General features: G+C 61.9%; 39 protein-coding genes, 1 tRNA gene and 1 riboswitch. Of the genes, 13 read left to right on the top strand and 27 right to left on the bottom strand.

What is annotated here, in order from left to right; genetic code table 11:
- Window positions 1–31: 31 nt before the first annotated feature.
- Window positions 32–301 carry a 50S ribosomal protein L27 gene (rpmA, locus tag AC13QO_RS25430; RefSeq protein WP_004676172.1) on the bottom strand — a complete coding sequence of 90 codons (270 nt, stop codon included), beginning with the start codon at window positions 299–301 and terminating at the stop codon, window positions 32–34.
- 34 nt (window positions 302–335) lie between these two features.
- Window positions 336–653, bottom strand: coding sequence for a 50S ribosomal protein L21 (gene rplU / locus AC13QO_RS25425; protein WP_007824851.1), 318 nt, complete (start codon window positions 651–653; stop codon window positions 336–338).
- Between the two features lie 305 nt (window positions 654–958).
- Between rplU and AC13QO_RS25420 the strand changes: the two genes are divergently transcribed.
- From AC13QO_RS25420 to AC13QO_RS25410, 3 genes are all read left to right on the top strand, one after another.
- Window positions 959–1,048 (top strand) — tRNA-Ser (locus AC13QO_RS25420).
- Window positions 1,049–1,476: 428 nt separating this feature from the next.
- Window positions 1,477–2,919, top strand: coding sequence for a M81 family metallopeptidase (locus AC13QO_RS25415; RefSeq protein ID WP_488542228.1), 1,443 nt, complete (start codon window positions 1,477–1,479; stop codon window positions 2,917–2,919).
- Between the two features lie 353 nt (window positions 2,920–3,272).
- Window positions 3,273–4,604 (top strand): glucoamylase family protein, encoded by a 1,332-nt coding sequence (locus AC13QO_RS25410; protein ID WP_488542230.1) that lies wholly within the window; start codon window positions 3,273–3,275, stop codon window positions 4,602–4,604.
- Between the two features lie 42 nt (window positions 4,605–4,646).
- Here the strand turns inward: AC13QO_RS25410 and AC13QO_RS25405 are convergent, their stop codons facing one another.
- The 6 genes from AC13QO_RS25405 to hglS all read right to left on the bottom strand — a co-directional run bounded on the left by AC13QO_RS25405 (window position 4,647) and on the right by hglS (window position 13,015).
- The gene (locus tag AC13QO_RS25405) at window positions 4,647–5,684 is read right to left on the bottom strand and encodes an ABC transporter ATP-binding protein (protein ID WP_488542227.1); all 1,038 of its coding nucleotides are present in this window, start codon (window positions 5,682–5,684) and stop codon (window positions 4,647–4,649) included.
- The gene (locus AC13QO_RS25400; RefSeq protein WP_488542226.1) at window positions 5,681–7,348 is read right to left on the bottom strand and encodes an ABC transporter permease; all 1,668 of its coding nucleotides are present in this window, start codon (window positions 7,346–7,348) and stop codon (window positions 5,681–5,683) included. Before AC13QO_RS25400 ends, AC13QO_RS25405 begins: the two co-directional genes overlap by 4 nt.
- Window positions 7,349–7,452: 104 nt before the next feature.
- Complete coding sequence (locus AC13QO_RS25395) at window positions 7,453–8,475, bottom strand: iron ABC transporter substrate-binding protein (protein WP_488542225.1); 1,023 nt, start codon at window positions 8,473–8,475, stop codon at window positions 7,453–7,455.
- 193 nt (window positions 8,476–8,668) lie between these two features.
- Window positions 8,669–10,207 carry an L-piperidine-6-carboxylate dehydrogenase gene (gene amaB, locus AC13QO_RS25390; RefSeq protein ID WP_488542224.1) on the bottom strand — a complete coding sequence of 513 codons (1,539 nt, stop codon included), beginning with the start codon at window positions 10,205–10,207 and terminating at the stop codon, window positions 8,669–8,671.
- A gap of 45 nt (window positions 10,208–10,252) precedes the next feature.
- Complete coding sequence (locus AC13QO_RS25385) at window positions 10,253–11,536, bottom strand: NAD(P)/FAD-dependent oxidoreductase (RefSeq protein ID WP_488542223.1); 1,284 nt, start codon at window positions 11,534–11,536, stop codon at window positions 10,253–10,255.
- Between the two features lie 66 nt (window positions 11,537–11,602).
- A complete protein-coding gene (hglS, locus tag AC13QO_RS25380; protein WP_488542222.1) occupies window positions 11,603–13,015 on the bottom strand; it encodes a 2-oxoadipate dioxygenase/decarboxylase HglS in 1,413 nt (470 codons plus the stop codon).
- 101 nt (window positions 13,016–13,116) lie between these two features.
- Between hglS and AC13QO_RS25375 the strand changes: the two genes are divergently transcribed.
- The 3 genes from AC13QO_RS25375 (at window position 13,117) to AC13QO_RS25365 (ending at window position 15,652) form a co-directional block, all read left to right on the top strand.
- Window positions 13,117–14,025, top strand: a complete 909-nt coding sequence (locus AC13QO_RS25375) for a LysR family transcriptional regulator (RefSeq protein WP_085779846.1) — start codon at window positions 13,117–13,119, stop codon at window positions 14,023–14,025.
- Between the two features lie 68 nt (window positions 14,026–14,093).
- Window positions 14,094–14,330, top strand: coding sequence for an Lrp/AsnC ligand binding domain-containing protein (locus AC13QO_RS25370; RefSeq protein ID WP_003567502.1), 237 nt, complete (start codon window positions 14,094–14,096; stop codon window positions 14,328–14,330).
- 143 nt (window positions 14,331–14,473) lie between these two features.
- Window positions 14,474–15,652, top strand: a complete 1,179-nt coding sequence (locus AC13QO_RS25365) for a glycosyltransferase family 4 protein (protein WP_488542221.1) — start codon at window positions 14,474–14,476, stop codon at window positions 15,650–15,652.
- A 22-nt stretch (window positions 15,653–15,674) separates the two neighbouring features.
- On the opposite strand, the gene AC13QO_RS25360 is transcribed toward AC13QO_RS25365, so the two are convergent.
- The 9 genes from AC13QO_RS25360 to epmA form a co-directional block, all read right to left on the bottom strand.
- Window positions 15,675–18,986 carry an alpha/beta fold hydrolase gene (locus tag AC13QO_RS25360; protein WP_488542220.1) on the bottom strand — a complete coding sequence of 1,104 codons (3,312 nt, stop codon included), beginning with the start codon at window positions 18,984–18,986 and terminating at the stop codon, window positions 15,675–15,677.
- Between the two features lie 191 nt (window positions 18,987–19,177).
- Entirely contained in the window at window positions 19,178–20,356 is a 1,179-nt protein-coding gene (locus AC13QO_RS25355) for a glycosyltransferase family 4 protein (RefSeq protein WP_097598275.1), read from the bottom strand.
- Window positions 20,357–20,398: 42 nt separating this feature from the next.
- The gene (locus AC13QO_RS25350; protein WP_488542219.1) at window positions 20,399–22,879 is read right to left on the bottom strand and encodes a glycoside hydrolase family 2 protein; all 2,481 of its coding nucleotides are present in this window, start codon (window positions 22,877–22,879) and stop codon (window positions 20,399–20,401) included.
- A 16-nt stretch (window positions 22,880–22,895) separates the two neighbouring features.
- Window positions 22,896–23,855 carry a DUF1839 family protein gene (locus AC13QO_RS25345; RefSeq protein ID WP_488542229.1) on the bottom strand — a complete coding sequence of 320 codons (960 nt, stop codon included), beginning with the start codon at window positions 23,853–23,855 and terminating at the stop codon, window positions 22,896–22,898.
- Window positions 23,856–23,863: 8 nt separating this feature from the next.
- Window positions 23,864–24,772: an amino acid--[acyl-carrier-protein] ligase gene (locus AC13QO_RS25340; protein ID WP_488542218.1), complete on the bottom strand. Its 909-nt coding sequence runs from the start codon at window positions 24,770–24,772 to the stop codon at window positions 23,864–23,866.
- A gap of 4 nt (window positions 24,773–24,776) precedes the next feature.
- Window positions 24,777–25,958 carry an acyl-CoA dehydrogenase family protein gene (locus AC13QO_RS25335; RefSeq protein WP_488542217.1) on the bottom strand — a complete coding sequence of 394 codons (1,182 nt, stop codon included), beginning with the start codon at window positions 25,956–25,958 and terminating at the stop codon, window positions 24,777–24,779.
- Window positions 25,958–26,209: an acyl carrier protein gene (locus tag AC13QO_RS25330; RefSeq protein WP_488542216.1), complete on the bottom strand. Its 252-nt coding sequence runs from the start codon at window positions 26,207–26,209 to the stop codon at window positions 25,958–25,960. Before AC13QO_RS25330 ends, AC13QO_RS25335 begins: the two co-directional genes overlap by 1 nt.
- A 263-nt stretch (window positions 26,210–26,472) precedes the next feature.
- The gene (locus AC13QO_RS25325) at window positions 26,473–27,525 is read right to left on the bottom strand and encodes a lysine-2,3-aminomutase-like protein (protein WP_488542215.1); all 1,053 of its coding nucleotides are present in this window, start codon (window positions 27,523–27,525) and stop codon (window positions 26,473–26,475) included.
- Window positions 27,522–28,583, bottom strand: coding sequence for an EF-P lysine aminoacylase EpmA (gene epmA, locus AC13QO_RS25320; RefSeq protein WP_488542214.1), 1,062 nt, complete (start codon window positions 28,581–28,583; stop codon window positions 27,522–27,524). The genes AC13QO_RS25325 and epmA overlap by 4 nt, the downstream gene beginning before the upstream one ends.
- 146 nt (window positions 28,584–28,729) lie before the next feature.
- On the opposite strand from epmA, the gene efp reads away from it, so the two are divergent.
- Window positions 28,730–29,299 (top strand): elongation factor P, encoded by a 570-nt coding sequence (gene efp / locus AC13QO_RS25315; protein WP_064696465.1) that lies wholly within the window; start codon window positions 28,730–28,732, stop codon window positions 29,297–29,299.
- Window positions 29,300–29,469: 170 nt separating this feature from the next.
- Here efp and AC13QO_RS25310 read toward each other — a convergent pair whose 3' ends face one another.
- Complete coding sequence (locus tag AC13QO_RS25310) at window positions 29,470–30,138, bottom strand: GntR family transcriptional regulator (protein ID WP_157131437.1); 669 nt, start codon at window positions 30,136–30,138, stop codon at window positions 29,470–29,472.
- A gap of 148 nt (window positions 30,139–30,286) precedes the next feature.
- On the opposite strand from AC13QO_RS25310, the gene AC13QO_RS25305 reads away from it, so the two are divergent.
- The 4 genes from AC13QO_RS25305 to AC13QO_RS25290 are packed head-to-tail and all read left to right on the top strand — an operon-like array spanning window position 30,287 to window position 34,015.
- The gene (locus tag AC13QO_RS25305) at window positions 30,287–31,204 is read left to right on the top strand and encodes a substrate-binding periplasmic protein (protein WP_488542213.1); all 918 of its coding nucleotides are present in this window, start codon (window positions 30,287–30,289) and stop codon (window positions 31,202–31,204) included.
- 9 nt (window positions 31,205–31,213) lie between these two features.
- Window positions 31,214–31,957, top strand: a complete 744-nt coding sequence (locus AC13QO_RS25300; protein WP_285193216.1) for an amino acid ABC transporter permease — start codon at window positions 31,214–31,216, stop codon at window positions 31,955–31,957.
- Window positions 31,958–31,960: 3 nt separating this feature from the next.
- Entirely contained in the window at window positions 31,961–32,761 is an 801-nt protein-coding gene (locus AC13QO_RS25295) for an amino acid ABC transporter ATP-binding protein (protein WP_488542212.1), read from the top strand.
- Window positions 32,762–32,818: 57 nt separating this feature from the next.
- Window positions 32,819–34,015: an NAD(P)/FAD-dependent oxidoreductase gene (locus AC13QO_RS25290; protein ID WP_488542211.1), complete on the top strand. Its 1,197-nt coding sequence runs from the start codon at window positions 32,819–32,821 to the stop codon at window positions 34,013–34,015.
- A 49-nt stretch (window positions 34,016–34,064) separates the two neighbouring features.
- On the opposite strand, the gene AC13QO_RS25285 is transcribed toward AC13QO_RS25290, so the two are convergent.
- The 6 genes from AC13QO_RS25285 to metA all read right to left on the bottom strand — a co-directional run bounded on the left by AC13QO_RS25285 (window position 34,065) and on the right by metA (window position 39,957).
- A complete protein-coding gene (locus tag AC13QO_RS25285; protein WP_488542210.1) occupies window positions 34,065–34,793 on the bottom strand; it encodes an SIS domain-containing protein in 729 nt (242 codons plus the stop codon).
- A 17-nt stretch (window positions 34,794–34,810) separates the two neighbouring features.
- A complete protein-coding gene (nagA, locus tag AC13QO_RS25280) occupies window positions 34,811–35,962 on the bottom strand; it encodes an N-acetylglucosamine-6-phosphate deacetylase (protein ID WP_488542209.1) in 1,152 nt (383 codons plus the stop codon).
- Window positions 35,962–36,993, bottom strand: a complete 1,032-nt coding sequence (locus AC13QO_RS25275) for an SIS domain-containing protein (RefSeq protein ID WP_488542208.1) — start codon at window positions 36,991–36,993, stop codon at window positions 35,962–35,964. The genes nagA and AC13QO_RS25275 overlap by 1 nt, the downstream gene beginning before the upstream one ends.
- The gene (locus AC13QO_RS25270) at window positions 36,986–37,762 is read right to left on the bottom strand and encodes a GntR family transcriptional regulator (RefSeq protein ID WP_183703951.1); all 777 of its coding nucleotides are present in this window, start codon (window positions 37,760–37,762) and stop codon (window positions 36,986–36,988) included. Before AC13QO_RS25270 ends, AC13QO_RS25275 begins: the two co-directional genes overlap by 8 nt.
- Before the next feature lie 130 nt (window positions 37,763–37,892).
- Window positions 37,893–38,915 (bottom strand): aldose epimerase family protein, encoded by a 1,023-nt coding sequence (locus AC13QO_RS25265; RefSeq protein WP_434711666.1) that lies wholly within the window; start codon window positions 38,913–38,915, stop codon window positions 37,893–37,895.
- Window positions 38,916–39,033: 118 nt separating this feature from the next.
- The gene (metA, locus tag AC13QO_RS25260) at window positions 39,034–39,957 is read right to left on the bottom strand and encodes a homoserine O-acetyltransferase MetA (protein ID WP_488542207.1); all 924 of its coding nucleotides are present in this window, start codon (window positions 39,955–39,957) and stop codon (window positions 39,034–39,036) included.
- Between the two features lie 49 nt (window positions 39,958–40,006).
- Window positions 40,007–40,084, bottom strand: a riboswitch (SAM riboswitch).
- A gap of 152 nt (window positions 40,085–40,236) precedes the next feature.
- Here metA and AC13QO_RS25255 point away from each other — a divergent pair.
- Window positions 40,237–42,096, top strand: a complete 1,860-nt coding sequence (locus AC13QO_RS25255) for an ABC transporter ATP-binding protein/permease (RefSeq protein WP_488542206.1) — start codon at window positions 40,237–40,239, stop codon at window positions 42,094–42,096.
- Between the two features lie 61 nt (window positions 42,097–42,157).
- Here AC13QO_RS25255 and AC13QO_RS25250 read toward each other — a convergent pair whose 3' ends face one another.
- From AC13QO_RS25250 to AC13QO_RS25240, 3 genes are all read right to left on the bottom strand, one after another.
- Window positions 42,158–43,978 (bottom strand): ABC-F family ATP-binding cassette domain-containing protein, encoded by a 1,821-nt coding sequence (locus AC13QO_RS25250; RefSeq protein ID WP_085779825.1) that lies wholly within the window; start codon window positions 43,976–43,978, stop codon window positions 42,158–42,160.
- Window positions 43,979–43,980: 2 nt separating this feature from the next.
- Entirely contained in the window at window positions 43,981–44,631 is a 651-nt protein-coding gene (locus AC13QO_RS25245; RefSeq protein ID WP_488542205.1) for a thiamine diphosphokinase, read from the bottom strand.
- 65 nt (window positions 44,632–44,696) lie between these two features.
- Window positions 44,697–45,224, bottom strand: a complete 528-nt coding sequence (locus AC13QO_RS25240) for a MarR family winged helix-turn-helix transcriptional regulator (protein ID WP_085779823.1) — start codon at window positions 45,222–45,224, stop codon at window positions 44,697–44,699.
- Window positions 45,225–45,338: 114 nt separating this feature from the next.
- Between AC13QO_RS25240 and AC13QO_RS25235 the strand changes: the two genes are divergently transcribed.
- Complete coding sequence (locus tag AC13QO_RS25235) at window positions 45,339–46,877, top strand: MDR family MFS transporter (protein WP_488542204.1); 1,539 nt, start codon at window positions 45,339–45,341, stop codon at window positions 46,875–46,877.
- Window positions 46,878–46,930: the final 53 nt, after the last annotated feature.

The raw sequence follows: 46,930 nt of genomic DNA, 5'->3' as shown, positions 1-46,930 counted from the left end.
GAGACGCCGGCTGTTTTTGAGCGCTACCGGCTTATTCCGCTGCTTCCGCTTTCGGCATGACAGACACGTAGACGCGACCGTTGGCCTTCGTTCGGTAGTCCACATTGCCGGCGGTGAGTGCAAAGATCGTGTGATCCTTGCCCAGGCCGACGTTGGAACCGGGATGCCACTGCGTACCGCGCTGACGCACGATGATGTTGCCTGCGATGACGGCTTCGCCGCCGAACTTCTTCACGCCAAGGCGCTTGGATTCGGAATCGCGACCGTTGCGCGAGGAACCGCCAGCTTTTTTATGTGCCATTGGAGTTCTCCTTTAAACCTGAAACCCGTTGATCTTACTTGGCAGCCACGATGTCCGTGATACGGACGACCGTGTGATGCTGGCGATGGCCGCGCGAACGCTTCGAATTCTGACGACGGCGCTTCTTGAAGGCGATGACCTTCTTGCCGCGTGTCTGGTCGACGACTTCCGCCTTGACGGAGGCGCCGGCTACGAAGGGCGCACCGATCGCCGCGTCGGCGCCTTCGCCGATCACGAGGACTTCGGTGAATTCAATGGAGTCGCCAGCGGATGCTTCAAGCTTCTCGATGGTCAGCACGTCATTGGCTGCCACACGGTACTGCTTACCGCCGGTCTTGATGACTGCGAACATTTTTTATCCTTTCATGTTCGTTCCGGCGCTCCCCGCTATTTCCGCAGGTGGCCGTCTTTTTATCAGTCGAAGTTAAGCAGGGATTTCAGGGAACTAGCCCGGAACTCTGGTCTGCCGGTGAAACCCCGCGCGAGCGCGAGGCGGGCAAGGGGCGGACTACTCCACCCCTATTGCGGATGCGGGATACGCGAGTGACAGAAAGGTGTCAAGGCAAAAGGATGGAAAAGCTTGAGATTTCGGCTTGCCAACCTGTCATCTGCCCGTTATGAGAACGCCCGCGCCGAACAAGCGCCGACCAAGACCGCGGAGAGGTGGCAGAGTGGTCGAATGCACCGCACTCGAAATGCGGCATACCTGCAAGGGTATCGTGGGTTCAAATCCCACCCTCTCCGCCATCATGCTCCTGTCCGGACCGGCTATCCAACATTCGATTCTCGGGCTACGGCTGCGGTATTTTTCGCCAACAGCGGACGGCCGACCTTAATGTTTGGCTGGACCCGCCAGTGCTGACGCAGGATCGATCTCACACGCTTGAGGCCGGCGTTGCAGTTGCTTTGCGCTTGTTAAGCGAACCTCGCTCGCTTGAGCAAATCGGTTGCCAAGGCGCTCATCGAAAAATTTCTTGCATGACTGGATCCGGATCGTCGATCCAGGCGACCGGCCCGGAGCAAATTTGTTGTTTATTTGCGGTTGATTGGCTCGTTTCGCGAACTATCATCAGGATCGGACAAGGGGCACGTCTTCGGATTGAAACCGCCTCCGTGTTCAGCCCGTCGCCACCCGTACCTTTCCCGATTGCTCCCAGTTTCAACCGAGGTTCCCCATGCGCATTGCCGTCGGTGGCATTCATATCGAATGCAGCACATACAATCCCGTTCTGAATGAGGAAAAGGACTTTCGGGTGTTGCGCGGGGAGGGGCTGCTGGAATCGCCCTATTTCGCCTTTCTGAAGGATTATGATGCCGAGTTCCTGCCGACGATCCATGCCCGCGCCATTGCCGGCGGGCCGGTTTCGCGCGGCACCTATGAGGGCTTCAAGAGCGAATTCCTCGCGCGGCTGAAGTCGCTGCTACCGCTTGATGGTCTGTACCTTGCCATGCACGGCGCCATGTATGTCGAGGGCATGGAGGATGCCGAAGGCGACTGGATCGGTGCGGCCCGCGCCCTCGTCGGCGAGGAATGCACTGTCTCGGCAAGCTATGACCTGCACGGTAATGTCACCCAGCGCATCATCGATGCGCTCGACATCTACTCTACCTATCGCACCGCGCCGCATATCGATGTCGAGGAGACGATGCGCCGTTCGGTTTCCATGCTGGTCAAAAGCCTGAAAACAGGTGTGAGGCCGATCGTTCTCTGGGCGCCGATCCCGGTCGTCCTGCCCGGCGAGCGCACCAGCACGGTCGATGAGCCGGCGAAGAGCCTCTATGCCTTGCTGCCCGAGATCGATGCCATGGCGGGCGTCTGGGACGCATCGCTGATGGTCGGTTACGTCTGGGCCGACGAACCGCGCGCCACGGCCGCCGCTATCATGACCGGCACCGACCGCGCCGTGCTGGAGCGCGAGGCGAGGCGGCTCGCCAAGGCCTATTGGGAGGCCCGCGAAGACTTCGTCTTCGGCTGCGAGACCGGTTCGGTCGAGGAATGCGTTGCGAGGGCGATCGCCAGCCCGACCGCTCCCGTCGTGCTCGCCGAATCCGGCGATAACCCGACCGGCGGCGGCGTCGGAGACCGCGCCGATGTCCTAGCCGAACTGATCGCCAAAGGTGCTGATGGCGTCGTCTTTGCAGGCATTGCCGACAAGACGGCGACCGAAACCTGTTACGCCGCAGGTGTCGGGGCTGAGCTTGCCCTCAGTGTCGGGGCATCGCTCGATACCAAGGGCAGCAGGCCGGTCAATGCCCGCTTCGCCGTCAAATTCCTGCATGAGACCGCCGACGCGGCCGATCGGCAGGCGGTCGTTTCGATCGGCGGCATCGATCTCGTGCTCTCGGCCAAACGGCGACCCTACCACAATATCGCCGATTTCACCCGGCTCGGCCTCGATCCGCACGCAGCCAAGATCATCGTCGTCAAATCGGGCTATCTCTCGCCGGAACTGGCGCCGATCGCAAACCCTAACCTGATGGCGCTGTCGGAGGGCGTGGTCGATCAGTTCGTCGAGCGCCTGCCGCGGCTGCGCAAGCAGCATCCGACCTATCCCTTCGACAAGGATTTTGCCTTCGAACCGCGGGTCTTCCTCTCCGCGCGTTCGCTGCGGGCTTGAGGTCCTACCGACCCGAACAGAGAGGATTTTGCGATGCCGACGGGCTATGCACGCCGCAGCCACCCCGTGCCTGATACGGCCCTATGCAGTCGGACGATAGGGGGCCACGTCGCAGAGCGCCTGCAAGGCCACAAGTATTGCCTGAGATACGCTGTGCCAGTGCGGTGCGCGGCCGTCTTTTTGCTGCACCGCTTATATGACTTATGCTAGATATTATTTCACCGATAATTGTTAACGACCAATCGCCTCCGTTTGTGTTCTCTTATCCTTGCGAATCAAAAAGGTTTGATTTGCCCGGGGACGACCACCATGTTCATGCATGGGGCGGTGCAACAGTTGGGTAGGAGCCTACGCTGCAGCGGATCGAAGACATTGATGCAGCCCTCATAGACAGGTTGCAGCATTCGGCATTCAAGTACTTCCTGAAATATTCCAATCCCGAAAATGGCCTGGTGGCCGATACCTCGATCGGCGGCGTGCCGGCGAGCATTGCGGCCGTCGGTTTTGCCCTTTCCTCCTATCCGGTTGCTGTCGAGCGTTGCTGGATCAGCCGCAAGGAAGCAGCCGAGCGCACGGTCAATACGCTGCGTTTCTTCGCCGAGGCGCGCCAGGGCGAAGAGCGCCATGCGACCGGCCATCGCGGCTTCTTCTACCACTTCCTCCACATGGATAGCGGCAATCGCGCCTGGAACAGCGAGCTTTCGACCATCGACACGGCGCTGCTGATCGCCGGCGTACTGACCTCAGCGCAATATTTCAATCGCGGAGACGACGAGACGGAGATCGAAATCCGTCAGCTCGCGACCTTCATCTACGAACGCGTCGACTGGCGCTGGGCGCTGAACAAGGGTGACGCCATTTCCATGGGATGGAAGCCTTCGTCGGGCTTCCTGCGCTGGCGTTATCACGGCTTCGACGAGGCGATCATCCTTTATGCGCTAGCGCTCGCCTCGCCGACGCATCCCATCCCGCAGTCGAGCTACGACGCCTTCACATCGAGCTATTCCTGGATGATGTTCGGTGACCAGCCATATCTCTATGCCGGCCCGCTTTTCATTCATCTCTTTTCGCATGCCTGGATCGATTTCCGCGGCATCCAGGACAGGCCGATGAGGGAGCGCAACTGGGACTACTTCCGCAACACCCAGGTCGTCATCAACATGCAGCGCGACTATGCCGAGCGCAATCCCGGCGGTTTCGTCGGTTACAACAGGAATGTCTGGGGCTTTACCGCCTGCGACGGCCCACCGCCCACCCGGCGCATGCGCGGCGGCCGGCAGCCGAAGGTTCTGGGTTATGCCGCACGCGGCGCGCCGCTCGGACCTGATGACGGCACGATAGCACCCTGGGCCGCACTTGCCTGCCTGCCCTATGACCGGCAGGCGGCTCTCGACGGCACCAAGACGCTGCTGACCACCTATCCGAACCTGCTGTTGGAGGGAGGCTTCCCCGGCGGCTTCAATCCGACCGTCCAGACCAAACGTCCGGAGGGTTGGGTGGACGACCGCACCGTCGGCATTGACCAGGGCCTGATCGTCATGACCGTGGAAAACGAGCGTTCCGATTTCATCTGGAAGCTGATGCGGCAATCGCCGATCATCCGCCGCGGGCTCGAGCGCGCCGGCTTTACCGGCGGCTGGCTTGAGGACATCGAGCCGCAAGAGCTGGTGCGCAGGGTCGGTTAGCGCACAAACCGACGGAAATTGATTTTCCGGAACGGATTATGCTCAGCGATCGAAGACGTGTGCCTTGCCCGATATATCCAGGCGCACGAGATCGCCTCGCGAGGGAAGGGCGACGCTCGAGGTTTTGATCCGGATCGGCGGCAGGGCAACGCCATCGAGCGAGACGGCGACCGTGCAGACCGCGCCGCCGAACTCCACCTCGACAACCCGTCCGCCGTAGTCGCGATCGCTTTCCCCGGCAATGACGCGAATCTGCTCGGGCCGCAGCATGATTTCCGCTTTGCCCTGGCGGCTGCCTTCGACGGCGACATGGCCGAGAGCGCAGTCGGCAAGACCGTTCCGGATGATGGCCGGAAGCAGCACGGCATCGCCGAGGAACAGCGCCGTCTCGCGGTCTTTTGGATGCAGATATAGCGTTTGCGGCGATCCCGCCTGGATCAGCCGCCCTTCCCTCAGGACCGCGACCTGATCGGCAAAACTCAGTGCCTCTTCCTGATCGTGCGTCACGAGGACCGCGGTTATGCCGGCCGCCTGCAGGACGCGCGCGACAGCTTTGCGCATGTTTTCCCGCAAGCCGGTGTCGAGCGCCGAGAATGGTTCGTCGAGCAGCATCAGCCGCGGCTTGCGACCAAGCGCGCGGGCGAGCGCCACGCGCTGCTGCTGCCCGCCGGAGAGCTGGTGCGGGCGCCGCGCCAGCATGCCGCGGTCGAGCTCGACCATATCGAGCAGTTCGGCGATGCGCCGCTCACGATCGGCAGCACCCCGTTCAAAGCCGAAGCCGATATTTTCAGCCACGCTTAAGTGCGGAAACAGCGCGCCATCCTGGGAGACGATGCCGATGCCCCGCTTGTGGGCCGGCACCGCCGCCAGGCCATCGGCCAGCACGTCGCCATCCAATGTCACCCTGCCGGCATCGGCTTGCTCGAAGCCGGCGATGATGCGCAGCAGGGTCGTCTTGCCCGAGCCGGACGGCCCGATGACGGCTGTGCGGCTGCCGGCCTGGACATCGAGCGAAATATCCTTCAGCGCCTGGACAGGCCCGTAGCGCTTGCTGATGTTTTCGATCGTAAGCAGCGTCATTGGCCGGCGGTCCGTTTCGATTGCGTATAAAGCGTCAGGGTGAGCGGCAGCGACAGCACGACCATCATGACAGCGTAAGGGGCGGCCGAGACATAATCGATCTCGCTCGTCAGTGACCAGAATTCCGTCGCCAGCGTATCGACGCCGTTTGGCGAGAGCATCAGCGTCGCCGTGAGTTCATTGGTAATGCCAAGTGCGGTCAGGGCGATGCTGGCAGCGGCCCCCGGTGCGGCAAGCCGCATGGTGATCTGCCGCACCGCCTGGCCGGGGGTGCGGCCGAGGCCCATTGCGGCGCGCTCCAGCTCCACCGGCGCCTGGGCGATGCTGGCGCGCAGGCCGACCATGGCCCGGGGCAGGAAAAGCATCACATAGGCGACGAGCAGCGTTGCGAAGGTCTGATAGAGCGGCAGCACGATACGAACGGTGATCGTCACCAGCGCCAGCGCCACGACGACGCCGGGCAGCGAGCCGACATAATAGTGGCAGGCTTCGAGCAGGCGCTGAAAGCGGCCGGGCGCGCGCACAGAAAGCCATGCCATGGGGGCTGCGGCAATCGTCGCCAGCACGCCGCCGGCCATAGCGAGCGCCATCGTCTGCAGGAAGGCGGTGCCGACTTCGATGCGCCAGATCTCGCTGCCGCCGAGATAGAGCCAGCGGCCGAGTGTCAGCAACGGCACGCCGAGCGTCAGCACCGCCAGGACAACAGGCAGCAGGATGGCCGGCCCCACGAACCAGCCGAGACGCCGGCGATCGGCCGGACGCGGCGAGCCGGAGCCGACGCGGGCATAACGTTCGTTGCCGCGCAGCAGCACTTCGAGGCCAAGCAGGAAAAGGCAGCAGGCAACGAGTACACCGCCGAGCATGTTGGAGGCCGGGCTGTTGTAGGAGGATTGGAACTGGTCGACGATCGCGGTGGCGAAAGTGTCGAACCGGATCATGACGAACAGGCCGTATTCCGACAGCAGGTGCAGCGCGATCAGCAGCGACCCGCCGCAAATGGCAAACCTCAACTGCGGCAGCACGGTTCGGAAGAAGACGCGCCAGGGGTCGAGACCAAGGGAGGCGGCGGCATCCTCGATGGCCGGGTCGAGACGGCGCAACGCTGCGGCAACTGGCAGATAGAGAAAGGGATAGTAAGCGAGGACAGAAACGAAGACACCGCTCTCAAGGCCGCGCATGCCGGGGATAAGGCTGACCCAGGCATAGCTGTGCACGAAGGCCGGCACCGCGAGCGGCGCGATCGCCAGCCAGGCCCAGAGCCTGGCGAACGGTATATCCGTCCGTTCGGTCAGCCAGGCAAGCGTCACGGCCAGCGCGATCGACAGCGGGATGGTGATCGATTCCAAAAGAACCGTATTGATGAGGAGTTCGCCGACACGGGCCCGGAAGACGAGTGTTTTCACCGTCTCCCAGCCAACATCGTAAGTTATCCAGCCGATGAAGCCGAGCGGCACGAGACTGAAGATCGCGATGACGGTGGCGAGTAGCATCACGGGCGCGTGCGGCATGCGCCGACGCGGCAATAGCATTCGCGCGCGTTTCGGCGCGACCGGCGCCTCGTTGCCGGCGACGAAAAATCTGTTGTCCTGCAGCAAGGCCGATGCCTTCATACGCTGAAAAAGGAAGGCAACCGTCTTGGAAAGACAGTTGCCCGATCCCGTCATGCCCTAAGGTTTTCTTGAGCCAAAAGCAATAGTTTTGGCTGCTGCAAGCCTGCGGCAGAAAGGCCGAAGCCTATCGCGCATAAGCGCTACGACACGTAGAGAGCCTAAATCAGACCTGCCGCTGTCATCAGTTCCACGACCTTTTTGCTGTCCAGCGTCGAGGCTTCCACCTTCGGAGCATTGAGATCGGCAAGCGGAACGAGCTTGTCATTGGAAGGGGCGTCCTTGCCGACGGCATATTCATAGGACGAGCCGTTCTTCAGAACCGCCTGGCCTGCCTTGCTGGTGACGAATTTCAGGAAAGCCTGCGCTTCCTTCATGTGCTGCGTGGACTTCAGGACGCCGCCGCCCGAAACGCTGATGAAAGCGCCCGGATCCTGATTCTTGAAGTAATGCATGCCGACATTCTTGCTGTTTTCGCCGGTCTTTGCCTGATCGCCGAACCAGTAGTAGTGATAGATGACCGCGCCTTCGACTTCACCTGAATTGACCGCCTTCATGGCAACACTGTTGCCCTTGTAGGGCGTCGCATTGTCCTTGAGACCCTTCAGCCATGCCTTGGTGGCATCTTCACCCTTCAGCTGCAGCAGCGCCGCGACGATGGCCTGAAAGTCGGCGCCGGCGGGCGATGCACCCCAGCGCCCCTTCCAGGTGGGGTCGGCGAGGTCGAGCAGCGACTTCGGCAGCTTGTCTTCGCTGAGCTTCGTCTTGTCATAGGCAAAGACGGTAGAGCGGGCGGCAATGCCGGTCCACATGCCGTCGGCCGGACGATACTGCTCCGGCACCTGATCCAGTGTTTCCTTTTCGACCGGGGCGAAGAGGCCGGCGCCGTCGACCAGCGTCATGGCCGGCGAATTCTCGGTCAGGAAAACATCGGCGGGGGATGCGTCGCCTTCCTGAATGATCTGGTTGGCGAACTGCATGTCGCCGCCCTGGCGCATGGTGACCTTGATGCCGGTCTCCTTGGTAAAGGCATCGATCCACTCGCGGCCCAGGCTTTCGTGCTGCGCATTGTAGACGACGAGACCTTCATCCTGCGCATTGGCGCTGCCTGCGAGCACCGTGGTGGAGAGAAGCGAAGCGGCGAGCGCCAGCACGTGGGAAAAACGGTTAACAGCAGTTATCATGAGGGCCTCCATGGCGATGTCACCCCAACAGGGTAAGAGGCGTATATTTTTCTTGACTGGTCATTTCAAGTTTCGTCGCTGAGAAAAAAGCATCACAAAATTTTGACCCAATATTTCAGATTGCGAGGGAATAAATCTCGATCGAGCCAAAAAGGCGACGCTGGGCCCAGTGTCGCCTTTGTTGAGATTGTGCTTATTCGACGTCGAACTTGACGCCTTGCGCAAGCGGCAGCGTGCTGCCGTAATTGATCGTGTTGGTGGCGCGGCGCATATAGGCCTTCCAGGCATCCGAGCCGGATTCGCGTCCGCCGCCGGTCTCTTTTTCGCCCCCGAAGGCGCCGCCGATTTCGGCGCCCGAAGGCCCGAGGTTGACGTTGGCGATACCGCAATCCGAGCCGCGCGCCGAAACGAAGGTTTCCGCCTCGCGCATGTCGTTGGTGAAGATCGACGACGACAATCCCTGCGGCACGGCATTGTGCAAGTCCAGCACCGCATTGAAATCGCTGTATTTCATGACGTAGAGAATGGGCGCGAAGGTCTCGTGCTCGACCGGGCCGATCTGATCGGGCATTTCGACCAGCGCCGGGCGAACGTAGAAGGCATCGGCCGAACCATTGTCGACGCGTTCGCCGCCGGTCACCTTGCCGCCGGCCGCCTTTGCCTCGCCGAGCGCCGTCTGCATCTTCTCGAAAGCCTGACCGTCGATCAGCGGGCCCACCAGTGTGCCGGTCTCCAGCGGATTGCCGATGGTGACGGAGCCGTAGGCCTTCTGCAGGCGCGGCACCAGCTTGTTGTAGACGCTTTCATGGACGAAGAGACGGCGCAGTGTCGTGCAGCGCTGGCCGGCCGTGCCCATGGCGGAGAAGGCGACGCCACGCAGCGTCAGGTCGAGGTCGGCGCTCGGGCAGACGATCGCGGCATTGTTGCCGCCGAGTTCGAGTATGGCGCGGGCAAAACGCTGCGACAGGCGCGGGCCGACGGCGCGGCCCATGGCCGTCGAGCCGGTGGCGGAAACCAGCGGGATTTTCGGGTGGTCGACCAGCACCTCGCCGACCTCACGGCCGCCGATGATCAGGGTGGATAGATTGGCCGGCGCCTTGCCGCCCTCGGCGACGAAGCGCTTCAGGGCCTTTTCGAACAGCGCCTGCACGGCAAGGGCGGTCAGTGGCGTCTTCTCCGAGGGTTTCCAGACGGTGGAATTGCCGCAGACCATCGCCAGCGCTGCATTCCACGACCAGACGGCGACCGGGAAGTTGAAGGCAGAAATGATGCCGATTGCGCCGAGAGGGTGCCAGCTTTCCATCATCCGGTGCTCCGAGCGCTCGGTGGCGATCGTCAGGCCATAGAGCTGGCGCGACAGGCCAACAGCGAAATCGCAGATGTCGATCATCTCCTGAACCTCGCCGAGGCCCTCGGAGGTGATCTTGCCGACTTCGATCGAGACGAGGCGGCCGAGCGCCGTCTTGGCGGCACGCAGCTCCTCGCCGAGCAGGCGGATCAACTCGCCGCGCTTCGGCGCCGGCACATTACGCCATTCCAGGAAAGCCTTGTGCGCCTCTTCGATCGCCGCTTTCGTTTCGGAAACGGAATTTTCTCTCAGTCTGCCGATCTCCTTGCCGGTGACGGGCGAGGAGACGGACAGCGTGCCGCCCTGATAGCGGCCGGCATCGACGCCGAGTTCGGCAAGCAGCTTGGCGGTTTCGGTGGCGAGATCGAGGACGGCGATGGTCATTGTCGTGTTTCCAATCTTATTGTTCTCAGAAGCGCTTGTCGGTTCTCAGAGGCGGGCATCGGCGAAATGGGCGACCTGAGCGCCGGCTTCGTACCATAGTTCCTTGAGCGCACGGAAGCTCGGCTCGGTGGGTGACGTCAGCGGCAGCGGCAGATCGGCCTCGGCTAGCCGGCCGAGAATATGTTCAGCCAATGTGCGGCCGAATACCGTGCCCGGGGCAATGCCGCGGCCATTATAGCCCGAAAAGCCGATGACATTGGGGGCGAATTTGTGGAAGCGCGGCAGCGCATTGTCGGTCATGCCGATCTGGCCATACCATTCGCATTCGAATTCGATATCGCCGATAACGGGAAAGAGCCGCTTCAGGGCGCGCTTGGCCCAGCCCTTGTGCACCGCAAGGCCGGTATTGCGCAGCGCGCCGACGCTGCCGAAGACGAGGCGCCCAGCCCGATCCATGCGGAAGGAGGATAGAATGTCCTTGGTGTCCCACGCGCCTTCCCGGCCCGGCAGGATCGACTGACGAAGATTGTGGCCGAGCGGTGCGGTGGCGAAATTGAAATAGGGCAGGTAAACCTGCTCGTTGCGCACCTGCTCGAAGGGGCCTGTGCTGTAGGCATCGGTCGCAACGATGATCCAGTCTGCGCTGGTCTCGCCGCCGTCCGTCTTCACGGCCCAGCGGCTGCCTTGGCGCTCCGTTGCGGTCACGGGGCTCGATGTATGAATGGCGACGCCTGCCTTGACGGCGGCATGGGCGAGGCCGCGTGCATAGGCAAGCGGCTGCAGCGTTCCGGCGCGCAGATCGAGCAGCGAACCGGCATAAGCCTCGCTGCCGATGCGCTTGGCCGTCTCAGCCGCATCCAGCAGTGCGACGGGCGCGCCGCGGGCCGACCATTGCGCCGCGCGCTCCTCGATCTCCTTCAGCCCCTCGGCGCCGACGGCGCAGTGCAGCGTGCCGTTGCGCTCGAGTTCGCAGGCGATCCCATGTTTGTCGATCAGTTCCATGACGAGCTTCGGCGCATTTCCGAGCAAATCGAGCAGCCGTTCACCATGGACTGGGCCGAGCACACCGGGGAGGTCGTTGGGCATCACCCACATGCCGGCATTGATCAGACCGACATTGCGCCCCGCACCGCCGAAGCCGATCTCCTTCGCCTCCAGCAGCACCACCTTCGAACCGGCCTCGGCGAGATGCAGGCCAGCGGAGAGACCGGTATAGCCGCCACCGACGATGACGACGTCGGCCGATACCGCGCCTTGGAGAGGCGAGGTCGCCGGCGGTTCGCCTGCGGTCTTTTCCCAGAGGCCGTGGGAGCGCGGATCATTCAGCATGGCACAGTCCGATCGGATGAAACCGGTGTACTCTAGCGCATAAGAACAGGGGTTGAAGCGGTGATTTCACGCAACGGTCCTCAGCCGCAGATCCGCGAGCCCGAGCGCCTTCATCGCGGCATCCAGCGATGCGGCCTGCCGTTCCGCGTAAAGCGCCAGCTCGTCCTGAACGGTCGCTCCGAGTGCGGTCTCGAAGGCGTCGCGGTTCGATCGTGTCGCATAATTCTGCTGCTGATCGGTGCCGAGATTCGACTGGAAGATGCCGGCCGCGCTGACGGGCAGGAAGTCTTCATAGACGATCGGCGCGAAAGCGAGATAGCCCTTGGCGAGGAGCGCTTCGGGATCGCGCGGCAAGGTCCCGGCGATCGCGGCGGCAATGCCCGCGGGCGTGGCGGAATAACGAAAGAAGGCGAGATCCTGGCTGCGCAGCTCATCCCAGCTGTCCGGCAGCGCGTTGAAGCGCTCAGCCAGTTCCTGGTCATAGGCGCCGGCTTTGGCGCCGCCGGCGCCGACCTGCACTTCGCCGCGAACCGAGGCAAGCAGTCGGTCGTAGAGCGCCCGGCCCTTGGCCGTCAACGCCACGCCGCGCTGTTCGATCTCGCCGAAGCGGGCGGTATGCGTGCCCTGGACCGCACCCTCGTCACCCGAGAAGACGATCGCCTCCTCCAGCGCCTTAAAGCTCGTCTGCCGCAGCAGGATATCGCACTGCCGGCGCGGCGGCCCTTCGATGACTGCCTTCGGAGTGATGCCGCGTTCCGGCATGCGGGCCTGCACCGCATCGATATCGAGCGTGCGCGGCGTCAAGTGGTTGATGTGCGGCCCCTTGAAGCTGACGACATCGGCGATCAGCCGATGCGCGTCGTGCAGGCGCTTGTAGGTTTCGGCACTAACGGTGGCTTCGCCGTGCCAACGGAAGGTTTCAAGCGCCTCGGCGACGAATTCAGTCGCTTCCGCCTCGGTCAGGCCGCCATTCTGCTCGTGACGCTCGATCAGCGCGATGGCACGCGGCGTATAGATGCGCCGCTTGGCCAGAATGGCCTCGGCCTCCCGCCGCAGGCTTTCATCCTCGATCAGTTCCAGGCGCAGCAGAGAGGTGAAGACGCGGAACGGATTGATGTTGAGCGCCGCCTCGTCGATCGGACGGAGGCAGGTGGAATGAACCGGCACGCCGGCGACCGAAAGATCGTAATAGCCGACCGCCTGCATGCCCATGACGGCAAACAGCCGGCGGATGGTGAAAAGCTCTTCCGCCGTACCGAGGCGGATGGCGCCGTGACGCTCGACATCGATGCGTTCCAGCTCGCCGGCGCGGGCCAGGCGTTCGCGCAGATCCGGATTGCTTTCGAGGCAACCGGCATTCACATCCGCCACGAGCTCGATCAGCGTGCCATATTGCGGTACCTCCGTCCGGTACATCTGCGACATCGCGTCGGTGAAGAGCGAGCGGATACGATCTGTTGAAATGAAGGCTTGTGGCATCTAAGGCTCCGGCTCATTCCGATTTTGCAGGATGAAACTCTTTACAAGCACCGCAAAGGCCGAAATATCGACATTTCGGAAATAGCTCATTCTGAAACGGAATGATCATGCTCGCTTCAAGGCGTTTTCTGCCGTCGACTTCACATCTCGCCGCCTTCGAGGCGGTCGCCCGCACAGGCAGCGTGACGGCGGCGGCGCGCGAACTCGACCTGACGCAGAGCGCCGTCAGCCGTCAGGTCAGCGCATTGGAGGAGCAGCTTGGAGTCGAGCTCTTCTTGCGTGAACGCCAGACCATGCGGCTGACGCTGGCCGGCGACAGTTATGCCCGCGAGATTCGCGAGGCGCTGCGCCGGATCTCGAGCGCCTCACTGAACCTGCGCGCCAACCCACACGGCGGCACGCTCACTCTCGCCATCCTGCCTACCTTCGGCACGCGCTGGCTTGCGCCACGCTTGGGGCGCTTTCTCAGCGCCAATCCCGGCGTAACGATCAATCTCGCGACCCGTCTTTCACCTTTTGACTTCCGGCTCGATTCGATTGACGCCGCGATCCATTTCGGCCACCCGCACTGGCCTGGCGCGGAACTCACCTTGCTGATGTCGGAGCGTACGGTGCCGGCCTGCAGCCCTGATTTTCTGAAACAGCACAGGATTTCGCAGCCAGAGGACCTGCTTACCGTTCCACTCCTGCATCTGACCACGCGCCCCGATGCCTGGGAGCAATGGTTCGCCGGCAACGGCGTTTCCTTCGAAAGCGTGCACGGTATGCTCTTCGATCAGTTCGCCACCGCAGCGCAAGCGGCGATCGCCGGCCTCGGTGTCGCCCTGTTGCCGACATTCCTGATGCAGGAAGAACTCAAGCGCGGCGATCTCGTCGCCGCCGTCGACCGGGAGATGGAGAGCCGCGAGCGCTATTATCTCGCCTGTCCCAGCGAGCGCGCCGATTATGCGCCGCTTGCCGCCTTTCGCGACTGGATCGTCGCCGAAGCGGCGGCCGGAGGGACCGTGTGAGGAACGGCTTGCATCGGCACGGCGCTTTCGACCATTATCCGCGCCAAACAACTTTGCAGGAAATCTCCATGAAACCGATCTTCGTCCAGCTCCAATGCGCCCCCGGCAAGACCTATGAGGTCGCCGACGCCATCTACCAGACCGAGCTGGTCTCGGAGCTCTATTCAACGAGCGGCGATTACGACCTGCTGTTGAAGGTCTATATCGAGGAAGGCCAGGACATCGGCAAGTTCATCAACGACAATATCGCCAATATTCCTGGCATCGTCCGGTCGCTGACGACCCTCACCTTCAAAGCCTTCTGAACACCGTCAGACTCGATTAACCCTGTTGCGAAGAATCGCCTCCGCAGGACGTTGCTGAAACCACGCCTTAACGCCTGAGATATCTGGTCGTTGCTATAAATCCGCGTCAACACGCGTTTGGCATACGCAGCGATAGGTAGAAAATGGCGATCGTCGAGGCAGACAGGGTGCGCGAGAATCCGCAGCCGCAAACGGCTCCGCTGATCGTCCATGTCGTGCGCCAGTTCCTGCCCAATCGCGGCGGCCTGGAAGACGTCGTCGCCAATCTCAGCCGCCAGACCCTTCGGCGTGGCTATCGTGTCCGTGTCGTTACGCTGAACTCCCTGTTTACCGCGCCAGAGGACAGGCTGCCGCCGCGCGAAAATATCGACGGCATCGAGGTGGTGCGCATTCCGTGGTCCGGCAGCAGCCGTTATCCGCTGGCGCCGCAGGTTTTTCGCCATCTCGGCGACGCCGATCTCGTGCATGTCCATGCCATCGACTTCTTCTTCGATGCGCTCGCCTGGGGCCGGATGCTGCACGGCAAACCGATGATCGTCACCACCCATGGCGGTTTCTTCCACACCCGGAAATATGCGGCGATCAAGAAGATATGGTTCCGCACGCTGACCCGCGCCTCGGCGAGGGCCTATCGCCGTGTGGTTTGCTGCAGCGCCTCCGATCTCAAGCAGTTTTCCGAAATCGTGCCGGACAGCGTGCTGGTCGAGAACGGCGCCGATGTCGGCAAGTTCGCCGACACCGCCTCGCGTCGCGCAAGACGCCGCATCGTCACCATCGGCCGATTTTCAGTGAACAAGCGGCTGGACCATCTGCTCGACGTGATAGCAGTTCTGAAGAGCCGCGATCCGGAATGGCATCTCGACATTGTCGGGGCCGAATCCGACCTGAACCGGGTGGATATCGAAGGCGAGATCGAAAGCCGGGACCTGACCGGCCGCGTCACCCTGCATGTGTCGCCAGACAATGAGACCATCCGCCGGATCATGACTGCGGCTTCGCTCTTCGCCTCCGCTTCGGAATATGAGGGTTTCGGCCTGGTCGCGCTGGAGGCGATGAGTGCCGGCCTGCTTCCGGTGCTGAACGCCAACGACGCCTTTCAGACGCTCGCCGATCGGCACCGCGTCATCAGGCTTGCCGATTTCACCAGTCCGGAGAGTGCCGCGACCGCCGTGGAATCGGCCTATGACAGCCTTGCGGGCCGACCGGATGTCCTTCGCTCTGAGCTTCTCGACGCCGTGCGCGGCTATTCCTGGGATATCGTCGCCGGGCGTTACATCGATCTCTACAGATCGCTTGATATCGCCGCCGCGGAAAGCCGCTGACCTACCCCGACAGAAGATCCGCTTACGCCCGCGCAAGACGAATGATCTCGTCGAGGACGAATTTGCGTGATTGCGGCGGCGTCAGATTGTGGTCGGCATCCGGCAGCATCAGCAGCCGCACGTTCGGATAGCGGGAAAGCCTGGCGCCGCGCGGGCCGAAATGGAAATAGACATGGTCGAGGCCGACGTCGCCTTCGCTGTAGATCAGTGTCAGCGGCACCTTTCGCTTGCCGAACAGCGCGAAGGACTGCCGGACCTCACGGGCAATATGGCGCCGGTCGGGAAGCAGTTCGAGCAATGGCGCGACGAAGGGCGACAGCCGCCGGCCACCGGCGATGACGATATTGCGCAGCGCAGACACGACGTCGACTTGACCGCGCAGCAGCCGCTTCAACGTGTCGAGCCGCGCCAGGCGCTGGCCGTAATCGTCGAGGCTGCGGGGAACGGAGACGACATGCTCGCGGCGCACCGGCACCTTCGGATCCCAGTAATAGACGAAGGGATTGATCGAGACGACCGCCTTCAGCCGCTCGTCGGCGACGCCGGCGCGGAAAGCTACATAGCCGCCGCTGCAGCGGCCGGCGACCATGATAGGGCCAGCAACGACATTTTCGAGCAGATCGAGCGCGGCGATCGCATCGGCGGTCTGCGTCATCGAATACAGCACCTGCTCCGGCGCATCCGGCCGCGGCGGGCTGTCGCCGACATTGGCGGAATCAAAGCGCAGCGAAACGACGCCATGGCGCGCGAGTTCGCGTGCCATGTCCACCGTCGTCCGTCCCCAGCCGGCATGCCGGTCATAGGCGGTCGACAGGAAGAGCACGGCATTGCCCCTGATCTCGCCAAGCGGTCGGCTGACGACACCGACCAGATGATCGTGACTTCCGAAACGCACCGGCGTTTCCAGGAAACCGTCGCCGGCAAGCGGGATGGTTTCGATCGCGGCCGGCGAATGAACGGCGCATGTCTCCGCGGTCGCCGTCTTCAGCCAGGCCGTCAAAAGCTCGACCACAGCCATGGGTGTCTTGGCGAAGAGCGGATTGGTGACGAGTTCGTCATAGCCGTCGAACACTTTCTGCTCGACATTGGCGCCAAGCGCCTGCAGCGCATCGGCAAAGCCAGTATCTTCGGCCCTAACAGGGCGTTCGAGGATCAGATAGCGGGACGCCGCCAGCCCCTGCGGCGCGACGATGTTGAGCTTGCCGAGCTCGGCGGCGATCTCTTCCGGCATGACGAGCCCGGCGATCTGCACCTTTGCAGCCTGCACATGCTCATGGCCGAGGCCGAGATCGGCGTCGATGATCTTCGACCACATGTTGAGCTCACGCAGATAGGCGCGGCCGCTCAGCACCGGCGCCAGCATGACCAGGCTATCGACGCCCTCGATCGAGGAGCCGATTCGCTGGGCAAGGGTCGCCCCGAGACCTTGGCCGATCAGGATGATGCGGTCGCAGCCGGTAAGCGATTTCAGCTTGGCGGCCGCCGCGCGGATCGAGTTTTCCCAGGTTTCCAGCCTTGCCGGCAGCGCACCGAAATCGAGCGCATCGCCGGTGCCGCGATAATCGAAACGCAGACTGGGCACGCCTAAATCGGAGAAATGTTCAGCCGCGACCCGGAAGAACTTGCGGCTGCACATCTCCTCGAAGCCCCATGGACTGACGAAGAGCACCGCGGCCGAGCGCTTGGCAGATTCAGGATTCTCAGGCATGAACAGGCCGACCGTGCCGTCGAAGACAACGGGCAGGGCGGCGCTGCGTCCGGCACCTTCGGCCGGTTCGGACGAAAATTCGCCGGGCGCCACCTTGGCGCGGTCTGGATCGCCGGGGCGCCCCGGTGCAATGAAGTCGATTACGCGGCTGACCGGCCGCCGCAGTGCCGAGGGCATTTTTTCGACAATGGAACGCATCACCTCGACATCCTCGACGGGCACGGCGCGCAGCACTCGGAGTGCGGCGAAATGCGCAATCGTGCCGGCGAATATCGCGAAGATAAGACCGATCGGGCCATGGACGAATTCCAGCACTGAAATCGCCGCGCAGGCGCACAAAACGGAGGCGAGCGTCACCTTCGTCAGGCTTGCGTAGAGACCCGAAAGCTGGGACCCGAATCCTGTCTGTCTGATCATCATCACCGACATCGCAACGAACACGAGAATGCGTACGATTGCGGCCCCCTCGGCGGCAAGCTTAGGTATGATCAGTAAACAACCCGCTACCATGAGAAGGCCACCTATCACACTGATGTTGAGGCGGGACCGCGCCTTGTCCATCGACAGCAGATAGAGGCTGAGGATCTGCATGAATGTGTAGGCGGGAGCGACGAGCGCGAGCAGCGCGACCACCGTGCCGCTGCGGCGGAAGGCTTCCCCGAACACGACGAGCACCAGTTCGCTGGAGATCGCGGCCAGCCCGAGGCTCATCGGCAGCACGATATAGGCCATGCTGCGGGTGACTGCGGCGAAGACCTCGACAGGCAAGGTCGAATCGTCGCTGCTGTGCCGCCGTTCGGAATAATAGGGCAGCAGGCTGCCGGTCATCTGGATCGGCAGTTGCAGCGCGATATTGGCAATCGACAGGCCGACGGCGTAATAGCCGACCATTTCCACCGACCAGAACTGCTGCAGGAAGAGCAGCTCGAGCCGGTTGAGGAAGATGGAATCGATGATGAACTGGAGCGACAGGATGATGGAGGAGGAAGCGAGGTACTTGAGTGAAACCCCGCACCAGTCGCGCCGCGCCAGAAGGATCGGCAGTGTGGCGAAAAACAGCACGAGCTGGCCGAGCGCATAACCGACGAGAACGCCCTCGACGCCATAGAGCACGGCGCCGCCGGCGACCCCGGCGAGCTGGATTATCGAGACGGCGACGGTCAGCTTGAAGAAGCTGCCGAGCTTCTTTTCGCCGATCAGGTAGAATTTGACGAAAGATCCGATCGCCTGGATGAAAAACAGCGCACCGGTGACGAGCGCAACGGAAGGCGCGGTTTCTGCCCAGTGCATCTCCTCCGAAGTCAGGAAGAACAGGGCGTAGAGCGCCAGCAGCAGCACTGTCGAAAACATCATGAAGCTGACGAGGATGGCGGCAAAGCCTCGCCGGCGGCGCGCGTCATAGCCCTCCGCTGAAAGCTGCGGCAGGGTCTTCAGCAGCGTGATGCTGGAGCCGAGTTCGGCGATCGAGGCGCCCGTGACCACCAGCCACAGCGAGAAGGCGACGATGCCGTTGGCCTCCGGCCCAAGCAGCCGCGCGGTGATGATCGAAGAGACGAAGCCCGTCAGCAGCAGCAGCATGCCTGCCGCCGCATTCATCACCGAATTTGCGATAATACCCTTCGACATCTGTCCATCCGCGGGGATCAGCCTAAAGCGCGTCGCGATCTTTCAGATTCGCTCCTCGCGCTTTAGGTTTTTGTTTTACGCATGTCGTTATCGCAAAACCGCTGCACACTTTTGCGCAACATGCTTTGCGGCCGCATGCCCGTCATCACTAATGCGAAAATGTTAAAATAGAGCGGAGTGGTGACCTCACCTTAGCTCGCCTGCATCGCCGCCAGCTTCTGGAGCGCCTTCTCATAACTGTTCTCTGCGAGGTAGCGCAGCAGGAACTCGCGCGCCTTGCCGGCCTTCTCTCGTGCGCGCTCGGGCGCACGGAAGATATCGCCGAGATGCGCAGCCGCGATTTCGGGAGAGGGATCCGCCCAAACCGCGCCCGGCAGCCCCGCAAATTCAGGATGGGAATCGACGACAGGGATAAGGGGAGAGGCGACCAGCCAGCTGTTCTCGGGGTCGCAGAAATCTTCCGTGCCCGACCAAGCGGTTGATATGACAGGTGTACGATGCATGATCGCCTCGGCAACCGTCAGCCCGAAACCTTCCGAGCGATGCAGCGAGAGATAGGCATTGGAAGAGCGGATGAGGCCGTTGATCTCGGCATTCGAGAGCTTGTCGGTGATGATCCGGATACGGCTATCGCCAGCGACCGAAGCAATCAGTTCGCGTAATCCCTGATCCTTGCCGATATCACCGCTCGCCTTCATCAGCAGAAAGGCGCTCTGGCATTCGGCGCTGAACAGTCTGAAGGCTTCGATGACGGCTTGCGGGTTCTTCCGGTTGATCGAGGAGCCGGCGCTGAAGATGAAGCTGACGAGAAAGGCATCTTTCTCGATGCCGAACTTCTCCCGTATGCCCTCTGCGGCCGGCTTCTCGGTGACGGGATGCGGAACCACGATGACGGGCGCCGCCGTCAGCGGTGCAATCGTCCGTCTGGTGAATTCCGAGGGTACGAAGACGGCATTCATGTAGCGCAACCCGTTGCGCCACTCCGCCGGCGCGACTTCAAGCTCCCAGGCGAAATAGCCGATGTTGAAGGCGCGGGTGAAATTGGCGACACCCATCTTCAGGATGGCGCGTGGCAGCATCGGCGGGTTGAGATGCCAGATACGGCTTCCCGGCGGTTCGGCCGGAAGGTCCGACGACACCCAGCCGTCAAAGGATTTTTCATCCGGATGCGTGCTGACATCTGAGAGCGAAATCGCCCGTCCCGCTTGCGAAAGCGCCCCGGCACAAAGCCTTGCCGATTCACCGACACCAACGGGCATCGAGAAATAGCCGATGATTTCGACCGGCTTGCGCGGATTGAAGGCGAGACGCGACCGCGGGATCAGCCGCTGCAGGAGATGGGCGCGTAGATAGCGGTATATCGTTCTCAAATCACGATCTTTCCGGTGAGCTTGTATTGTTCCCTGCGAGCCTCAGCCCGCGAACCCGACCCGACGCGAACTGCCTAGGCTTCTGATTTCGCCCGTTGGCGGGACATCGCTGTCCGTGCCGGAGAGCGCGGAGAGCTTCACGCGCCGTACTCGGCCGGGAGCAACGTGGAACCAGTCGTCGTCGGCCCTGTAGCCTTCGACGTCGATATGCACGGATTGCGCCAGCCGGTCGGTCCTGAGATCGATGACCCAGCTGTCGCCGTCTCTGCTGAGTGACGCCTCGATGCTGGCGTCGTGCAGGGCCTTTCCGCGTCCGCAGGGGAAATGGAAGCTTTCCGCGAGAACGACGCCATCGGCGAGCGAGCGCAGGCGCGCCACACTGGCATCATGGGCCGGCGGGCCGAAACGGAAGGCATAGGTCGTATCGAAGAAGGCGCCGAACAGCGCGGTGGTGGCAAAGCGTTCGGCGCTTCTTGCAGCCAGCTTGAAAGCCATGTTGCCGCTGACGACCTGCTGTTTTCCATCACTGAGGCAGAAGACCTCGAGTTCCAGGTCGAGGTCGGTGTCCGTCTCGTTGACGACATGCACGTCGAGACCGTTGGTTCCCTCATCGGTGAAGATCGCCTGAACCGGCCGGAAGGCTCGGCGCATCGCATACCAGACAGGTTTCGGTTCGCCGGTGGAATCGATCACGCCCCAGCCGGGGCCGGGCAGCAGATCCTGCAGCGTCCAGACGAGTGCTCCGTTGCAGCCGGAGCCCTTGCGCCGCCATTCGGCGAAGGTCTCTTCGATCACCTCGCCGGTCACGGCGCGGGAAAGATCGAGATAGCGCTCCTGATCTTCGCGGCGCAGCCGGGCCGGGTCGAAATCGTAAAGAAGCTTCAAATAATAGTCGCGAACATCCTCGAAATCCCAGGATGCGCTGCGATCGCGGGGCACACGCGCCTTCCACAGCGGGCTGTGGACGGCGGGCACATCGAGATGGCGCTGCAGCGTCCTTTGCTGCGGCACATGCGCAAAGGCGAGGCTTTCGGAGGCAAAGCGCACATTGGCGCGGCGGGCATCGGCAATCGGCCGCATATAGGCGCCGACCCCGTAATAATGCGCAATGCCGGAATTGGGCGAAAACGGCATCGCTCCGCCATAGGGCGAATTCGGCACATAGGGCACGTCGGGACGCATGCGCGCGGCGATGGCCGGGATGATTTCGTCGGTCACCGGTCCGCTCCAAAATTCCATGGGCAGGCCGAGCATCGCCGCCTGCTGATGAATCTCGCTGCCGCCGCAAAGTACCGCGAGCGAAGGCGACGCCTGGACACCGTGCAGGAATTCCTCAACCTCGGCATGCACATGGCCGAGGAAAGCCTTGTCGTTGCGCGGATAGTCGAAATTGGCGAACATGAAATCCTGCCACACGAGCAGACCGAGTTCGTCGCAGAGCGCAAAGAAATCGGGCGTCTCATAAGCCATGGTGCCGCCGATGCGGATCATGTTCATGCCGGCTTGGCAGGCAAGCCGCAGGAACGGCTCATAATCCGCGCGCCCGCCCGGCAGCTGCGCAATATCGGCGGTCGTCCAGACCGCGCCGCGGCAGAAGACACGCTCGCCGTTGACAAGGAGCGCGAAGTCTTCGCCATCCGCACCGCGGTCGACGTCGATGCGCCGGAAGCCGGTGCTGCCGAGCGAATATTCCTCGCCGGCGGAAACCAGCGTCAGATCGTAGAGACGTGGCGTGCCGTGCGTATGCGGCCACCAGGGCTCAATGTCGGACAGCTTGAGGATAGCCGAATAATGATTTTCGCCGATCTTCTCGAAGGGCTGTTCCATGCCGCCGCAGCGCAGCAGCATTGCCGGGTCTTCTGCATTGTTATGCAAGGAAACGCTCAGCCGGCCGGCGCCGCTTTCCTCCAGTACCGCGCGGATGCAGACATTGTCGATCGATTTGGGATCGCGTTGCACCAATGAAATCGGCCGCCATGGCCCGACGGCGTGGATATCGGGGCACCAGCCTGGCATATGGCCGAGCAGCGTCGTACGGAAATTCTTCAGGCCCGCCGGCGTGATCATCTGCGGCCGCCAGCGCGCACGCGGACCGGGTTCGGACAACCGAGGGCCGAGCGCCCGGAAGCAGAGCGCCAGCTCGTCGCCACCCGAAAGCGTCACCGGGAGCTCATGCGCCGTGAACATGCTTTCGGAAAAGAGGATTTCCTGGCCGTTGAGGAAGACATTGCAGATCGTGGCCAGCCCGCCGAAACGCAGGATGGCTTCGCCGGGCTCGGCATCAAAAAGCCGGCAGAGATACCAAGCGTCCTTCGTATTCAACGGTTCGGGATTTTCCCGATCGAAGAGCCCGGCTTTTTCAAGCGCTGCCGCAACCGTGCCGGGAACGGGCGCAGGGATGAACTGCGCGGAAAGAGGGATATCGTGCGGTACGGCGCAGGCGCCCGGCTCCGTCAGGATTAAATTCCAGCCTTCGGAAAGCACGCTTTCCCGGGCTCCGATGCTTGCCAAACGCCCCCGCATTGTCTGATCTCCGGCTTCAGATTCGCTCCGCAAGCGATGCCATCATGGAATCCCATGCATCGGCGGCCGGATCAAGGGCTGCCTGCAGCGGCTCGAACCTCCTGCGGGCAACGGCGCGGGCAAGCTGGAACTGCACGGACTTCGCCGCGTCTGAAATGCGTCGCGCATCCTCGGCGGCGGCCGTAAATTCGGGAGAGAGCCAGAGCAGATGATCGGCCGCCAGTTCGAAATTGGCGCCGACCTGTCGAAGCGTGTTGAAGGCGTATTTGTGGAAGAAGCCGAACGGCCGCTCCGCCACCGCTTCCACCTGTTGGGGGAAGACGCGCGCGAAGGCGCGGATCGGGTTTTCGCGGGGACGCCTGGCGAAGTGAAAACCCGCAAGCCGCCGTGCGGTCGCGCGCAGGTGCGCTTCGTCAGCGGGCTTTTCCGGAAACCGGGCAAATTCCGTATAGGGCAAGAAGGGCGGGTCGTTCTCCGTCAGCTGCTGCTGGAACAGCCCATCGAAATCCTCGCCTTCGAGGCGGAAATAGCCGGCATTGTGAAAATACTCGACGCGCTTTGCCGCAACATCAAGCCGGTTGACCGCAACCGTCGTCTTGCCATGCTCCTGCCGATAGGAGGTGCCGCGCGTATCCGGCATGTAGAAGGAATCCATCTCGATCAGGCAGAGACGACCGCGCGCGATCTGCACTTCGACATGCCGTTCGACACGGTCGTAGATGGCAAGCTCGGTCGCGCGGATGCCGTAAAGCGCTTCGAGATCTTCGAGCGGCACCTTGAAGAAGGTGAACTGGTCGCCCTCGAAATCCTGCGCCAGGGTGAAACCCAGCATCGCCTCGGGCGCGACGCCCGTGGTGTTCAGCACCTCGATCCAGAGATCGACATAGCAGTTGGTTTCCGGCCATGCGCGCTCGCCGGAATGCAGCGCATGCTGCTGGTAGGTTTCCGGACTGATCGCCGGGAAGACCGATGTCATCGCCGTCATCAGCCCCACAGCGTTTCCCGTACGCTGGCTGACCACTGCTTCACGTCGAGCCCGTGGTGGTGGAAGAGGGCGAGCGCGATACGCTCCAGGCCGAAGCCGACGCAAGCGGTGTGCGCAACGCTGCCGTCTTCCAGATTGAGGCCCCACTTCAGGCCGAAGGAGTCCTGATGGTAATTGAAGCTCATGCAGGCCGTCGGCTTGGCAACTGAGGTAATCGGGATAAGCAGCTCGAACTTCAGGTTCTGGTCGCGCTGGTTGTTGACCATCATCTTGCCGGCGCGGCCGAAGAAGGGGTCGTTGGCAACATCGATGGTCACATCGAGGCCAAGCTGCTTCATCATCTCGACACCGCGATCCATCCATTTCTGACGGAAATCGGTGACGTGCTGCTCGGTTCCCATGCAGACATATTCGCGCATGCGGAAGAGCTGCTGGCGGGCCGGATCTTTCGATGGTTCATGGCGGAAGCAGTAGGACTGCAAATCGAACAGGCCGCCCGTCTTCGACAGGTTGCCGCGCTTGGCGACCGTCGGATAGAGCGGGTAGCAGGCAGCCGGTGTCAGCACGATATCGGTCGCTTGCTGGTCCTTGGTCCAGTCCTCGCCGACCTCCATGCATTCAAGCAGGCTCATATGGTCGAGCTCGCCGCCGCAGAAACTGTGCACCGTGCCGGCAAGCTGCGGGAAGCTTTTCATATAACCGCTCTTTTCGAAGAGCGCGCGGTTCATGCCGGGCGGGAAACGCATCGCCTCGGCGCCGTCGGCGCCGCCGAACCTGTCGATCAGCCGTTCGAAGGCGGTGATGACATCTTCGAACTGGCCGCTGCGGCCATAGAGACCGTCAACGCCGGTATCGATCAGTAGGCCGGACTCGAAGAGCCGGTCCAGAAACGAGGTCTGCATATCCATGGCTTTACCCCAGTAGGCTAGTGTCCTGCTTGTGGACGAGAAGCATGCTCGATGTGTTGGCGAGGATGCGGTCGTTCGAAATCATGAGCTGTGCGGAATGAGCATCGCGCAGATGGCGTCCGAGGCTGAAGGGCGTGCCGTTCTTGTAGCCCATAATGCCGCAGATCAGCATGGCGTGATTGACGATCTCCAGGATCGTCTCGGAAGAGGCAATCTTGACGTTGTTCATCGCCACCGCAAAACCCATCGACGACAGCCTGTCCGGGTCTGATTTGGCATCGTCATAAGCCTTCAACCCGGCAACGACATTGGATTTCACCATTTGCAGCAGGTTCGAGACCTCGGCGAGGCGCAGCGCGCCCGGCGGCTGGGCGTCCGGCGCTTTGCGGGCGGCGGCGCGCACAAAGGCCTGGGCGCGGGCAACAGCATCGACCGCGATGCCGTACCAGACGCCGCTCCAGAGCAGGTGCGAGGAAGCGAGCATGGATTGGGCCGCAATCTCGGCGAATGGCTTCGGCAGGATCTGCCGCGCTGGCGCTTGGCCTTTGAAGAGGAAGCCGTCGGAGCAGGTGCCACGCATGCCGAGCGTATTCCAGACATGCGTTTTCTCGAGCGTGTACTGGTCCTTGAGGAAGGCCGTCAGCACTTGATCGGAGGATGCCGCCTGCGCGTGGGCGCGCGAAGTGATGAGAATGGCGTCGGCATGCGAGCCATAGGAAATGACGGTGGCATCCTTTTCGAGACGGCAGAGATCGCCATCGATCTCGATCGCGCAAATGCTGTTGCGCAGGTTGCCGCCGATGCCACCTTCGGTGGTTGCCGACGCGATCAGCAGCTGGTCGGCGGCGATGCCGCGCATGAAACTGCGGTGCCATTCGCTCTCGGCGCCGTGTTCGACGAGGCTGGACAGCTTGATATGGTGCATGGCGAAGACCATGGCGCTTGCGGCGCAGGCCTGGCCGAGCATCGAGCACAATTCGGCGATTTCGGTGGTCGAGGCCGATTCACCGCCGAGCTGGCGCGGCACCTGAATGCCGAGCAGCCTCTCGGCCTTCATCGCATCCACGGCTTCCCGGGGAAAGCGGCCTTCGATGTCGACGGCGTCCGCATGTCTCGCCGCAACTTCGGCGACACGGGCGACCCTTGCGACAAGACCGTCCTCTATGATCTTGACGGGGAAGTTCATCAGGCGACCTTCCGACCATCCTGGATAATATCGACCGTCTTGGCGATGGCCGAGATGCTCGCGAAGGATTTGCGGTTCAGCAGATTGTCGGGAAATTCGATGTCGAACGCCTCTTCAATGCCGAGCATCAGCTGCACCGAGGAAAAGGACGTCAGACCTGCCGCATAAAGATCGGCGTCGTCGGCGATCTGGTCAACCGGCGTAGGAAGTTTGCCGAATTTGGCTACGAGGTCGCGGATTGTCTTATTCATCCCATCACTCCAAGGTTCTCATGATCCCGAACCGGCGTTCATCGCCTTGTCGTGAGCGTCCTTTTAGTGCGGAAAACAGAACATTCCGCTAATAGGTTGGGTTAAGGATGATGGGTCCTCATAGTTAGGATTTTAACGATCCTTCCGGTGACGGCAGGAATATTCATTTTACATCAAAGAGCTAAGATCATTTCAATGGAAATGCTCGACGCGGTTTCCGACGCGGCGAGTACAGAAATGATACGCAAAAGCGCGACCTCGGGTCAGTCAGCCGGCGGATAGGAATGCTCGCCGCCGCGGTAATCCGAGATGGAATAACACCCGTCGTCCGTCGTCCGAACAGTGCTTCCGCTGACAACGGCTTTACCATGGCCGCCCGGGATGTCGAGAATGTAAGTCGGCTGGCAGAGGCCGGAAATCCGTCCGCGCAGCGCCGCGACGATCCTCTGCCCCTCCTCGATCGTCAGTCTGAAACGGCTGGTGCCGGGCGCGAGATCGGGATGATGGAGGTAGTAAGGTTTGACGCGGATTTCGACGAAAGCCTTCATCAGTTCGGCAAGAATCGCAGGGTCGTCGTTGATACCCTTCAGCAGCACCGATTGGCTGACCATGGCGATGCCGGCATCGACCAAGCGCGCGCAGGCCGCCCGCGCTTCCATCGTCAACTCTCTGACATGATTGGCGTGCAGCGCCACATAGATCGTCTTGCCACTTGCCTTCAGCGCGGCAATGAGCGCCGCATCGATTTTCTCCGGATCGACGACGGGGACGCGCGTATGGAAACGCACGATCTTCACATGGGCAATATCAGCGAGCGCCTCCATGATCTCGCGGAGTCGGCGCGGTGAAAGCACCAGCGGGTCGCCGCCGGTCAGGATGACCTCCCAGATCTCCTGATGACTCCCGATGTAATCGAAGGCTGCCTCCATCGCCGCCGCATCGAGCGTGCCGAGACCCTGCGGCCCGACCATTTCGCGGCGGAAACAGAAACGGCAATAGACCGGGCAAACATGCACGGCCTTCAGCAGCACCCGGTCCGGGTAACGGTGCACAATGCCCTCGACCGGGCTGTGGGCGTGATCGCCGATCGGATCGGCACGTTCTTCGGGCGCGACGATGAGTTCGGCCGCATCGGGCACGAATTGCCGGCCGATCGGGTCGTTGGGATCGGCGTGATCGATCAGCCTGGTGACGGCAGGCGTCAGCGCGATGGCGTAACGCGCGGCGACCGCCTCGAGCGCTGCGCGGTCGGCAGGCGCGGCAAGCCCCGCCTTCACGAGATCGTCGACGCTCTTGATCGGTTTGATGGCATTCATCTTCCGTACTCCGCAACCGGCGCCCACAGCACCTGGTCGATCCGCGACGCTCCCGTGGCCAGCATCACCAGCCGGTCGAAGCCGAGCGCGATGCCGCTTGCCTCGGGCATCAGGGACAGCGCGGCAAGAAAATCCTCATCGATCGGATAAGTCTCGCCATAGATCCGCGCCTTCTCGGCCATTTCGATCTCGAAGCGCCGCCGTTGTTCGCCAGCGTTGGTGAGTTCGCCGAAACCATTGGCAAGCTCGACGCCGCAGGCATAGAGCTCGAAGCGTTCGGCAACCCGGGGGTCGCGCGGCGAGGGACGTGCAAGTGCTGCCTCCGAGACCGGATATTCGTCGAGAATGGTGATACGGCCGAAGCCGAGATGCGGCTCGATCTTTTCGACCAGCACCCGGCTGAAGAGATCGGCCCAGCCGTCGTCGCCGGCGACGCGCATGCCGACACGCCTGAGTTCGGCCGCCAGATGCTCGCGATCGGTCGAACCGTCGGCGGCAACGGAGGCAAGAAGATCGATGCCGGCATGCCGCTCAAAGGCTTCTGCGACGCTGATCCGCTCCGGCCCGGCGAAGGGATCGCTTTCGCTGCCACGATAGGAAAGTCTGTCCGTCTTCACTGTTTCGGCCGCCAGCGCCAGGATCCGCACGCTATCCATCATCAGGCTCTCATAGCTTTCACCGGCCCGATACCATTCGAGCATGGTGAATTCTGGATGGTGCAACGGCCCGCGCTCGCGATTGCGATAGACATGGGCAAAACACGAGATGCGCTGTTCGCCCGCAGCAAGCAGCTTCTTGCAGGCGAATTCCGGCGAGGTGTGCAGATAGAACGGTGCCGCCTGACCGTCCGTCGTTATCGCTTGCGTCGCGAAGGCATGCAGATGCGCTTCGTTGCCGGGGGAGACCTGCAGCGCCGCCGTGTCGACCTCGATGAAATCCTCGCGCGCGAAAAACCCGCGAAGCGCAGCCTGAATCGCATTGCGCGCGATCAGGAACGGGCGGCGGTCGGCATGCACGGACGGGGTCCACCAGGGGGACGCTTTGGCCGAAAAGTTCATTCCAAGCTTTCTTCGCCGGAGAAGCCGGTATGGGGGTGGCTATTTCCCGGATTTTAGGTTAGTTGCGCCCCAAAGAAAAACATTTGCGTCTTGGGGCGTCTCGACAGTCCTCTACGACGCCGAAAGCCGAGTTACAAGGAAGTCTTATGGTCAAGGTCATCGCCTCTTCGGTCCGCAAGGGCAACGTTCTCGACGTGGACGGCAAGCTCTACGTCGTTCTCACCGCCCAGAACTTTCATCCGGGCAAGGGCACGCCGGTCACCCAGGTCGACATGCGCCGCATCGTCGACGGCGTGAAGGTCTCCGAACGCTGGCGCACCACCGAACAGGTCGAGCGCGCCTTCGTCGAAGACGTCAACTTCCAGTACCTCTATGAAGATGGCGAAGGTTTCCACTTCATGAACCCGGCGACCTACGACCAGGTGGTCGTCAGCGCGGAAACCATGGGCGACCAGAAGGCCTATCTGCAGGAAGGCATGACCTGCATCCTGTCGATCCACGAAGGCATTCCGCTGGCGCTCGAACTGCCCCGCCACGTCACGCTCGAGATCGTCGAGACCGAACCGGTCGTCAAGGGCCAGACGGCATCCTCGTCCTACAAGCCGGCCATGCTCTCCAACGGCATCCGCACCTCGGTCCCGCCGCATATCGACGCCGGCACCCGCGTCGTCATCGCGACGGAAGACAATTCCTACGTCGAACGCGCCAAGGACTGATCCTGGTTTTCATCAATTGAAGAGGCCGGCTCACGCCGGCCTCTGACTGAAATGTGGAATGCAGGCAGGTGTCGATGCCGCGTCCACTCGCAGCGCGCGATTGTTTCGGACCGCTCGTTTGCCGGAGTATTTTCGCTCAGCCAAAGCTGCACCCAATTCCAAGAGCCGAATCAGATTACCTTTCGGACCTCGCTCTCGAAGCTCATGACATGAGCCATTGCGATCTTTTCAGCTTCATCTGAATCCCCTCTGCATACCGCCTCAAGCATGAGGACCTGGTCATGCAACACGTCCTCGAGGCGCGGCACCAAGGTCGGAAACCGTTTCATGGCGACGTACAAAATTCTCAGCGACAGATTGTGGTAGTGATCCAGCGTAGCGGACAAGAAAGGGTTTTTCGCCACCCTGTAAATGAATCGGTGAACCCGGCGATCTAAAGCAAGGATATCATCCAGCGCCATCGGACCGGTTGTTTGCTTGAGCTCATCGATCAGTTGCCGCGCTTCTTGCCGCTCGAACTCGCGCAGCCTTTCCGCAGCCAGTCGGGTTGCCCAGGACTCGATCCGAGCCCGTGCCTCATAGACCGCCGTAAGATCATTGATATCGATCTTACTGACAAATGTGCCGCGCCGCGCGCTGACGACAACGAAACCATCATACTGCAGACGCTGAATCGCCTCCCGGACCGGCGTGCGCCCGACCTCCATGCGTTTCATGATCTCGGCTTCCCGCAGAAGCGTGCCCGGAGGAAGCAGTGTCGTGATGATGTCGTCTCGCAACCGAATATAGGTCCGCTCCGCCAGCGTTGATTCAGCCGCTTCGTAATCCACTTCGAACATATTCGGCGCGTTCCTCTCTCTGTCCATTTCCGCACAGCTAAGCGCTATTCCGCATAGAAAAAAGGCGGTTAACGAATCTGCTTGACTTCATATCATGTCTGCATATTCTTAATATATCAGCAATATATAACCGCCAAGAGGGGTTCAAATGAAACATGCTGAATTGACGAAAAAAGCGCAGGGGTTCGTTCTAGCAATGCTGAGTTTGGGGTTGTTGGCGACGGCTGTGCCGTCCGCGGCCAATGCCGACGATCTGGAACTGATGAAGCCGGGCACGCTCGTCGTTACGGTCGAGCCTTACATGCCCTATACGGCGGTCAAGGATGGAAAGCTGGTCGGCCTCGACAGCGATATCCTGACGGCCGTGGCCGATAAGCTTGGTCTCAAGATGGAAATCAACGTCACCGACTTTCCAGGCATGCTCGCTTCCGTGCAGACGCAGCGGGCTGATATAACCATTGGCGGAATTGCATGGTCCGATGCGCGCCAGAAGGTCGGCCTGTTTACGGATCCTCCGTATTATTCGCCGCCGGCTATGGCCGTGAGCGGCACGACGAGTTTTCCGGATGTTGCGAGCCTGGAAGGCAAGAATCTCGGCACTGTGACGGGGTATGTCTGGGCGAAATCGATCGCGCAGGTCCCTAACGCGTCACCTCATACCTTCCCGAGCGCCGAGGGTGTGTTCCAGGATATTTCTTCCGGGCGTCTGGACGTCGGCTTTCTCGATCCGCTGCTGATCACCTATCAACAACAGCAGCGCCCCGACATGAAGGTACGCATCGAATACCTGAAGCCGCCGACAAACGAGCAGGTGGCCGCTCACCCCGATTACAAATACTTCCAGGCCTACATGACCGGATTCTACCTTCCCAAGCAGTCGCCGAAGCTGGCCAAGGCTGTGTCCGATCAGATCGACGCCATGTACAAGGACGGATCCCTTGCCGCCTTGATCACGAAATGGGGCGGTGATCCCAAGCAGTTCCTGGTTCCATCGCCCGAAATGGCGGCACAGCGGCGCGGCGTTGACCGTCCCGCCGACTGGAACCCGCCCTCCATCGAAAAGTGAGATCGAAGCATGACGGCGTTGTCATCCCTCACCGATATTTTCCAGGTGCCCTGGAATGACTACGTCGGAAACATTGTCGTGGGTCTGCTCAGGACCCTCGGCTACACCGTGGCCGGCTTCATCGGCGCGACGATCCTTGGTCTTGCCCTTGCGCTGATGAGGCTCAATCGGCTGCGCCTGGTCCGTGTCCCCGCAGCCTTTTACACCGAGCTCTTTAAAAACGTACCGCTTCTGGCGATCATTTTTCTCACCTACTTCGGCCTGCCTTCCGTAGGCATCAGGCTGGAGGTTTTCGAGGCCGGAGTGTTGAGCTTAATGCTCTTCTACGCCGCTTATCTGTCCGAGATCTTTCGGGCAGCTATCGCCGGCGTACACCAAGGCCAGCAAGAGGCGTCTCAAGCTCTCGGGCTAGGGCGAGGCAAGACATTCAGCCATGTCGTCCTGCCGCAGGCGGTTCGGCTGGCGCTTCCCGGCACCAATACGATGTTCGTCGACTTGATCAAATCGACCTCGCTGCTTGTGACGATCTCCGCTGCTGAACTGATGACGCAAGCACAGTTGATAGCCTCGGAAACATTCCGGGCGCTTGAAGTTTATCTCGTGATCTCCGCGGCCTATTTCGCCATCTGCTATCCGGTGTCACAATGTCTGCTTCTGCTGGAGCGCAAGATCCATGCCGGCGCGCCATTGTCATTGGCCAGAAGGCGACGGCTCAAGTTAGCCAGAACCTATCTCGCCCAGGGGAGAGTCTGACCCATGACGACCACTCCTGCCAAAACCGTCTTCGTATCAAACCAGCCGGCCGGTCGCCCCGCCGTCAAAATTAGCGGATTGCGCAAGTCTTTCGATGGGCGCCTGGTGCTCGACCGCGTCGATCTCGAGGTTCCTGTCGGCAAAATCATAAGTATCATTGGCCAGAGCGGCGGAGGAAAGACCACTCTCATGCGCTGCGTCAATCTGCTTGAACGTCCCGATGAGGGAACGATCACCGTCGGCGATGAGACGATCTTCGCCGACGGCCAGGTGACCTGCCGCAATCTTGCAAAGCTTCGGCAGCGCGTCGGCATGGTGTTTCAGCGTTTCAATCTGTTCCCGCATCTGACGGCCGTCGAGAACGTCGTTCTCGCTCAGATGCACGCAGCCGGGATCGGCGAGAAAGAGGCTGTGAAACGGGCAGTGAAACTTCTGACGAGAGTGGGCCTTGCCAAACGGGCGATGGCCTATCCGGAACAGATGTCGGGCGGCGAGCAGCAGCGTGTGGCGATTGCACGCGCCTTGGCGCTGGAACCGACGGTTTTGCTGTTCGACGAGCCGACATCGGCGCTCGATCCTGAATCGACCGGCGAGGTCCTCCGCGTCATGCGGGAGCTTGCTGCCGACGGCATGACGATGATCCTCGTCACCCATGAGCTGCCCTTTGCGAAGGAAGTGTCGGATTGGGTCGTTTTCATCGACGGCGGCCTTATCATCGAGCAGGGAACCGCCGCAGATGTGCTTGACCGCCCAACGGAAGCACGCACGGCCGCCTATGTCGCGCGCTACGCTTCGCCAGGTTAGCTCTTGGTCTGATAAGGCATCCAAGCCTCGTTTCACTAAAAGATAAATCCACATCTCATGAACAAGCTAACAACAGATATCGCCGTAATCGGCGGCGGCGTGATCGGCGTGGCAACCGCTCTGCGGCTGCGTGCCGACGGTCGCGATGTCGTCCTGATCGAACCCAACAAACCCGGTTCGGGCGCATCTTACGGCAATGCCGGAACGATCGCCGATTATGCAATCATTCCCGTCGGCACGCCTGCTGTTCTGAAGAACCTGGCCTCGCTGCTGCTCAATGCCGACAGCCCGCTGTCCATCCGCAAGGCGGCATTGCCGACATTGTTTCCATGGCTGATGCGTTTTGCCTACGAATCCCTTCCTCACAGATACAGAGACAATGCGAGCCGCATCGCCGACCTTCTGTCCGACGCGTCATCGGAATGGCTCGAACTCGCAGCGGAAATCGGCGGGTCCGATCTCTTGAGCGCGAAAGGATGCCTCTACCTGTACCAGACGCCCGAGGCTTTCACGGCGGCGGCTTCGGATGTGGAGCTTCGCCGAAACTACGGAATAGCGCAGCAGCTTCTCACCCCCGACGAGGTGCAAAGCCTGGAACCCCGGTTGCCGCGGGTCGATGGCGGGGGGCTTTTCTTTCCGAAAGCGATAAACTTCGCCGATCCTGGCGAGGTCATGAGCGTGATGGAAGCCGCCGCGAGACAAGCGGGCGTCGAATTCGTCCGGGACTCCGTGATATCGATTTCGCGGGAGCGGAACGGGGTGAGGATGATGGCTTCAGCCCAAAGCATTCGCGCCCGAGCCGCGGTGATCGCCGCCGGCGCTCATTCCCGCGGTCTGGCTCTGCAGCTCGGAGAGCGCATACCCCTGGACACCGAGCGTGGCTATCATCTGGAATTCGATATGGAAACACCGCCGGTGGAACGACCGGTGTGTCCGACGCATCATGGATTTTACTTTTGCCCGATGCGTGGCCGGCTGCGCGTCGCTGGCACCGTGGAACTCGGAGGCCTCACCGCGCCTTCGAACCCGAGGCGCCTCGAAGTGTTATTGGCAAACGCCCGCAGGATTTTCCCGACGCTTGGTGAACCAAGCCGGAGCTGGATGGGCTTTCGCCCTTCCATGCCCGATTCCGTTCCCGTCATCCGGCCTTCAAGAGGTGGAAGGGACGTCGTGTTTGCTTTTGGACACGGGCATATCGGCTTTACGCTGGCACCGCGGACAGCCCGCATGGTCAGCTCTATTCTTGCCGCTTGATCGCGTCACGAATCGTGCCTGCGACATCAGCAGGCCGTTATCCTCGATCTCACAGATGCGGGTTGCGCGGCCGGTATTTCTTGACGAGCTTCTGGTTGATCTCGGCTGCACCCGGCATGTTGGCGCTGAGATAAACCGGCGCATCGCCGGCTTTCGAAAGCTCCGAGGCAACTTCGGCAAAGATCGCATTGATGATGGTCACCCCGACCGCCGTCGAGACCGGTCCGACCCGAAGTCCTGTTCCTTCGAGATCGACAACGGCGTCACCCGGCGGCAATCCGTTGTCGAGCACCACGTCGGCGACGTCGGCGAGCCGGCGGCGACCATTGGCGATCGCCGAGGAATAGGCGATCGACGTGATGGCGATGACCTTTGCGCCGATGTCGCGCGCATAGTCGGCCGCCTCGATCGGCGCGGCGTTCACACCCGAATTGGAGGCGATGATGATAACGTCGCCCGGCTGCATGCCGTAACGCTCCAGCATCGGCCGCACAAGGCCCTGTGTGCGCTCATAGACCGAACTGATGACGGCGCCCTCATGCAGCATGGCGGAGCCGACAAGCACCGGCACGGTGAAGGCGAGCCCGCCGGCGCGGTAGTGCACCTCTTCCGCCAGCATGTGCGAATGGCCGGTGCCGAACACATAGACGCGCTTGTCGTCGCGGGCGGCATCGAGGATGACCGCCGCGGCCTGCGCCATCGGTTCGGTGAGCGCCTGCCTCAACGTCTCCAGCCGGCCGATCAGGTTGGAGAAATAGGCATCGGTAATGTCGGTCATCCCGCTTCTCCTTGCGTTCAGGCTGCCTCGCCGGCAAGCCAGGTGGCGGTGACAGTAAGCGCATCTGTCAGATGTACGAGATCGGCGCGCGCGCCCGGCGAGAGATGGCCACGATCGGCAAGCCTCAGGAAACGCGCGGGATAGAGGGTCGCCATGCGCAAGGCCTCGGCGAGCGTCAGGTCGAGATAGGTGACGCCGTAGCGGATCGCCGAGATCATATCGACGTCGGAGCCGGCGAGCGTCCCGTCGGAAAGCACGAGCTTCGAGCAGAAGCCGCCCCTTTCGCGCCGAACGGTGCGTCCGTTCAGCGTGAACGAGTCCTGTTGCGAGCCGACAAGCGACATCGCGTCGGTGACGAAGAACAGCTTGCCTTCGCCGCGCTTGGCGCGCAGCGCCGTGCGCAGGGCCTTCGGATCGACGTGATGGCCGTCGGCAATGATGCCGCACCAGGATGCGGGATGATCGATGGCCGCGCCGACCAGGCCCGGAGCACGGTGGCCCATCTGGCTCATCGCGTTGAAGAGATGCGTGACCCCGCGCGCTCCGGCATCGAACCGTTCCTCCGCCGCCTCGCTGGAACAGTCGGAATGGCCGATGCTGACGGTGACGCCGGCTTCGGCAAGCTCGCGCACCTGGGCGACCGTCACCTGCTCGGCGGCGATGGTGACGAGCAGCGTGCCGATCGACTCACGTGCCCGGATGAAGGCCTTGATGTCGCTATCCTCCACCGGCCGCATCAGCTCGGCCAAATGAGCGCCCTTGCGGGTTGGCGCCAGATGCGGGCCTTCGAGATGCAGGCCGGCGACGCCGCGGTTTTCTTTCACAGCCTCCTTCGCCGCTTCGATAGCGGCACTGGTCGCCTCGGATGTGTCGGTGATCAAGGTCGGCAGCAGCGACGTCGTGCCGTAAGGCCGATGCCCGCTGGCGATGATATCCATCGACGCTGGGGAAGGCTCATCGTTCAACATTCGGCCGCCACCGCCATTGACCTGCGCATCGATGAAGCCGGCCGACAGGATACCGCCTGCAAGAGCGACCGTCTCGCCATCGGGCAGGTCGTTGACCGCGATGATCGCTTCGACGCGGCCGTCGGCAACGATGAGCGCCTTGTCGTCATGGAAGCGCTCGCCGTCAAAGATGCGGGCGCCGACGAAGATCTTGCGGACCATCAGATCGTCTCCGTCACCTTGAGCAGGTTCGCCGGCCGGTCGGGATCGAAGCCCTTGCGGCGCGTCACCGATTCGATCAGCCGGTAGTAGACGAGCAGCGACACCAGTGGATCGATCAGGCCATTGCCCGTCGTCGGCACGCGCAGATTGATGCCGGGAAGCGGCTGTGCCGAGAAACCGACGGTGGTGGCGCCGAGCTTCTGCAGCCGCTCCAGCGCTTGGCCGTTATTGGCGAAGGCCGCATCGTCAGGCGCGAAGGCGACGATCGGAAAGCCGGGCTGCACCAGGCGCATCGGACCGTGCATCAGTTCCGCGAGCGAAAAGGCCTCGGCATGCAGGCCGGAGGTTTCCTTCGCCTTCAGTGCCGCTTCTAGCGCGATCGCAAAGGCCGGGCCGCGGCCGGCCGTATAGAGCGAGGTCGCATGGAACAGCACCTCCTCGACCGCCGCCGTTTCGATACCTGCGGTCGCCGAAAGCGCCTCCGGCAGTTTTTCAAGCGCTGCCTGCAGGCCGGACGCGCCGCCGATCGCGGCCGTCACGCCGGAAAGGGCGGCGACGGAGGCAATGAAGGATTTGGTCGCCGCCACACTCTTTTCGGCACCGGCGTTGAGACCGAGAACGATATCGGCCTGTTTGGCAAGCGGGCTGTCGGTGACGTTGACGACGGCGATGGTCGTCGCCCCACCCTTCTTCGCCGCCTCCTGCAAAGCCACGATGTCAGGGCTGGCCCCCGACTGCGAAACGGTGAAATGCACACCGCCCTTCAGATGGAGGGCAGCGCCGTAGACGGAAGCGATTGACGGTCCCACCGATGCGACCGGTACGCCGCAGGTGATCTCGAAAAGATATTTGAAGAAGGTGGCGGCGTGGTCCGAGGAGCCGCGCGCCGCCGTGGTCACCACGCTCGGGCGGGCGGACGAAAACAGCCGGGCGATTTCCGCAAAGACCAGTTTTTCCTTTTCGAGAAGCGTGGCCACCACCTCCGGCGACTCGCCGGCTTCCTGCAGCATCAACGACTGGTTCTCATTCATGGTCATCTCCAATTCTCAATTCGGCAACGAAATCATAGGCATCGCCGCGGTAGTGCGAGCGGGTATATTCGACGACGCGCTGGTCTTCCAGGCGCGAGACACGTTCGATCAGAAGCGCCGGTGCGCCTGCCTTGACGTTCAGCATCGCGGCATAGGACGTATCGAGCGTGACGGCGGTCAGCCGCTGCAGCGCACGCACCGGTCGGTGGCCATTCGCCGCCAGCGCATCGTAGAGCGATCCCTCGCCGCCGGCGTTCTCCCCCAGAAACTTGACCGGCACGACGGCGCGCTCGATCGCCAGCGGCAGGCCGTCGGCGAGGCGCAGACGGTCGAGCCTCAGAACCGGTTCGCCGGCGCCGAGGCCGAGCAGAAAGGATTCCTCCGGGGACGGCGTGTTGATCTCCCGCGACAAGATGCGTGCGGCCGGCAGACGCCCGCGCGAGCGCATGTCGGCGGAGAAGGAGGAAAGCCGCCAGAGCGACTGTTCCATGCGCTCCACCTTACCCGATACGAAAGTACCGCTTCCGTGGCGTGATTCCAGTGCGCCGGCCGCCATCAGGTCGCGATAGGCAGTGCGCACAGTGACGCGGCCGAGCTTGAGAGCCTCGGCCAGGTCGCGCTCGCCCGGCAGGGCCGTGCCGGCCTTCAGCAAGCCCTCCTGAATGAGGCTGGTCAGCGCCTGCGCCAGCCGCTTGTAGAGCGGCCCGGCCAACGCTTCGTCGCGCAGGCCGCGTCTATTGAGTTCAGCTACTAGACTGGTTCTATCCATGGACAGACAATAGAACCTATATAGAACCAATCGGCAAGTCTGAATCGGACAAGGCATAAAAAAACCCTCTCCGGCAAACTGAAGAGGGTTCATAACGCTCAAATTTGACAGCCGTGCGTCTCTAGAATGCTCAGCTCTTGGTGAAGATGTAGTCTGTCTCCTGGCGCAGCACTTCGCCGGGGCGCAGGACCGCATTCGGAAAGCCTTCGTGATTGATGGCATCCGGCCAGACCTGCGTTTCCAGGCAGAAGCCGGCGAACGGGCCGTATTTGCGCCCGCCGAGGCCGGGAGCACCTGTATTGAGCTTGAAGCCGGCATAGAACTGCACGCCCGGCTCGGTGCTGCGCACTTCCAGCGACACGCCGGAATAGAGGCTGCGGGCGAGCGCCACAGTCCGCTTGGCGGTGCGTTCGCGAGACAGGCAGAAATTATGGTCGTACAATGCCTGTTCATTGCCGACGAAACGCTTCATCGGAGCCATCTCGCGGAAATCGAATTCAGTGCCGGCAACGGGCCGGATTTCGCCGGTCGGCACCTGCTTTTCGTCGGTCGGCAAATAGTGATCGGCGGCGATCATGATGTCGTGGCCTAGCGCATCGTCGCGGCCGTCGAGATTGAAATAGGCGTGCTGGCAGACATTGGCGAGCGTCGGCTGGTCGCTTGTTGATTCGTAGGTGATCGACAGCTCGCCGTTGCCATGCACCCGGAACGTCGCCTGGATGGTGCAATTGCCGGGGTAGCCGGCGCGGCCGTCGGGATCGACGATCTTCATCACCAGCCGGTCGACGTCATGCTCGACGATCGTCCAGTTGCGCTTGCCGATGTTGTCGCTGCCGCCATGCAGATGCGTCACGCCGTTTTCGTTCCGCTCGAGCTGATAATCCTTGCCGTCGAGCGTGAACCTGCCGCCGCCGATGCGATTGGCGCAGCGGCCGGGCGTCGCGCCGAAATAGGCCGAGTAGAGCGGGTAGTTGTCGAACTCCTCGAAGCCAAGCTGCAGCGGCGCGTCATGTCCCGCAAGGCGCAGATCCTGGATGACCGCGCCCCAGGTGATGATCTTGGCCGTCAGGCCGCCGCCATTGATGACGACGCGATAGACGGTTTCGCCCGCCTTCGTCTGCCCGAAAACATCCCGCTCCAACTTATCCGACATAATCGACCGTCCGTTCCTTTGCGCGTCCGATAAGACGCGCGGCGCTATAGAGTTCCGGACCGGAACCTGCCCGCATTTGCTCCAAACCGCAACCGGGCAGGTCAGAAACAAATGCCGGTCAAAGATCCATGCCGATCTCTTCGACGTCATAGGGCGTCGTCTGGTAAATCTCATTGATCCAGTTACCGAACAAGAGGTGCGCATGGCTGCGCCAGCGGTTCTGCGGCGCAAGCGTCGGATCATTATGCGGGAAGTAATTATGCGGCATCCTGATCGGCACGCCGGCATCCACATCGCGGAAATACTCATCCGAAAGCGAGGTGGAATCATATTCGACGTGGTTGAACATGTAGAGCCGCCGGCCCCTCTTCTCGTGCACGAGGCATACGCCCATCTCGCTGGATTCCATCAGGATTTCCAGGCTTGCGGATTTCTCGATATCTTCGCGGCGCACCTCGGTCCACCGCGACACCGGAACCTCGAAATTGTCGGAAAAGCCGTTCAGATAGATGGACGAAGGCTTCAGGTTTCGGTGCCGGTAGACGCCGAAGGCCTTTTCCTTCAGCTGATATTTCGGAACGCCGTGGAAGTGATAGATCGCCGCCATCGCGCCCCAGCAGACGTTCATCGTCGAATGGACGTTGGTCTCGGTCCAATTAAAGATCTCCTGCATCTCTGCCCAATAGGTAACGTCCTCATAGGGCAGAAGCTCGATCGGCGCTCCGGTGATGATGAAGCCGTCGAACTTGCGCTGCTTCACCTCTTCCCAGGTCTGGTAGAAGGCGAGCAGGTGATCTTCGGATGTGTTCTTCGCCTTGTGGCCGCCGATGCGGATGAGCGACAGCTCCACCTGCAGCGGCGAAGCGCCGACGAGACGGGCCATCTGCAGTTCGGTCTTGATCTTGTTGGGCATCAGGTTGAGCAGGCCGATCTGCAACGGTCTTATATCCTGACGGATCGCCATCGTCTCGGTCATCACCCGCACACCTTCCTGAACCAGGGTTTCGAAAGCGGGCAGCGTATCGGGGATCTTGATGGGCATTTGCGGTCAACTCGATCGAAAATAAAAAACCGGCGGCGAAAAAATCGCTACCGGTCCGCACGCGGCCCTTTAGCGACTTTTTTAACGTGGCTGCAAGCCGGCCGGCCAAATCACCACGGAGTGCCTTAATTAGTCCCAGTTGAGCCGCGAATCAACTCCGAATGCATGCAGGAGCGGAGCGTCAAGAATCATCACAGTTTAATGACTGATAAAATCTGTTGATAGACCGGTAACGCCACCATGTTAATAATGACAGTATGGGCGGTTTGGAAAAGCATGATGGCAGATAAGATCGAGGGGAGGCCGGGCACCAGGAGGCAGGATAAGGTTGGTTACGACTTCAGCCTGACATATCGCCTCGGAGTAATGTTCTCGGCATTCTGGAATTCTGAAGTGCGTGGCAAGGTGCTGTTTCTGGCAACAGTGCTGATCCTCGTCATCCTTCTGACAGCTTATGGCCAGGTCATTCTGAACGAGTGGAACGCCCCCTTCTATGATTCGCTCGAGCGCCGCGATCTCGGCGAATTCTTCCATCAGCTCGAAATCTTTGCGATGATCGCCGGCACGCTGCTGCTGCTCAACGTGCTGCAGGCCTGGCTGAACCAGATGACCGCGCTCTATATGCGCGAGGGCCTGTCGCGCGATCTCGTCAATCAATGGCTGAAGCGCAAGCGGGCGCTGCGGCTCGCCTCGAGCGGCCTGATCGGCGTCAATCCCGACCAGCGCCTGCACGAGGATTCCCGTAACCTCGCCGAAAGCACGACAGGGCTCGTTCTCGGCCTCTTACAGTCAACCATTCTTCTGGTGAGCTTCATCGGCGTGCTCTGGGAGCTGTCGAGCGGCTTCGTCTTCCACATCAGCGGCCACAGCTTCTCCATTCCAGGCTACATGGTCTGGGCAGCGATTTTTTATGCCGCCTCCGCCTCGGTGCTGAGTCAGGTCGTCGGCCGCAAGCTGGTCAAGCTCAATGCCGACCGGTTCTCGAAGGAGGCCGAGCTTCGTTTCTCGCTGATGCATGCCAATGAGAACATGCCGGCAATCACCGTCGCTCGCGGCGAAGAGAATGAACGCCGGCGCATCAACACCGACATCAGTTCGGTGCTGAGGGTGGTCAAGCGGCTCGCCATGGCCAACACCAATCTCACCTGGGTTTCGGCCGGCTACGGCTGGCTCGTGATCGTTATCCCCATTATCGTTGCCGCACCCGCTTATTTTTCCGGCGGCCTCACCCTCGGGCAGCTGATGATGTCGGTCGGCGCCTTCAACCAAGTCAATACGGCGTTGCGCTGGTATGTCGCCAATTTCGGCCCGATCGCCGAATGGCGTGCCACGCTGATGCGCGTCACCGACTTCCGCCAGGCGCTGCTCGACATGGACGAGGACTTTGCTGTGAAGGGCAGCATCGCCTATGAAAACACCACCCCCGACAGGCTGACGCTGAAGGATGTGGTGATCAATGCCAAAATCGGCGAAGACATCGAGGAATGCGGCGGTTTGCGCCTGCGTGAAACCGACATCGTGATCAAGGCCGGCGAAAAGATCATGATCAACGGCGATCATAGCGTCAACCGCAAACTGCTGTTCCAGGCCTTGGCCGGGCTCTGGCCGTGCGGCAGCGGCACGATGGGTCTGCCGCCGATCGACGACATGCTGTTCGTTCCGCAGATTGCCTATATTCCGGGCGGCACTTTGCGCGAGGCGCTTGCCTTCCCCGAAAGCCCGGATGCCTACGAGCAGGCTGCCGTCGAGGCGGCCCTTGAAAAGGCCGGCCTGCACTCTCTGATCGCAAGGCTCGATACCCGCGCCCGCTGGGACAAGCTGCTCGACAGCGATGAACAGAAGGCGATCGGCTTCGCGCGCCTGCTGCTGGTGCGCCCGCGTTGGATCATCTTCGACGAAGTGCTCGAGGGCATGGAGCCGGAATGGCAGGAGACGATGTGCAGCGTGCTGACTTCGATACCCGAAACGGGCATGATCTATATCGGCCGCTCTGAAACCTATCTGGAGGCGCTGCAGCCGCGGGTGCTGCATCTGCAGGCTCTGCCTTCGAGATCTGAAGAGCCGCAGCAGCAGGTCGCCCAGACCACCGGCGCCAGCGCCAGTGCGGGCGCAGCCGTCGTCCCCGCGCCGGCGCTTTAAGACCTCCCCATCAGCAGGAGTTTTACCTGCAGCGTGACGCGAGCGGCTGAGTGCGAGAGTCTCAGCCTTCGAGCTCTTCGCGCAGCATTTCGAGCTCCAACCATTCCTCTTCCATCTTGGACAGGCCGGCGCGCAGCTTTTCCATCTCGCTCGCAAGTTGATTGAAGGCGGCGGGGTCACGCGTGAAGAGACCGGGATCGGCCATGACAAGTTCGCGCTTGGCGAGCTCGGCCTCCGCTTTGGCCATCTCCTTCGGCAGATTTTCCAGCGCGAATTTCTGCTTGAACGAAAGCTTGCCCTTCGAGCCTCCGCCGGAAGCTGTTATCTCCTGCGTCTTCGGCTTCTCCGCCGCCTTCTCGGCCTTCCGGCGCTCTTCGATCGCGCCTTTGCGCTGCGCCAGCATGTCCGTGTAACCGCCGGCATATTCGATCCATCGGCCGTCGGGCGCATCCGCTACGGCGGGCGCGATCGTCGAGGTCACGGTGCGGTCGAGGAAATCGCGATCGTGGCTGACGAGAATGACGGTGCCGGGAAAGCCGGCGACGATTTCCTGCAGGAGGTCGAGCGTCTCGATGTCGAGATCGTTGGTTGGTTCGTCGAGGATCAGGAGGTTTGCCGGGCGCGCCAGGATGCGCGCCAGCATCAGCCGGGCGCGTTCGCCGCCGGAGAGGCTTTTGATCGGCGTGCGCGCCTGTTCCGGCTGGAACAGGAATTCCTTCATGTAGCCGGTGACATGGCGCTGTTCGCCGTTTACGAGCAGGTTTTCGCCACGCCCGTCCGTCAGGTAGTTTGCAAGCGTATCCTCGGGGTTCAGGTCCTCGCGTTTCTGGTCGAGGGTGGCGATCTCCAGGTTGGTGCCGAGTTTCACTGTGCCGCTATCCGGCGAAAGCTGGCCGGTCAGCATTTTCAGGAGCGTCGTCTTGCCGGCACCGTTCGGTCCGACGAGACCGATGCAATCGCCGCGATGTACGCGGATCGAGAACGGCGTGACGATGGCCCGGTCGCCGAAGCTCTTGGTGATCTTCTCGGCCTCGATCACCAGCTTGCCGGATTCCTGCGCGTCCGAAACCGTCGCCTGCACCGTTCCTTGCGGTCCCTTATGGCCGCGATATTGCGAACGCATCGTCTGCAGCTCGCCGAGGCGGCGCATGTTGCGTTTGCGCCGGGCCGTGACGCCGTAGCGCAGCCAGTGTTCTTCGCGCTCGATCGCCTTGCCGAGCTTGTGCTGCTCCAGTTCTTCGGCCTCCAGCACCTGGTCGCGCCATGCCTCGAAATGCGCGAATCCCCTGTCGAGCCGGCGCGAGGCGCCGCGGTCGAGCCAGACGGTTGCCGTCGAGACTTTTTCAAGGAAACGACGGTCGTGCGAAATCAGCACCAGGGCGCTGCGGGTCTTCTGCAGCTCGCCTTCCAGCCATTCGATTGTGGGAAGGTCGAGATGGTTGGTCGGCTCGTCGAGCAGGAGAATATCCGGTTCCGGGGCCAGCACGCGGGCAAGGGCGGCCCGGCGCGCTTCACCGCCGGAAAGGGTGTTCGGATCTTCTTCGCCGGTCAGGCCGAGATGCGACAGAAGATAGGTGACGCGATAGTGGTCGTCGCCCGGTCCCAGCCCGGCCTCGGCATAGGCCTGAACGGTGCGGAAGCCGGCAAAGTCCGGGGCTTGTTCGAGATAGCGCACCGTCGAAGACGGATGACGGAAGACCTCGCCGGACTGCGCCTCGACCAGGCCGGCGGCAATCTTCAGGAGTGTCGATTTGCCAGAGCCGTTACGCCCAACGAGACAGATCTTGTCGCCGGGCTCGACCTGCAGCGAAGCGCCCGCCAGCAGCGGTGCGCCGCCGAAGCTCAGGAAGATGTCGTCGAGTTTCAGAATGGGAGGGGCCAAAATCAGACTCCGGAAAGATCATAGGGTCGGGCAAGCACGATCGCCCGGCCGCTCTCGAGCGAAAAGCGAACCTTGCCTTCCGCGACATTTGAAATGGTGCGCGATGAGCCGAAAGGCAGATGGAAATCCGTGAGCGGATAGCGCGCATTCTCGATGGAGAGCCCCTTCAGCTCGCTGAACCCGGGGACGGAAAACAGGCAGCCCTTGGGAAGGTCCAGTTCGATCGTGCCGGCGAGCAGCGGAACGGCCTCTTCCTTGCCCGAGGTCAGCAGGACGTCGAAACCCTGCTCAGCAAGGCCGACGGCCGACAGCAGGTGCTGAAGCGCATGGTCGGAGCGTTCGCCGCCGAGCGCGCCGGCGAGGATCAGCCGCCGGGCGCCTCGGGCGACCGCTTCCGATACCGCGATCTCTCCGTCCGTTGCCGCCTTTGCTGCGGGATAGGGTTGCTTTGGCACATCGAGAAAGCCCGCTTCGAGCTCGGGGGGCGTCGAATCGAAATCGCCGACCCAGAGCTCAGGCATGACACCAAGCGCCCCCGCATGCCGCATGCCGCCATCGGCCGCGATGAAACGGCTGCCGCCGATCGCGTGGCGCAAGCGTTCCGTCAGGCTGAGTTCGCCGCCGAGCAGAATGGTGAAGGTGGATTGGCTCATGGGCACTGCCCTTAGCGCAAACGGGGGGGCGAGGGGAAGGGGCACCGACGGACGGCGCTTTCGCCTCAACCGGGCGTGTCCTTGTCGCGCGAGAGAAAGATCGCCTCGTAGCCGCCAATGAAACGTTCGAACAGCGTCGCGAAGCGCTCTATATCTTCGCGCGGCCAATCGGAGACGATCTCGGAAATGATGGCCATTTTCTGCGCGTGGATCTCGGCAAGCAGCGCCTGGCCGGCCTCGGTGATGACGACGACGATCCGCCGCGCATCGGCCTGGGAGGCTTCGCGGCGCAGCACGTTGCGCCCGACCATCTCGGCCACGACCCGGCTGGCACGCGACGGGTCGATGCGCAGCATCTCCGCGATCAAGCCGACGGTAACCTCGCCGGGCGACTCAGCCCGCCGCACGGCGTCCAGCACGTCGAGATGGGAAAGCTCAAGGCCCGGTGCGGCACTCTGGATCGCCAGCCTGCCGATCAGCCGTCGGCCGGTCATCAGGCGCATGCGTGCCATGCTCTTGCCGATGCGAGGCAGGTTCTCATCGTCCGGCTCGGCCCGACCGTTGGACAGGATCTTCGTCAGCGTCTCATTCATGACGGCACCATAGCAGAGCGGAGGTTAGAATTGAATATGCCGGAGTCACTCATGTGCCGTTGACAATTCCATGCTAATGGCACATAAAATGGATCAAACTCGGAAATATGCCCCATGGACATGCAGTCCGCGCCTGCGCCGCTCGTGACGGATTCTCGTCGCCGGCTTATCCTCTTCTTCTTTCTGATGACCGCCATGTTCATGGCCACGCTCGATAATCAGATCGTCTCCACGGCCCTGCCGACGATCGTCGGTGAGTTCGGCCATCTCGAGCGTTTCGGCTGGATCGGCTCGGCCTACCTGCTGGCGCTCAGCGCTGTCATGCCACTCTACGGCAAGCTTGGTGATCTCTTCGGCCGCAAATATGTGATGATGACGGCGATCGCAATCTTCACCACCGGCTCCGCGGTCTGCGGCCTCGCCGTCTCGATGAACACGCTGATCGCCGCCCGTGTGTTGCAGGGCCTCGGCGGTGGCGGCATCATGGTATCGATCTTTGCCGTCAACGCCGATCTGTTCGAGCCGCGCGAGCGGGCGCGCTATCAAAGCTATTCCAGCCTCGTGCTGATGGCTTCAGGCGCGATCGGCCCGGTGCTCGGGGGAACGATGAGCGATCTCTTCGGCTGGCGCTCGATCTTCCTCGTCAACGTGCCGATCGGTTTCATCGTGCTCACCGGCCTTGCCTTCATGCTGCCCTACCGCAAGCCGCATCGGCGCCCGAAGATCGATTATGCCGGCGCACTCTTGATCGCGCTGACGACGACGAGCATCGTGCTTGCCACAGACAGCAGCGAATTGTTCGGCGCGTTGATCTCACCACAGAGTATCGGCATCGTCGCCTTCGGCGCAGTCTGCGCCGTCACCTGGGTGTTCGTCGAGCGCCGCGCGCCGGAGCCGATCGTTCCCCTGCAGCTCTTCCGCAATTCGACCTTCAGCCTCCTGCTGCTAATATCGGTGATGGGCGGCGCGATCGCCATCGGCATGGTCAATTATCTCGCTCTCTTCCTACAGACGACGACCGGCCTTTCCCCATCGGCCGCCGGTCTTCTGTTCATTCTGCTGACCGGTGGTCTCGTCTGCGGATCACTGTCCGCCGGGCGTATTATCTCGATGACCGGCCGCTACAAACCCTTCGCCATCGCGAGCCTCACCTGCAGCGCCATTGCCTTTGCGCTGATGTCACAGGTCCAAGCGGGAACGCCAATCGCCTTCATCGGCGCGATCATGATGCTGCATGGCATCGGCATCGGCCTTTCGCAGCAGGTCCCCGTCATCGGCGTGCAGAATGCCGCCCCCGCTCGCGACGTCGGCGCCGCGACCGGCTCGGTGACGCTCTCGCGCATGGGCGGCGCCTCAATTGCCATTTCGATCTATGGCGCGATCATCGCCTCTGGGCTTGGCAAGGTCGGCAATCCCATTCCCGGTGTCGCCGATATCGAACAGCTGACGCCGAAGATGATGGCCGCCCTTCCCGAAGCAAGCCGCCAGGCCGTCGCAGATGTCTATGCCGCCGCCTTCTCGCCCCTTTTCATGACTTCCTGCGCCATTGCCCTGATCGGCCTTGCTGCCGCAATGATGCTGAAGCCCGTGCAGCTGCCCCGCACCGGGGAAATGAAGCGACCGCAATCGGCGGCGGCGGAAGCGGCGGAGTAACGGGCATAACGGGAATATTCACCGGCAGACGTTCCATTATCCCGTAAACAAAT

Source organism: Rhizobium sp. CNPSo 3670, from assembly GCF_057784555.1.
Note: the sequence above shows the minus strand (reverse complement) of the source record. Positions and strands in the feature narration are given on the sequence as shown.

Excerpts from the sequence above, each read along its gene's own strand:
- rpmA (WP_004676172.1), bottom strand. The coding sequence starts at position 301 with ATGGCACATAAAAAAGCTGGCGGTTCCTCGCGCAACGGTCGCGATTCC.
- rplU (WP_007824851.1), bottom strand. The coding sequence starts at position 653 with ATGTTCGCAGTCATCAAGACCGGCGGTAAGCAGTACCGTGTGGCAGCC.
- AC13QO_RS25415 (WP_488542228.1), top strand. The coding sequence starts at position 1,477 with ATGCGCATTGCCGTCGGTGGCATTCATATCGAATGCAGCACATACAAT.
- AC13QO_RS25405 (WP_488542227.1), bottom strand. The coding sequence starts at position 5,684 with ATGACGCTGCTTACGATCGAAAACATCAGCAAGCGCTACGGGCCTGTC.
- AC13QO_RS25400 (WP_488542226.1), bottom strand. The coding sequence starts at position 7,348 with ATGACGGGATCGGGCAACTGTCTTTCCAAGACGGTTGCCTTCCTTTTT.
- AC13QO_RS25395 (WP_488542225.1), bottom strand. The coding sequence starts at position 8,475 with ATGATAACTGCTGTTAACCGTTTTTCCCACGTGCTGGCGCTCGCCGCT.
- amaB (WP_488542224.1), bottom strand. The coding sequence starts at position 10,207 with ATGACCATCGCCGTCCTCGATCTCGCCACCGAAACCGCCAAGCTGCTT.
- AC13QO_RS25385 (WP_488542223.1), bottom strand. The coding sequence starts at position 11,536 with ATGCTGAATGATCCGCGCTCCCACGGCCTCTGGGAAAAGACCGCAGGC.
- hglS (WP_488542222.1), bottom strand. The coding sequence starts at position 13,015 with ATGCCACAAGCCTTCATTTCAACAGATCGTATCCGCTCGCTCTTCACC.
- AC13QO_RS25375 (WP_085779846.1), top strand. The coding sequence starts at position 13,117 with ATGATCATGCTCGCTTCAAGGCGTTTTCTGCCGTCGACTTCACATCTC.
- AC13QO_RS25370 (WP_003567502.1), top strand. The coding sequence starts at position 14,094 with ATGAAACCGATCTTCGTCCAGCTCCAATGCGCCCCCGGCAAGACCTAT.
- AC13QO_RS25365 (WP_488542221.1), top strand. The coding sequence starts at position 14,474 with ATGGCGATCGTCGAGGCAGACAGGGTGCGCGAGAATCCGCAGCCGCAA.
- AC13QO_RS25360 (WP_488542220.1), bottom strand. The coding sequence starts at position 18,986 with ATGTCGAAGGGTATTATCGCAAATTCGGTGATGAATGCGGCGGCAGGC.
- AC13QO_RS25350 (WP_488542219.1), bottom strand. The coding sequence starts at position 22,879 with ATGCGGGGGCGTTTGGCAAGCATCGGAGCCCGGGAAAGCGTGCTTTCC.
- AC13QO_RS25345 (WP_488542229.1), bottom strand. The coding sequence starts at position 23,855 with ATGACATCGGTCTTCCCGGCGATCAGTCCGGAAACCTACCAGCAGCAT.
- AC13QO_RS25340 (WP_488542218.1), bottom strand. The coding sequence starts at position 24,772 with ATGGATATGCAGACCTCGTTTCTGGACCGGCTCTTCGAGTCCGGCCTA.
- AC13QO_RS25335 (WP_488542217.1), bottom strand. The coding sequence starts at position 25,958 with ATGAACTTCCCCGTCAAGATCATAGAGGACGGTCTTGTCGCAAGGGTC.
- AC13QO_RS25330 (WP_488542216.1), bottom strand. The coding sequence starts at position 26,209 with ATGAATAAGACAATCCGCGACCTCGTAGCCAAATTCGGCAAACTTCCT.
- AC13QO_RS25325 (WP_488542215.1), bottom strand. The coding sequence starts at position 27,525 with ATGAATGCCATCAAACCGATCAAGAGCGTCGACGATCTCGTGAAGGCG.
- epmA (WP_488542214.1), bottom strand. The coding sequence starts at position 28,583 with ATGAACTTTTCGGCCAAAGCGTCCCCCTGGTGGACCCCGTCCGTGCAT.
- efp (WP_064696465.1), top strand. The coding sequence starts at position 28,730 with ATGGTCAAGGTCATCGCCTCTTCGGTCCGCAAGGGCAACGTTCTCGAC.
- AC13QO_RS25310 (WP_157131437.1), bottom strand. The coding sequence starts at position 30,138 with ATGTTCGAAGTGGATTACGAAGCGGCTGAATCAACGCTGGCGGAGCGG.
- AC13QO_RS25305 (WP_488542213.1), top strand. The coding sequence starts at position 30,287 with ATGAAACATGCTGAATTGACGAAAAAAGCGCAGGGGTTCGTTCTAGCA.
- AC13QO_RS25300 (WP_285193216.1), top strand. The coding sequence starts at position 31,214 with ATGACGGCGTTGTCATCCCTCACCGATATTTTCCAGGTGCCCTGGAAT.
- AC13QO_RS25295 (WP_488542212.1), top strand. The coding sequence starts at position 31,961 with ATGACGACCACTCCTGCCAAAACCGTCTTCGTATCAAACCAGCCGGCC.
- AC13QO_RS25290 (WP_488542211.1), top strand. The coding sequence starts at position 32,819 with ATGAACAAGCTAACAACAGATATCGCCGTAATCGGCGGCGGCGTGATC.
- AC13QO_RS25285 (WP_488542210.1), bottom strand. The coding sequence starts at position 34,793 with ATGACCGACATTACCGATGCCTATTTCTCCAACCTGATCGGCCGGCTG.
- nagA (WP_488542209.1), bottom strand. The coding sequence starts at position 35,962 with ATGGTCCGCAAGATCTTCGTCGGCGCCCGCATCTTTGACGGCGAGCGC.
- AC13QO_RS25275 (WP_488542208.1), bottom strand. The coding sequence starts at position 36,993 with ATGAATGAGAACCAGTCGTTGATGCTGCAGGAAGCCGGCGAGTCGCCG.
- AC13QO_RS25270 (WP_183703951.1), bottom strand. The coding sequence starts at position 37,762 with ATGGATAGAACCAGTCTAGTAGCTGAACTCAATAGACGCGGCCTGCGC.
- AC13QO_RS25265 (WP_434711666.1), bottom strand. The coding sequence starts at position 38,915 with ATGTCGGATAAGTTGGAGCGGGATGTTTTCGGGCAGACGAAGGCGGGC.
- metA (WP_488542207.1), bottom strand. The coding sequence starts at position 39,957 with ATGCCCATCAAGATCCCCGATACGCTGCCCGCTTTCGAAACCCTGGTT.
- AC13QO_RS25255 (WP_488542206.1), top strand. The coding sequence starts at position 40,237 with ATGGCAGATAAGATCGAGGGGAGGCCGGGCACCAGGAGGCAGGATAAG.
- AC13QO_RS25245 (WP_488542205.1), bottom strand. The coding sequence starts at position 44,631 with ATGAGCCAATCCACCTTCACCATTCTGCTCGGCGGCGAACTCAGCCTG.
- AC13QO_RS25240 (WP_085779823.1), bottom strand. The coding sequence starts at position 45,224 with ATGAATGAGACGCTGACGAAGATCCTGTCCAACGGTCGGGCCGAGCCG.
- AC13QO_RS25235 (WP_488542204.1), top strand. The coding sequence starts at position 45,339 with ATGGACATGCAGTCCGCGCCTGCGCCGCTCGTGACGGATTCTCGTCGC.